The 48,915-nt window shown below is 57.6% G+C and carries 48 protein-coding genes; 35 read left to right on the top strand and 13 right to left on the bottom strand.

What is annotated here, in order from left to right; translation table 11 throughout:
- On the top strand, positions 1–966 hold a 966-nt coding region (locus L1065_RS14815), incomplete at its 5' end, for a transketolase C-terminal domain-containing protein (RefSeq protein WP_305082565.1).
- On the opposite strand, the gene idi is transcribed toward L1065_RS14815, so the two are convergent.
- From idi to L1065_RS14785, 6 genes are read right to left on the bottom strand one after another with little or no spacing between them, the layout of a single operon-like run.
- Positions 967–1,491: an isopentenyl-diphosphate Delta-isomerase gene (gene idi / locus L1065_RS14810; RefSeq protein ID WP_237096287.1), complete on the bottom strand. Its 525-nt coding sequence runs from the start codon at positions 1,489–1,491 to the stop codon at positions 967–969.
- 11 nt (positions 1,492–1,502) lie between these two features.
- On the bottom strand, positions 1,503–2,678 hold the full coding sequence (locus L1065_RS14805; RefSeq protein ID WP_237096283.1) for a geranylgeranyl diphosphate reductase: 1,176 nt from the start codon (positions 2,676–2,678) through the stop codon (positions 1,503–1,505).
- A gap of 3 nt (positions 2,679–2,681) precedes the next feature.
- Complete coding sequence (locus L1065_RS14800; protein WP_237096282.1) at positions 2,682–3,962, bottom strand: BCD family MFS transporter; 1,281 nt, start codon at positions 3,960–3,962, stop codon at positions 2,682–2,684.
- Complete coding sequence (gene chlG, locus L1065_RS14795) at positions 3,959–4,867, bottom strand: chlorophyll synthase ChlG (RefSeq protein ID WP_237096281.1); 909 nt, start codon at positions 4,865–4,867, stop codon at positions 3,959–3,961. Before chlG ends, L1065_RS14800 begins: the two co-directional genes overlap by 4 nt.
- Positions 4,868–4,908: 41 nt before the next feature.
- Positions 4,909–6,327, bottom strand: coding sequence for a transcriptional regulator PpsR (gene ppsR / locus L1065_RS14790; protein WP_237096286.1), 1,419 nt, complete (start codon positions 6,325–6,327; stop codon positions 4,909–4,911).
- A 41-nt stretch (positions 6,328–6,368) separates the two neighbouring features.
- Positions 6,369–7,166, bottom strand: a complete 798-nt coding sequence (locus L1065_RS14785; protein ID WP_237096280.1) for a B12-binding domain-containing protein — start codon at positions 7,164–7,166, stop codon at positions 6,369–6,371.
- A 292-nt stretch (positions 7,167–7,458) separates the two neighbouring features.
- On the opposite strand from L1065_RS14785, the gene bchF reads away from it, so the two are divergent.
- From bchF to L1065_RS14710, 15 genes are all read left to right on the top strand, one after another.
- On the top strand, positions 7,459–7,959 hold the full coding sequence (bchF, locus tag L1065_RS14780) for a 2-vinyl bacteriochlorophyllide hydratase (protein ID WP_237096279.1): 501 nt from the start codon (positions 7,459–7,461) through the stop codon (positions 7,957–7,959).
- Entirely contained in the window at positions 7,956–9,224 is a 1,269-nt protein-coding gene (locus L1065_RS14775; RefSeq protein WP_237096278.1) for a ferredoxin:protochlorophyllide reductase (ATP-dependent) subunit N, read from the top strand. The genes bchF and L1065_RS14775 overlap by 4 nt, the downstream gene beginning before the upstream one ends.
- Complete coding sequence (bchB, locus tag L1065_RS14770) at positions 9,221–10,756, top strand: ferredoxin:protochlorophyllide reductase (ATP-dependent) subunit B (RefSeq protein WP_237096277.1); 1,536 nt, start codon at positions 9,221–9,223, stop codon at positions 10,754–10,756. Before L1065_RS14775 ends, bchB begins: the two co-directional genes overlap by 4 nt.
- Positions 10,746–14,288, top strand: a complete 3,543-nt coding sequence (locus L1065_RS14765; RefSeq protein ID WP_237096276.1) for a magnesium chelatase subunit H — start codon at positions 10,746–10,748, stop codon at positions 14,286–14,288. The genes bchB and L1065_RS14765 overlap by 11 nt, the downstream gene beginning before the upstream one ends.
- Positions 14,289–14,310: 22 nt before the next feature.
- Positions 14,311–15,207, top strand: a complete 897-nt coding sequence (bchL, locus tag L1065_RS14760; RefSeq protein WP_237096275.1) for a ferredoxin:protochlorophyllide reductase (ATP-dependent) iron-sulfur ATP-binding protein — start codon at positions 14,311–14,313, stop codon at positions 15,205–15,207.
- Positions 15,208–15,211: 4 nt separating this feature from the next.
- Positions 15,212–15,877 (top strand): magnesium protoporphyrin IX methyltransferase, encoded by a 666-nt coding sequence (gene bchM / locus L1065_RS14755; protein WP_237096274.1) that lies wholly within the window; start codon positions 15,212–15,214, stop codon positions 15,875–15,877.
- Positions 15,874–17,301 carry a PucC family protein gene (locus tag L1065_RS14750; RefSeq protein ID WP_237096273.1) on the top strand — a complete coding sequence of 476 codons (1,428 nt, stop codon included), beginning with the start codon at positions 15,874–15,876 and terminating at the stop codon, positions 17,299–17,301. The genes bchM and L1065_RS14750 overlap by 4 nt, the downstream gene beginning before the upstream one ends.
- Before the next feature lie 20 nt (positions 17,302–17,321).
- Positions 17,322–18,092: a photosynthetic reaction center subunit H gene (puhA, locus tag L1065_RS14745; RefSeq protein WP_237096272.1), complete on the top strand. Its 771-nt coding sequence runs from the start codon at positions 17,322–17,324 to the stop codon at positions 18,090–18,092.
- Positions 18,093–18,128: 36 nt separating this feature from the next.
- Positions 18,129–18,770: a photosynthetic complex putative assembly protein PuhB gene (gene puhB, locus L1065_RS14740; protein ID WP_237096271.1), complete on the top strand. Its 642-nt coding sequence runs from the start codon at positions 18,129–18,131 to the stop codon at positions 18,768–18,770.
- A 6-nt stretch (positions 18,771–18,776) separates the two neighbouring features.
- Entirely contained in the window at positions 18,777–19,268 is a 492-nt protein-coding gene (puhC, locus tag L1065_RS14735; RefSeq protein ID WP_237096270.1) for a photosynthetic complex assembly protein PuhC, read from the top strand.
- A 1-nt stretch (position 19,269) separates the two neighbouring features.
- Positions 19,270–19,566 carry a hypothetical protein gene (locus L1065_RS14730; RefSeq protein ID WP_237096269.1) on the top strand — a complete coding sequence of 99 codons (297 nt, stop codon included), beginning with the start codon at positions 19,270–19,272 and terminating at the stop codon, positions 19,564–19,566.
- A 68-nt stretch (positions 19,567–19,634) separates the two neighbouring features.
- Positions 19,635–20,684: a magnesium-protoporphyrin IX monomethyl ester (oxidative) cyclase gene (acsF, locus tag L1065_RS14725; protein ID WP_237096285.1), complete on the top strand. Its 1,050-nt coding sequence runs from the start codon at positions 19,635–19,637 to the stop codon at positions 20,682–20,684.
- Complete coding sequence (gene puhE / locus L1065_RS14720) at positions 20,684–21,499, top strand: putative photosynthetic complex assembly protein PuhE (RefSeq protein WP_237096268.1); 816 nt, start codon at positions 20,684–20,686, stop codon at positions 21,497–21,499. The genes acsF and puhE overlap by 1 nt, the downstream gene beginning before the upstream one ends.
- A complete protein-coding gene (gene hemA / locus L1065_RS14715) occupies positions 21,489–22,718 on the top strand; it encodes a 5-aminolevulinate synthase (RefSeq protein WP_237096267.1) in 1,230 nt (409 codons plus the stop codon). Before puhE ends, hemA begins: the two co-directional genes overlap by 11 nt.
- A gap of 90 nt (positions 22,719–22,808) precedes the next feature.
- Positions 22,809–23,279 (top strand): cytochrome c family protein, encoded by a 471-nt coding sequence (locus L1065_RS14710; protein ID WP_237096266.1) that lies wholly within the window; start codon positions 22,809–22,811, stop codon positions 23,277–23,279.
- A gap of 68 nt (positions 23,280–23,347) precedes the next feature.
- On the opposite strand, the gene L1065_RS14705 is transcribed toward L1065_RS14710, so the two are convergent.
- Positions 23,348–24,028 carry a hypothetical protein gene (locus L1065_RS14705; protein WP_237096265.1) on the bottom strand — a complete coding sequence of 227 codons (681 nt, stop codon included), beginning with the start codon at positions 24,026–24,028 and terminating at the stop codon, positions 23,348–23,350.
- 484 nt (positions 24,029–24,512) lie between these two features.
- Here L1065_RS14705 and L1065_RS14700 point away from each other — a divergent pair, with 484 nt between their 5' ends.
- Together L1065_RS14700 and L1065_RS14695 are read left to right on the top strand one after the other, a co-directional pair.
- Positions 24,513–25,811, top strand: a complete 1,299-nt coding sequence (locus tag L1065_RS14700; protein WP_237096264.1) for an AAA family ATPase — start codon at positions 24,513–24,515, stop codon at positions 25,809–25,811.
- A 4-nt stretch (positions 25,812–25,815) separates the two neighbouring features.
- Positions 25,816–26,871, top strand: a complete 1,056-nt coding sequence (locus L1065_RS14695) for a ParB/RepB/Spo0J family partition protein (RefSeq protein ID WP_237096263.1) — start codon at positions 25,816–25,818, stop codon at positions 26,869–26,871.
- Here the strand turns inward: L1065_RS14695 and bchO are convergent.
- From bchO to crtA, 4 genes are read right to left on the bottom strand one after another with little or no spacing between them, the layout of a single operon-like run.
- Entirely contained in the window at positions 26,868–27,728 is an 861-nt protein-coding gene (gene bchO / locus L1065_RS14690; protein WP_237096262.1) for an alpha/beta fold hydrolase BchO, read from the bottom strand. The genes L1065_RS14695 and bchO overlap by 4 nt on opposite strands.
- Positions 27,728–29,383, bottom strand: a complete 1,656-nt coding sequence (locus L1065_RS14685; RefSeq protein WP_237096261.1) for a magnesium chelatase subunit D — start codon at positions 29,381–29,383, stop codon at positions 27,728–27,730. The genes bchO and L1065_RS14685 overlap by 1 nt, the downstream gene beginning before the upstream one ends.
- A gap of 5 nt (positions 29,384–29,388) precedes the next feature.
- Complete coding sequence (gene bchI / locus L1065_RS14680) at positions 29,389–30,393, bottom strand: magnesium chelatase ATPase subunit I (RefSeq protein WP_237096260.1); 1,005 nt, start codon at positions 30,391–30,393, stop codon at positions 29,389–29,391.
- The gene (crtA, locus tag L1065_RS14675) at positions 30,390–31,103 is read right to left on the bottom strand and encodes a spheroidene monooxygenase (protein ID WP_237096259.1); all 714 of its coding nucleotides are present in this window, start codon (positions 31,101–31,103) and stop codon (positions 30,390–30,392) included. The genes bchI and crtA overlap by 4 nt, the downstream gene beginning before the upstream one ends.
- A gap of 138 nt (positions 31,104–31,241) precedes the next feature.
- On the opposite strand from crtA, the gene L1065_RS14670 reads away from it, so the two are divergent.
- The 3 genes from L1065_RS14670 to L1065_RS14660 are packed head-to-tail and all read left to right on the top strand — an operon-like array spanning position 31,242 to position 34,317.
- On the top strand, positions 31,242–32,789 hold the full coding sequence (locus L1065_RS14670; protein ID WP_237096258.1) for a phytoene desaturase: 1,548 nt from the start codon (positions 31,242–31,244) through the stop codon (positions 32,787–32,789).
- The gene (gene crtB, locus L1065_RS14665) at positions 32,786–33,820 is read left to right on the top strand and encodes a 15-cis-phytoene synthase (RefSeq protein ID WP_237096257.1); all 1,035 of its coding nucleotides are present in this window, start codon (positions 32,786–32,788) and stop codon (positions 33,818–33,820) included. The genes L1065_RS14670 and crtB overlap by 4 nt, the downstream gene beginning before the upstream one ends.
- Before the next feature lie 26 nt (positions 33,821–33,846).
- Positions 33,847–34,317 carry a TspO/MBR family protein gene (locus tag L1065_RS14660; protein ID WP_237096256.1) on the top strand — a complete coding sequence of 157 codons (471 nt, stop codon included), beginning with the start codon at positions 33,847–33,849 and terminating at the stop codon, positions 34,315–34,317.
- Here the strand turns inward: L1065_RS14660 and crtC are convergent.
- Together crtC and crtD are read right to left on the bottom strand one after the other, a co-directional pair.
- A complete protein-coding gene (gene crtC / locus L1065_RS14655; RefSeq protein ID WP_370641199.1) occupies positions 34,307–35,182 on the bottom strand; it encodes a carotenoid 1,2-hydratase in 876 nt (291 codons plus the stop codon). The genes L1065_RS14660 and crtC overlap by 11 nt on opposite strands.
- Entirely contained in the window at positions 35,137–36,720 is a 1,584-nt protein-coding gene (gene crtD / locus L1065_RS14650; RefSeq protein ID WP_237096255.1) for a 1-hydroxycarotenoid 3,4-desaturase CrtD, read from the bottom strand. Before crtD ends, crtC begins: the two co-directional genes overlap by 46 nt.
- A gap of 72 nt (positions 36,721–36,792) precedes the next feature.
- On the opposite strand from crtD, the gene L1065_RS14645 reads away from it, so the two are divergent.
- The 14 genes from L1065_RS14645 to L1065_RS14585 form a co-directional block, all read left to right on the top strand.
- Positions 36,793–37,659 (top strand): polyprenyl synthetase family protein, encoded by an 867-nt coding sequence (locus L1065_RS14645; RefSeq protein ID WP_237096254.1) that lies wholly within the window; start codon positions 36,793–36,795, stop codon positions 37,657–37,659.
- Between the two features lies 1 nt (position 37,660).
- On the top strand, positions 37,661–38,743 hold the full coding sequence (locus tag L1065_RS14640) for an acetylserotonin O-methyltransferase (protein WP_237096253.1): 1,083 nt from the start codon (positions 37,661–37,663) through the stop codon (positions 38,741–38,743).
- Positions 38,744–38,862: 119 nt separating this feature from the next.
- A complete protein-coding gene (bchC, locus tag L1065_RS14635) occupies positions 38,863–39,804 on the top strand; it encodes a chlorophyll synthesis pathway protein BchC (protein ID WP_237096252.1) in 942 nt (313 codons plus the stop codon).
- On the top strand, positions 39,801–40,802 hold the full coding sequence (locus L1065_RS14630; RefSeq protein WP_237096251.1) for a chlorophyllide a reductase iron protein subunit X: 1,002 nt from the start codon (positions 39,801–39,803) through the stop codon (positions 40,800–40,802). Before bchC ends, L1065_RS14630 begins: the two co-directional genes overlap by 4 nt.
- Entirely contained in the window at positions 40,795–40,926 is a 132-nt protein-coding gene (locus tag L1065_RS15855) for a hypothetical protein (protein WP_255766528.1), read from the top strand. The genes L1065_RS14630 and L1065_RS15855 overlap by 8 nt, the downstream gene beginning before the upstream one ends.
- Positions 40,923–42,488 carry a chlorophyllide a reductase subunit Y gene (gene bchY / locus L1065_RS14625; RefSeq protein WP_237096250.1) on the top strand — a complete coding sequence of 522 codons (1,566 nt, stop codon included), beginning with the start codon at positions 40,923–40,925 and terminating at the stop codon, positions 42,486–42,488. The genes L1065_RS15855 and bchY overlap by 4 nt, the downstream gene beginning before the upstream one ends.
- A complete protein-coding gene (bchZ, locus tag L1065_RS14620) occupies positions 42,488–43,966 on the top strand; it encodes a chlorophyllide a reductase subunit Z (RefSeq protein ID WP_237096249.1) in 1,479 nt (492 codons plus the stop codon). The genes bchY and bchZ overlap by 1 nt, the downstream gene beginning before the upstream one ends.
- Positions 43,963–44,187, top strand: a complete 225-nt coding sequence (pufQ, locus tag L1065_RS14615; protein WP_237096248.1) for a cytochrome PufQ — start codon at positions 43,963–43,965, stop codon at positions 44,185–44,187. The genes bchZ and pufQ overlap by 4 nt, the downstream gene beginning before the upstream one ends.
- Positions 44,188–44,393: 206 nt before the next feature.
- Entirely contained in the window at positions 44,394–44,534 is a 141-nt protein-coding gene (gene pufB, locus L1065_RS14610; RefSeq protein ID WP_237096247.1) for a light-harvesting antenna LH1, beta subunit, read from the top strand.
- A 14-nt stretch (positions 44,535–44,548) separates the two neighbouring features.
- Complete coding sequence (gene pufA, locus L1065_RS14605) at positions 44,549–44,710, top strand: light-harvesting antenna LH1, alpha subunit (RefSeq protein WP_237096246.1); 162 nt, start codon at positions 44,549–44,551, stop codon at positions 44,708–44,710.
- A 135-nt stretch (positions 44,711–44,845) separates the two neighbouring features.
- The gene (gene pufL / locus L1065_RS14600; protein ID WP_237096245.1) at positions 44,846–45,685 is read left to right on the top strand and encodes a photosynthetic reaction center subunit L; all 840 of its coding nucleotides are present in this window, start codon (positions 44,846–44,848) and stop codon (positions 45,683–45,685) included.
- 5 nt (positions 45,686–45,690) lie between these two features.
- A complete protein-coding gene (gene pufM, locus L1065_RS14595) occupies positions 45,691–46,677 on the top strand; it encodes a photosynthetic reaction center subunit M (protein ID WP_237096244.1) in 987 nt (328 codons plus the stop codon).
- Between the two features lie 2 nt (positions 46,678–46,679).
- Positions 46,680–47,792, top strand: a complete 1,113-nt coding sequence (pufC, locus tag L1065_RS14590; RefSeq protein WP_237096243.1) for a photosynthetic reaction center cytochrome PufC — start codon at positions 46,680–46,682, stop codon at positions 47,790–47,792.
- A gap of 187 nt (positions 47,793–47,979) precedes the next feature.
- Positions 47,980–48,915: 1-deoxy-D-xylulose-5-phosphate synthase N-terminal domain-containing protein (locus L1065_RS14585; protein WP_305082563.1), on the top strand; the 936-nt coding region annotated here is incomplete at its 3' end.

The following is a 48,915-nucleotide window of genomic DNA, read 5'->3' as shown; positions in this document are numbered from 1 at the left end:
ACGCCCAATGCCCCAAGCTATACCAAGGTGTTTGGCGAAACGCTGACACAACTTGCCGAAGCCGATCCTAAAATCGTCTCTGTTACTGCGGCAATGCCCGGTGGCACGGGGCTTGATCTGATGCAAAAACGCTTCCCGAAACGGGTGTTTGACGTTGGTATCGCTGAACAACATGGCGTCACATTTGCGGCAGGTCTTGCCGCATCCGGGCTGCGGCCGTTCTGTGCGATCTATTCCAGTTTTTTGCAGCGCGGTTACGATCAGGTGGCCCATGACGTTGCCTTGCAAAACCTGCCCGTGCGCTTTGCGATTGACCGTGCTGGTCTTGTGGGCGCCGATGGCCCGACACACGCAGGTGCGTTTGACATTGGCTTCATGGCGACCCTGCCGAACATGACGGTGATGGCCGCCGCGGATGAGGCAGAGCTAAAGCATATGGTTGCCACGGCTGCCGCCTATGACGATGGGCCCATTGCGTTCCGCTACCCACGCGGCGAAGGCACAGGGGTGAACATGCCGGAGGCAAAGATTCTGCAAATTGGCAAAGGGCGTATTGTGCGCGAAGGCGACGATGTGGCGCTTTTGTCGTTTGGTGCGCATCTGGGCGAATGTCTGGAAGCAGCACAGCAGTTGGAAACCATGGGCATCACTTGCACGGTCGCTGACGCACGCTTTGCCAAACCGCTGGATACGCGCCTGATTCATCAACTGGCGCGTCATCATAAGGCGCTGGTTACAGTAGAGCAGGGCGCACAAGGCGGCTTTGGGGCGCTGGTTTTGCACGAACTTGCCAATATCGGCGCATTTGATCGCGGACTTTCGGTGCGCACCATGACCCTGCCTGACCGCTTCATTGATCAGGCCAGCCCTGCGGCCATGTATGCAGACGCAGGCCTGACAGCCGTGGATATTGCCGCAACAGCCGCGCAAGCGGCCGGCAAGGTCAGATCATTCGGGAAAGTGTGATTAAAGCGATTTGGCGAAAATACGGTCGCGAAATTCATCCATATAGATCTTGAGCCACGGCGTGTATCGCGCTGTGTTGCTCTCAAGATCAGCCGCAAGATCGTCCATCTCGACCCAAGTAATATCCATCACTTCGGCTGGATTAGGGTCGATATTTAGGGTGTCATCGACGTGTCCGACAAAAACATCAACCACTTCATGCTCGATCAAGCCTTGGAATACATCGGCGCGGTATTCGACTTGGTCGGCAAAACTTACGGACGCATCCGTAATCCCAAGCTCTTCTTGCAAACGACGGACGGCGCAATCGGCGCTATCTTCGTTCCAATCAGGGTGGGTGCAGCAGGTGTTCGCCCACAGACCAGGCGTGTGGTATTTAACCATCGCCCGTTGCTGCAGCAGCACCTTGGTGCCTTTCATCAAAAAGACAGAAATCGCTTTGTGCTTCAGCCCGCGCTGATGCACCTCCAACTTCTCAACAGGGGTCAACACCCCGTCGACCCAAGCGGGGATCATGCTGTCCAAGCCTAAATCCTTCATGTGCGCAGCGGGCTAACGATGCCTGCCAGATGGGCAATGTTCTTAATGCCGATCTTGATGTGCGCCAAGGGGCGTTTGCTGACCAGCTTTTTGTTCATATAGGCCTCAAACGTCAGGCGCTGCACATCAACGTCGTGACACAGGCTGACAAACCGTTCACGGCGCTCGTCGCTTTTGTAATAGGCGTCCTGCATCGCACCGAGTATTTTGAACACGGCCTTATGCTCTTTCATAAAGAGTTTGCGGGCCAGTTGCAGATCGCTGATGCGACCTGATGCCAGCGCCGCAGTCGCCGCTGTTGCCGCAGCGCGGCCACCTGCCATTGCGTAAAAGATACCTTCGCCCGAGGACGGCGCCACAACACCAGCAGCATCCCCCGCCAGAACAACATCCTTGCCGTTGTCCCATTTATCTAGCGGTTTCAGAGGGATAGGGGCACCTTCTTTTCGGATCGTTTTGCAATCGGTCAAACCAGATGCCGCCCGCAGATCGGCGGTGGCTTTCTTCAGGTCAATTCCGTCGATACCTGTGCCCATGCCCACGCTGGCCGATTTGCCGTGCGGAAAGACCCACCCGTAAAAATCGGGGCTGATGACACCATCATAGATGACATCGCAGCGCATAGGGTCATAGACCTCATTGGCGGCGGGGGCTTCGATAATCTCGTGATAGGCGATGACATAGGGGATGGTATCGCCGCCCGGCACCTCGGCGCGGGCCACATCAGATCGCGCACCATCCGCACCGATGATCAGCTTGGTTTCCAGTGCGCGTTCCTCGCGGCTTTCCTTGTCACGGTAAATAATCTTGGTGGTGCCGCTGCGTTCAATCCGCAGGAAGGTGCCGGTAAAGCGTTCGGCACCGGCATCGGCGGCACGACACCGCAGGAATTCGTCGAAATGCTCACGATCGACCATGCCGACATAGCCGTTCTCGATCGGAATATCGACTTTGCGGTTGGTGGGGCTGATCATGCGGGCGGTGTTGATCTTGGCCACAATCTGTTCATCAGGGATATGAAAATCCGAGATCAGGCGCGGGGGCACAGCACCGCCGCAGGGTTTGATCCTTCCCGCACGATCCAGCATTGCAACTTTCACACCCGAACGGGCAAGATCTTCGGCCGCGGTCGCACCCGACGGGCCACCGCCAACAACAACAACATCAAACATAGTCTATTCTCCCGGAACGAGGTGAGCGTCAGCGACGACGCGGTTTTCCATGATGCGCGCGGCCATCACGGCAGCGGCGATAAACAGGGCGGCTTCCGCAAGAAAGACGGCACCAAAAGCGGTTGGGTCAGGCAAGGACTGACGCAAAATATCAACACTGGCTGCACCGATCAGGCCGCCAAACCCTGCGGCAATCGCTTGCGCGGCGCCCCATAAGCCCATGCGCGTGCCTTCGCGTGCTGATCGGCCATCGCTGGCCAGCGCCATCATTGATCCGATGGCCGCAACGGCAAACATGCCATTAAACAGACCCAAACCCACCACAACCGGCATCAATGGGGCGGCTGCGTTTTGGCCAATAACAGTGATTATGGTAAGCATTGCAGCAGACCCGAGGCATCCGCCGACCACCCAGTGGCGCAGCTCGCCCAGTTTGAAACCCGTGCAAGCGATGCCCACAATCACCATACCCAAAAAGACACCACCGTTTTGTGCACCAGATAAGCTGGTGGACTGACCTGGCGTGAACCCAAAGACCAGCCCGGCATAAGGTTCAAGGATCAGCTCTTGCATGAAGTAGGCGGTCATCGACAGAAACACGAAGATGGTAAAAACCCGTGCTTTGCGTTCTGCCCAGACCTCGCGCAGCCCTTCGACAAAGCCCATATCATCGGCTTGCGGCGTGAGGCTTAGTCCACGTTCAACGCGGAAAGTTGCGATCAAGGTCAAAAGAACAGCGCCGATTGTGACGGTGCCAACAATTTTCAGAAGCAGTTGCGGTGTATAAGGGTCTAAAAATGCACCTACCGTGCCAGCGGTGACGGCAATTCCGAAGATCATCATCAACCATGTGATCGTCGCGGCAGCGGCCCGCCTGCGCGGTGCCGTGGCCGTTGCCAACAAGGCCAACAGCGATGTCCCAGAGGCCCCAACGCCCACGCCAATCAAGGCGTAGGCAATGATGGACACGATAAGCCCAAGACGCGCAGAGCCTTCCATCAAAACCACACCATACGCCGCCCCGAAGCCCCCCATCGCAAGGGCAATCATACCCAAGATGATCCAGCGCGTGCGGTTGCCGCCTTTGTCACTGACAAAGCCCCAATTGGGTCGCGTGATCTGGATGCCGTAGTGCAGCGCCACAAGGAGACCGGGCAGAACAGCAGGCAAAGCAAGCTCAACCACCATAAGACGGTTAAGAGTAGACGTGGTTAGAACGACAATCGCCCCGAGACAAGTTTGCACCAGCCCCAAACGGAAGATGGAAAACCATGAAAGGGTCATAGGCCCGCCCCCAAAGATCGAATGGCAAAAGCAGCGATCATCATGCCGCTGACATAAAGCGTGACACCTGTGCCGTTATACCAAGGCGCGCGGCCCTTGGGATCGGTCAAAAGGGTGCGCATCGCCCAGAATTGCAAAAGCAGAACCGCAAGGACGCCAAGCGCGTGAAGCGGGCGGTCCCAAAGTGCGAGTAAGATAATCACTACCATTTGCGGCACAGCCATAACGATACACGCCAGCTTTGCCGCGGCCTCGGGGCCCATTGTGACGGGCAGCGAATTGACGCCCATCTGGCGGTCACCTTCCAAGGCTTTGAAATCATTGAGTGTCATGATGCCATGTGCGCCAAGAGCATATAAAAGCGCGACGATCAAAACGTAAGAGGACGGCGCACCCGCCGCCAGCACCGCAGCCCCTGTGATCCACGGCAACCCTTCGTAGGACAGGCCAACCAGACCGGGCCCCCACCAGCCCGAGCGTTTGAGGCGGATAGGTTCGGCAGAATACGCCCAAGCCGCAGCGACCCCGACGATGGTGGCGCCAAACCCCCAAGGACCAAGCTGATAGCCGACAATGAGCGAAAGCACCGACATGGCCAAAGCGATCCAAAGCCCCCACATGCCCGGAATTCGACCAGATGGGATGGGGCGATCAGGTTCATTTATGGCATCCACATGACGGTCACACCAATCATTGGCTGCCTGCGACATGCCACAAACGATAGGCCCTGCCAGCAAAACGCCCAAGATGACAACGTCCCACTGTCCCCGCGGGGACACCCCGGCAGATACCGCGCCGCAAAGATACGCCCACATCGGTGGGAACCACGTGATCGGCTTGATCAGGCGGAGCATAGCTCGAGGTTCGGGCAAGGAGCGGGAATGGCTAGTTTCACTGACACTCATGTGTCAACTAAACATTACACTCGCTGAGTCTTCAAGTGAAATCAGCTATCGGCGTTCTTGGCGAGCAGACCATATTTGCGCAATTTCACATAAAGTGACTGACGCGACAGACCCAACATTTCAGCCGCTGCAACGCGGTTGTTGTGGGTCAGCTCAACAGCTGTTTCGATGCATAATTTCTCAACAACATCAGTGGTTTCCGCCACGATATCCTTTAGAGTTGCATTGCCCACAAGCTCCATCACCGAGCGCACTGAATCGTCATTTACCGTGCCATTTGGCTTGCGAACAGCCTCAACACGGCTGGCATCACGGATGACAAAAACAAAACTTGGATGCGAGCGATCTTGCAAATGTGTCACAGAAATTTCGACCGACATCTGGTTGTCAAAGGCACTATTCAGCTTGGTCGCATACATCCGCATCTGACCTGCACGTGCGGCGTTTTCCAAAAGAACCTTTTGATCCACCATCCCACGCGACAGGAAATCCGCCAACGGGCGGCCTTTGACATTGGTTACGTGACCGACATCCGCCAAATTCAAAAAGCTTTCGTTTGCCGCGCGGATCATCCCGTTAAGGTCTGTGAACACAATAGCGTCCACGCCTTCCTGGTAGAGCGCGGACAAATCTTCGGTCAATTGATCGCTGACGCGTTCCTGATCATCTGGATGCTCGATCCGGCAGAGCAACAAACGCTCGCCTGCTGCACGGAACAGGCTTGGGCTGACGGTCAAGCGCGCTTTGGTTTTGCGCACAATCAGTTCGATTGTTTTTGACCCTTCGGCAATCGCTGTATTGGTCAAAGCCTCAAGAAACTCGCCACGTCTGCGGCCATCAAAGACCTGTGCGACAGCCGCTTCCAGCAATTCCTTGCGCGGCGCACCAAGCAAGGCTGCAGCAGGTTTGTTCAGATCCACAATCCGCCCCGAGGCCACATTCAAAAAGACCATCGCCTCGCGCGACGCATCCATCAAAACGCGGTAGCGCGTATCAAAATCGCGCTGTAGTTCATAATCCTGCTCAATCGCAATCTGCGTTTTCACAAGCTGCTGCTGCATTTCGGCAATTGGGCGCAAATCGCGACCAAGCATCAAAAGCGCACCGTCAGGGCCAATACGGTGCAGGGAATAACTAATCGGAAATTCGAGGTTTTTGTCGGTGTGGTTCAGCTCAATGGATCCGGTGGCGCCATCTTCACTTTCGACAAACGCCGCCAGCTTTGCATCCAGCTTTGGCACGCTTTCCACGGTCAAGAAATCCCGCAGGTTGCGGCCTTCCCAATGCTCCACATGTCCGAAAGACTTATGATCTGGCTTAACCAAAACGGAAAGAACGTCACCCTGCTCAGAAATCACGACGCCAATGTCGGATGCAGATGCAATGATCCCGCCCAGAACATCGGGGCCGATGAGCGGGATGGACCCACCCGTCCAATATTTCTGTCCACGTGAGGTCATAACAGGCGCATTCTGGATCGGTGTGTCATCCACTGCATCCTCTATTCCCTGCTCGAATTCGCGGGCTCGGCGCGATCTGATATTGTCAGACCGCATGAAAGAAGCGCCTTGATCGGGTCGTTTTCAACATGGTCAGCTCCGGTCAGTGACTTCACATCTACTTGCTCATTTGCCACAGGGCCGCCGATCAAAATCGGCAAAGCGTCGCCTGCAACCTTTCGAATATGTAAAACGAATTGTCGCATAACTTCAAGACGTTCGCCCGAAGATAGCGAGACCATCACGGCATCAAAATCGACCTGTTCGACAAGCGCGGCCACCTCGGCGACGGGGCGGTCCATGATCAATTTTACCGAAACACCGTTGCGGCGCAATTTGCGTGCCGTAACCATCGCACCCAAAGTGTGATATTCGCCCTCTGGCACAACCATCAAAACAACTGGAGACTTACCCACTTTCATAGCAGAAAGGAGCTCTGCTTCGGGCATCAGATCACGCAACATGCCCTGCAGCCGTGCCACTCCGATGGTGACATCTGCGAAACTGACCTGATCGGTGCACCATCTTTCACCCAAAACGCGTGCGGCACTGGGAATGTAGGTTTCACAAATATCCGTAGCCGACAGCCCAAGCTGCATCGCTTCGGCCACCCACATCTTTCGGGCATTCGGATCAAAATCACCGACAGCCATACAAAGGCTCAGCACAAAATCTGCACGCGCATCGCTTTGTGCATCAGGCTTGCTACTTCGTGTAACGGCAAGCGTGCGCAGCACGCGTTCGGCAAGGGAGTCAACATCCTCGCTCCGTGATTTTCGCATTTCGTTATTGTCCGACATAGATACGATCCCTTCGACCGATCTGCTCAGTTTCCCACCGCGACTCGCTCAAGCAGCTTTGCGACCCTTATAAATTCCTACCACATGTCTAATGTAATTGACACTTTTATAATTTCAACGGATCCGCGCGGGATAAAGCTGGCGTGCAACGGTAATAAACGTGGCACGCTCGCGCTGCCAGTCAGCGACGCGACACATATCCAAGGTGTAAATTTCCAAGTGTAAGTTTTAGTTGACACTTTGGGTTCAAAAGCGCACCCTCTGTCAACACCGCTTGTCAGGGAGTCGGTCAATGTCTGCGCCAAAATCGCACAAAAAACCGGCTACCGGTTTGTATACACCAGATCAACGCATCCGCCGCGATCAAACCAAATGGACCCTTGTTCAGGGTTTGTTGGCACCCTTTCAATTTGTGGTGTTTTTGATCTCTGTCGCGTTGGTGCTTCGGTACCTGGGGACAGGCGAAGGCTATTTGGCTGCAACCCTCTCGATCATCGCAAAAACAGTTGTTTTATACACCATTATGGTGACCGGCGCGATCTGGGAAAAAGTGGTTTTCGGCCAGTATCTGTTTGCTCCGGCTTTCTTTTGGGAAGACGTGGTGAGCTTTGCAGTTATCGCGCTGCACACCTTTTATCTATGGGCATTGTGGACAGGTGCGCTGTCCGCACCCGCCCAAATGTGGGTCGCTTTGGCCGCATATGCCATCTACGTCATCAACGCAGCTCAGTTCATCTGGAAGCTGCGCATGGCCCGCTTGCAAAGCAACGCCAGCCAAGAGGTTCTTGCATGAACGATCATACCCCCATCACCACAGGATGCCGTGAAACCCCCGTTTTGAAAGAGCGTGGACAGCGCGAAGTATTCTGCGGGCTGACAGGTATTATCTGGCTTCACCGCAAAATGCAGGACGCGTTCTTTCTGGTCGTCGGCAGCCGCACTTGCGCGCATTTATTGCAATCTGCCGCGGGTGTTATGATCTTTGCCGAACCCCGTTTCGGCACTGCGATTCTCGAAGAAAAAGACCTCGCTGGTCTGGCTGATGCCCACACAGAACTTGACCGCGAAGTTGCAAAACTTCTGTCACGTCGTCCTGACATCAAGCAATTGTTCCTTGTTGGGTCATGCCCCTCGGAGGTGATCAAACTTGATCTGGCGCGCGCAGCCGAGCGTTTGACAGTCGATCATGCCCCGCACGTCCGCGTGCTGAATTATTCAGGTTCGGGGATCGAGACAACATTCACCCAAGGTGAAGACGCCTGTCTTGCCTCTATGGTGCCGGTGTTGCCCGAAACCGACGCACGTGAATTGCTGCTGGTTGGGGCCTTGCCAGATGTGGTTGAGGATCAAGCGATTGATCTGCTGACACAGATGGGCATCGGCCCTATCCGCACATTGCCCGCCGCACGCGCGGCCGACGAAGTCGGTATTGGCGGCAATACCGTTTTTGCACTGCTTCAACCCTTCTTGGGCGATACGCATGCCGCGCTTGAACGGCGCGGCGCACGTCACATCCCTGCCCCCTTCCCCTTTGGCGAGGCTGGCACGACCGCTTGGCTGCGGGCGGTTGCGCTGGAATTTGGTGTGGATGAAGCAACGTTTGAACGCGTCACCGCCGCCCCGCGCGCCCGTGCTTTGAAGGCCATCGCCGCCCAATCGGCCGAGCTGCAAGGCAAGTCGGTTTTCTTTTTCCCCGACAGCCAGTTGGAAGTGCCGCTTGCGCGTTTTCTCACCCGTGAATGCGGGATGACGGCCGTCGAAGTCGGCACGCCGTATCTTCATACCAGACTGGTCGGTCCGGATCTTGATCTGATTGAACAGGGCCCCACGATTTCAGAAGGCCAGGACGTTGATCTGCAGCTGGACCGCTGCCGCGCCGCCCGCCCTGATATCACCGTGTGCGGTCTTGGCCTTGCCAATCCGCTCGAGGCCGAAGGCCTGACAACAAAGTGGGCGATCGAGTTGGTGTTCACGCCCGTGCATTTTTACGAACAAGCCAGCGACCTGGCCGGATTGTTTAGCCGCCCCGTGCGCCGCCGCGAGGTGCTATCGCTATGAAATTGACTGTCTGGACATACGAAGGCCCGCCCCATGTTGGCGCGATGCGCGTTGCCACTGGCATGAAAGGCCTGCACTACGTATTGCACGCCCCCCAAGGCGACACCTATGCCGATCTGCTTTTCACCATGATCGAGCGGCGCAATCATCGCCCGCCTGTCACCTACACCACGTTCCAAGCACGTGATCTGGGCAGTGACACAGCGCATCTGTTCAAAGACGCCTGCCAAGAGGCCTATGACCGTTTCAAACCCGAAGCGATCATTGTCGGCGCCTCGTGCACCGCCGAACTTATTCAGGACGACCCCGCAGGTCTGGCCGAAACGATGGGTCTGCCCTGCCCTGTCATTCCGCTGGAATTGCCCTCTTATTCGCGCAAGGAAAACTTTGGCGCCGACGAGACATTTTTCCAGATCGTCCGCGCCCTTGCCAAACCGATGGATCGGTCAGAGCGCGTCAGCGTGAACATCCTTGGCGGCACGGCTTTGGGCTTTCGTCACCGCGACGACATTCAGGAAATCACTGCCCTTCTTTATGATCTGGGAATTGAGGTGAATGTCGCAGCCCCACTGGATGCGACCCCGTCTGACATCACCCGCATGGGGGCCGCCCATTTCAACGTGTTGCTGTATCCTGAAACGGGTGAAGCGGCCGCGCGCTGGTGCGAGAAAAACCTGAACCAACCCTATACCAAAGTCATTCCGCTTGGCACAAATGCCACCCGTGACTTTATCAAAGAAGTCTGCGATCTGGCGGGAATAGAGCCTGAAATCGATGAAAGCCGCCTGCGCATGCCGTGGTGGTCCCGTTCGGTCGACAGCACCTATCTGACAGGCAAACGTGTCTTTATCTTCGGCGATGGCAGCCATGTGAAAACGGCCACGCGCATCGCACGCGAAGAGATGGGCTTCGAAGTGGCTGGCATCGGGTGTTACAACCGCGAATTCGCCCGCGACATCCGCGCCTTGGGCAAAGAGATCGGCGTCGAGGCGCTCATCACTGATGACTATCTGGAAGTCGAGCAAACCATTGAGGCGCTTCAACCCGAGATGATCCTTGGCACCCAGATGGAACGCCATATTGGTAAACGCCTCGGCATTCCTTGCGCGGTGATTTCGGCGCCCGTGCATGTGCAGGACTTTCCCGCACGCTATTCACCCCAGATGGGGTTTGAGGGCGCAAACGTCATTTTTGATACGTGGATTCACCCGCTTGTCATGGGGCTGGAAGAGCACTTGTTGCATATGTTCCGTGATGACTTTGAATTCCACGACGCCGCAGGGCCAAGCCACCACGGCGGCCACGCGCCCAAACCAATGGATCGCCCCGAAGAAACAGTTGTTGAAACACCCGCGCCCGAGGGCAGCGACGTGATGGTGTGGCTGGTCGACGCGGAAAAAGAGCTCAAGAAAATCCCTTTCTTTGTGCGCGGCAAAGCCAAACGCAACACCGAGAAATTCGCAGCAGATCAAGGCGTTACAGAAATTTCTGTCGATACGCTTTATGAAGCAAAGGCCCATTATGCGCGATAGCGCGATCATCCCTTACCGCGTGACAATCATCACGCTGGACCGCCACGCGGGTGGGTCGGTCGTGCGTGCGATGCCATCTTTGCAAGCCGATTTCCCTGGTCTGGAAGTCAGTGTGCACGCAGCCGCAGAATGGGGCGAAAACCCTGCGGCCCTGGCCGATGCGCGCCAGTCGGTGGATCATGCTGATATCATCATCGGCAACCTTATTTTCCTTGAAGACCAGATCAACGCGATCCTGCCCAACATGCAGGCGCGGCGCGCGGCCTGCGACGCTTTTGTGGGTGTCATCGCCGATCCTTCAATCGTTAATTTAACCAAGATGGGCGACGTTGATCTGTCCAAGCCTGCCTCTGGCGCGATGGCGATCTTGAAAAAGCTGAAGCCAAAGACAAAGAAAACCAGCAGCGGTGAAGGGCAGATGAAAATTCTGCGCCGCTTGCCGAAAATCCTCAAATTCATTCCGGGCAAGGCCCAAGATCTGCGGGCCTATTTCCTGTCCATGCAATATTGGCTTGGCGGTTCGGACGCGAATATCGAACAGATGGTTCGTTTTTTGGTGTCGCGGTATTCCAAGAACCGCGGTTGGAACCAGATCGAAGCCGCCGCTCCGATTGATTATCCAGAGGTCGGCCTCTACCACCCCGATCTGACGGGCACAAAAATCGTGACAAACACAGCAGAATTGCCCGATTTCAAGGGCCGCGCCACCGTCGGCGTGCTCATGCTGCGCAGCTATATTCTGTCAGGCGACTGCGCCCATTACGACCATGTTATTCATACACTCGAGGCCAAAGGCCTGAACGTGATTGCAGGGTTTGCAGGCGGTCTTGATGGGCGTCCCGCGATTGAGCAATTCATGCAAGGTCAGGTTGATGCGCTGGTGTCCCTGACCGGTTTCAGCCTTGTGGGCGGGCCTGCTTATAACGATAGCTCTGCCGCCATTGAGGTGCTGAGCGAGCTGAATGTGCCCTACATCGCCGCCCATCCGCTTGAGTTTCAAACCCTTGCGCAATGGGCTGGCAGTGAACAGGGCCTTGGGCCTGTTGAAACGACAATGCTGATCGCACTGCCCGAGATTGACGGCGCAACAAACCCCACTGTTTTTGCAGGACGTCACAGCGAAGATGGGTGCCACGGTTGCCAACACCAATGCCCGCAGACAGCGCATGCCAAATCCATGGCCCCCTGTGTCGAACGCATCGACAGCTTGGCTGAAAAAGTGGTGCGCTTGGCCGAGCTGCGCCGCAAAGAGAATGCTACCAAGAAAGTGGGCGTGGTGCTTTTCGGATTTCCGCCCAATGCAGGCGCTGTGGGCACGGCCGCTTATCTGAGTGTTTTTGAAAGCCTGTTCAACACATTGCATCAGATGAAGCGGGACGGATATGACGTTGATGTCCCAAGCGACGTCGATGCGCTGCGTGCAGCGGTCCTCAAGGGCAACGCGGCGCAATACGGCCAAGAGGCCAATGTCGCCGATACCGTCAGCGCCGATCATATCGTGGCCAATACGCCCCCGCTTTCAGCCATCGAAAGCGTGTGGGGCCCTGCCCCCGGCCGCATCCAGTCCGACGGTCGCGGCGTGTTCATCCTTGGGGCGCATTTCGGCAACGTCTTTGTCGGCGTGCAGCCGACCTTCGGGTATGAGGGCGACCCGATGCGATTGCTCTTTGAAAAGGGCTTTGCGCCGACCCATGCCTTTACCCAATTCTATATGTGGCTGCGCAACACCTACCGCGCCGATGTTCTGTTGCACTTCGGCATGCATGGCGCGCTTGAATTCATGCCGGGCAAACAGGCGGGTCTTGGCGCTCGCGACTGGCCGGATCGCCTGATTGGCGAGATGCCGAATGTGTATCTTTACGCCTCTAACAACCCGTCAGAGGCGACCTTGGCCAAACGCCGCGCCAATGCCGTCACGATCACGCACCTCACACCACCCTTGGCGCGATCGGGTCTGTATAAAGGCCTGTCCGAGCTGAAAGATACGCTAACGCGCTACCGTGCGACGCAACCCAATGACCCGATCCGCGCTGATCTGGAACAGCTGATCAAAGATCAAGCCAATGTCGTCGATATGAACGGTCGCAACCCTGAAACGCTGTGGCTCAAACTTCTGGAAACCGAGGACGCGCTGATCCCCGATGGTCTGCACGTTGTTGGCCGCCCGATGAGCGACGCCGCCCGCCACGACCAGCTTGCCGTAATGGCCGATCAGTCGCCCGAAGCACGTGAAAAGGTCGACGCGCTGTTGCAGGAACAAACCGAATTACCAGCGCTGATGCGTGCGCTTTCGGGCCATTACATCGCGCCTGTGCCGGGTGGCGATCTGATCCGCAGCCCCGAAGTGCTGCCCACGGGCCGCAACATTCACGCGTTTGACCCGTTCCGCATGCCCACCGCCTTTGCGCTGCGCGACGGCGCAAAACAGGCCCAGGTTCTGCTGGATGCCCAAGACACACTCCCGCGCACAGTCGCGCTTGTCCTTTGGGGCAGCGACAACATCAAATCCGATGGCGGGCCGATTGCCCAAGCCCTTGCCTTGATGGGCTGCGCGCCGCGCTTTGACGGTTACGGGCGTCTGTGTGGCGCCGACCTGATCGCGCTTGAAAAACTGGGCCGCCCGCGGATCGACGTTGTGATGACCCTTTCGGGTATTTTCCGCGATTTGCTGCCGTTGCAAACCAAGATGCTGGCCGAAGCTGCGCAGAAATGTGCCTTGGCCGATGAACCCACGGCGCAAAATTTTATCCGCGCCCACGCGTTGGCCGTAGCCGAGCAACTTGGCATAGATATTGAAACCGCTGCACTGCGCGTCTTTTCAAATGCCGAAGGCGCCTATGGTAGCAATGTCAATCAACTGGTCGACAGCTCCAGCTTTGAAAACGAAGACGAGCTGGCAGATGCCTATCAGGCGCGCAAATCTTTCGCATACGGCACCGATGGAAAAGCCAGCGCCCATGCCGCTTTGTTGCAAGCGCAGCTGAAGGACGTGGACGTCGCTTATCAAAACCTTGAAAGCGTCGAACTGGGCGTCACGACGGTTGATCACTATTTCGACACGCTTGGTGGCATTGCCCGCGCCGTAAAACGCGCCAAGGGCGGGCAGGAACCTGCCGTATTCATTGGCGATCAGACGATGGGCAACGCACAGGTGCGCACCTTGCAAGACCAAGTCGCGCTGGAAACACGCAGCCGCAGCCTGAACCCCAAGTGGTTCGAAAGCATGCTGCAACACGGCCACGAAGGCGTGCGCCAGATCGAAGCGCAAGTGACCAACACGATGGGCTGGTCGGCCACGACAGGCCAGGTTGACGAATGGGTCTATCAACGCCTGTCCGAGACCTTTGTGCTGGACGAAGCGATGCGTCAGCGCCTCGCTGATCTGAACCCCCAAGCATCGGTGCGCATGGCGAACCGTCTGCTGGAAGCAAGTGATAGAAACTACTGGACCCCCGACGCTCAGACGCTTGAGGCGCTGCAAGACGCCGCCGATGCGCTCGAGGATCAAATGGAAGGAATTGCGGCCGAATAGGTCCGCATTGTGGAGAATTCAAATGGCATTAGACAGAACACCCCCGATCCTCAAAGGCCAAGACGGCGAAGGCTCGGTGCAGGTCCATCAGGACGAAAGTGCCAAGATCGAAGGGGCCAAGGTCTTTTCGGTCTATGGCAAAGGTGGCATCGGCAAATCGACCACCTCGTCGAACCTGTCGGCGGCCTTTTCCATGCTTGGCAAACGCGTGCTGCAAATCGGCTGCGACCCCAAGCACGACAGCACATTCACCCTGACGGGATCGCTGGTCCCGACCGTGATCGACATCCTCAAGGATGTGGATTTCCACTCGGAAGAATTGCGCCCCGAAGATTTCGTTTTTGACGGCTTTAACGGTGTAAAATGTGTTGAGGCCGGCGGCCCGCCTGCGGGCACCGGATGCGGCGGTTACGTGGTTGGCCAGACGGTCAAACTGCTCAAACAGCACCATATGCTGGAAGACACTGATGTGGTGATCTTTGACGTCTTGGGCGATGTGGTGTGCGGTGGTTTTGCCGCCCCGCTTCAACACGCCGACCGCGCGCTGATCGTCACAGCCAACGACTTTGACAGTATCTACGCGATGAACCGCATTATCGCCGCGGTCCAAGCCAAATCTGCCAACTACAAAGTGCGTTTGGCAGGCTGTGTGGCAAACCGAAGCCGCGAAACCGATGAGGTGGATCGCTACTGCAAAACCGTCGGTTTCAACCGCATCGCGCATATGCCCGATCTGGATGCCATCCGCCGCTCGCGTCTCAAGAAAAAGACCCTCTTTGAAATGCCTGACGACGAAGAAATCGTGCAGGTGCGCAAAGAATACATCCGCCTTGCCGAAACGCTGTGGAACGGGACCGAACCTTTGGCGCCTGCCCCCCTGCCTGACCGCGAAATCTTTGAACTGCTTGGATTTGACTAGACCCATGCCCGCCTACGACCAAACCCTCACGCGCGTCGAAACCTATTTCGACAAGACCGCGACCCAGACATGGGAGCGTCTGACCTCTGACGCGCCCGTGTCAAAGGTGCGCGAAACCGTGCGCAAGGGCCGTGACGAGATGCGCGCCACCATGCTGGACACGCTTGGCGATGTGCGCGGCAAACGCATCTTGGATGCGGGGTGTGGGGCGGGGCAAATGACGCATGAGCTGGCGCTGCGCGGGGCTGAAGTGGTCGCTGTCGATATCTCGCCTTCGCTGGTAGATATCGCGCGCAAACGCTTGCCTGATAATCTACACCACCAAGTAACATTTGGCAGCGGTGATATGTTGTCCCCAGACTTGGGCGAATTTGACCATGTGGTCGCCATGGACAGCCTGATTTACTACACCGCGCCCGATATCGGCAGCGCCGTTTCAACCCTGTTTCAGCGAACAAGCGGCAAAATTGTCTTTACCGTTGCCCCGCGTACACCGTTTTTAATGACCTTCTTTACAGCTGGTAAACTCTTTCCGCGCAGCGATCGCAGCCCCGTGATGATCCCCCATGCGCCCAAGCGGCTGGCGGGTCACATCGACGGGGATTTGCGCAGCGTCAAACGCGTCTCAAGCGGCTTTTACATCTCTGAATGTCTGGAGGCCGTGCAATGACCGACCAGCCAAAACAACGCGCCATCGGGCAACTGCCAATGTCGTGGCTGCCCTTTGCCGATGCAGCCAGCGAAGGCCTGCCGCTGCGCCAGCTTTTGCGCCTGTCGCTCTTTCAGGTCAGCGTTGGCATGGCGTCGGTCCTTCTGCTTGGCACCTTGAACCGTGTGATGATCGTAGAGCTGAGCGTGCCTGCTATGATCGTCGCGATCATGATTGCGCTGCCTGTTCTGTCTGCACCGTTCCGCGCCCTTCTGGGCTTCCGCTCTGACACACACCAAAGCGCGCTTGGCTGGAAACGTATCCCCTATCTGTGGTTCGGCTCGCTGTGGCAGTTCGGCGGCTTGGCCGTGATGCCTTTTGCCCTTCTGGGCCTTGGCACCTACCAGATCATCGGCCCGTCTTGGGCGGGCGAAGTGCTGGCGGGCATTGCCTTCCTGATGACAGGCGTTGGCATGCATATGACACAAACCGCGGGGCTGGCCCTTGCCGCCGATCGCGCCACCGAAGAAACCCGGCCACGCGTGGTTGCTCTGCTCTATGTGATGTTCCTTTTGGGCATGCTTGTCAGCGCAGTGATCGTGGGCTTTTTGTTGCGCGATTTCACACCGCTATGGCTGGTGCGCGTGGTGCAATCCTGCGCGGTTGTCACGCTGGCATTGAACCTTGTGGCGCTGTGGAAACAGGAAATCCTGATCCCCAAAACACACCAAGAACGCGCGGCACCGCGCCCGATGTTCCGCGATGCTTGGGCCGATTTCACCGCAGGTGGTCAAGCCGGCCGCCTGATCGTTGTCGTCTTTCTGGGAACCATGGCCTTCAACATGCAAGACGTGCTGCTGGAACCATATGGCGGCGAAGTCATGGGCCTGTCGGTCTCGGCCACCACGCTGTTGACCGCAACATGGGCCATCGGCGCACTTGTGGGCTTTGCCTTGGCCGCCAAATGGCTGGCGCGCGGGATCAACACCCATTGGATGGCGGCACGTGGCCTGCTGGTGGGGCTTGCGGCCTTCTGCGCTGTCATCTTTTCGGCCCCAATGGGGTCAAACGCACTTTTTTATATAGGAAGCGCAGCAATTGGGCTTGGGGGCGGATTGTTTTCCGTCGCTACGCTGACCGCTGCCATGACCTTACCAAATGCAGGCCGCGGCCTTGCACTTGGGGCTTGGGGCGCCGCGCAAGCGACCGCCGCAGGCCTGTCGATCGCTATCGGGGGCACTGTCCGCGATGTGGTCAACACAGCCGCACTCAACGGGAACTTAGGAGAGGCGCTCGCCACGCCGTCAACGGGTTACTCGGTCGTTTACCACACCGAGATCGCCCTCATTTTTGTCACGCTCATCGCCTTGGGGCCCCTTGTGCGACGCGGGACACAGACCAACAGGGAAGGTCGTCAGCTTGGTCTGGCTGACTTCCCGACCTGACTTAATAAAGGAGACCTGATATGGTTGACGCATTCTTTGGTAACTTCGATTTGGCGAGCTTGAGCATCTGGCTTTTCTGGGGCTTTTTCGCCATCCTCATCTACTATCTTCAGACAGAAAACATGCGCGAAGGCTATCCGCTGGAAACGGACGACGGCAATGTCGCACCGAACCAAGGCCCCTTCCCCGTGCCTTCGCCCAAAACCTTCAAGCTGCCCCACGGCCGCGGTGACGTGACAGTGCCTGGCCCTGATCGCCAAGCGCGCACCGATCTTGCGCTGGAAGCCACAAGCCCGTCAAACGGCTCGCCTTTCGTGCCAACGGGTGACCCAATGGTCGATGGCGTTGGTCCTGCATCCTGGGCGGCACGTGCCGATCACCCAGAACTTGACGGCAAAGGCCACCCCAAGATCCAGCCAATGGCAAATCTTGGTGGGTTCCGCGTTGCCGCAGGTCGCGACCCGCGCGGTTTGCCCGTTATGATGGGTGATGGCGTGGTTGTCGGTAAGGTCACAGATATGTGGCTGGACGAACCCGAACAACTGGTCCGTTTCTTCGAGTACGAAGTGGACGCAGAGTTCGGCGGCGGCAAAAAGCTGGTCGCGCGTGAAATGGCGCGGATCAACTCGAACCACCTCAAAATCAAATCGATCTATTCCAAACACGTGGCCAATGTTCCGACAACCAAGACGGACACACAGATCACGCTTTTGGAAGAAGAAAAGATCATGGCCTACTACGGCGGCGGCGTTCTTTACGCTGACGAAAGCCGCCTAGAGCCACAACTGTAAACCCTTAACGACGCATAAACGGAAAGGGCTCTAGCCATGCCCCATGATCACGACGACTTTGCGGTAGAACCCATCAAGGGTCTGCCTGAACTGCCCCCCGAGGGCGAAGAAATTCTCTGGCAAGGGCGCCCCAACTGGTGGGCCCTGGCCAAGGAAAGCCTTTCGCTTAAATGGGTCGCTGCCTACTTTGTGTTTCTTGCACTTTGGCGGTTCGTCGCGGTCATGGATCTGATGCCCCTTTCGCGTGCCATCCAGACCAGTGTCCCGTTTCTGGTCTTGGGCGCGATTGCGATCGCTTTGCTGGTGCTGATTGCCTACGTGCAAGCCCGCGCCACGGTTTACACAATCACCAACCGCCGCGTTGCCATGCGCATCGGGGCGGCCCTGACCATGACGCTGAACCTGCCGTATCAGTGGATCGGCAATGCAAATCTGGACCTGCGCAAATCAGGCACAGGCACCATCGCATTGCAGACCACCGGATCGACCAAACTCAGCTACGTAATGTGTTGGCCCCATGTTCGCCCTTGGCGCATGGCCCGCACGGAACCTGCGCTCCGCTGCATCCCTGACGCCGCCAATGTCGCTCAGATATTGGCTGCCGCAGCGGAGACGCGGGTTTCACAAGCCCCGCAAATTCAACGTGCCGCGTCACCCGACGCTGTCGCAGCGGAGTAACGTATCATGGCGATTAATTCGAACTTCCTGAGCGAAGAAGAAAAGCTGGTCCAGCGCGACAAAGAGATGATCCCCCGCAAGCTGGTGATGGCCATGTTTGGCATGGCCCTTGCTGTTCTGGCCATCGTTGCCTTTGCGCGGATCGCGGGCATTGATCCGTCCGCCCAACCCCCTGCGAGCCCTGTCAAGGCCGAGCAGTTGATCACGCTGAAAGGCGAAATGTCAGGCGCGGTCATCGTTGGCCGGCCCGATGGAACAATCATTGCTGAACTGAGCGCCGAAGAAGGCGGTTTTGTCAGCGGTGTCGCCCGTGTTGTGGAACGCGAGCGGATGAAACAAGGCATCGACATGACGCACCCTGTGCGCCTGATGCAATTCGAAAACAACCGCCTGATGGTCGTGGATGACCAGACAGGCTGGCGCGCCGACCTCATGGGGTTCGGGGCAACCAACCACGCAGCCTTCGCCAAGCTGCTTGCCAAATCCGGGAGCCAGTAACATGGGACTACTTACACGAACGCGCGAAAGCGCCCCTTGCACGGTGACAATCAGTCACCGCTTTGAGGAGCTTTCCGCCCACGTCAAATTCAATAACGGGGCCAAGATCTATGCAGGCGACAGCGTGCTGGTCGAAGGCGCCGAAATCATGGCGCCCTACGGCGAGATCGTGCGCGAAGACCGCACCGCAATCATCACCCGCGCCAGCGGGCTTGAACGCGCATGGACACGCCTGACAGGCGATCTTGAGTTCATGGAACTTTGTGAATTTTCATTTTCAGAGGAGGTCACGCTATGAACGTCCAGACCCCAGAAGCCCTCAATGGTCACGCCTCAGGCACAGCTTTGCACGGCACCAACGAGGAAATGACATCCGAAAAAGCCACAGATGTGGCCATGCAGGACACGCTGCTGACGCCGCGCTTTTATACCACCGATTTCGAAGAGCTTGACGCGATCAACGTCGAAACCGTGCGCGAAGATTGGGACAAGCTGATCGCCGGCATGGTCGCCGACCCCAACAAGGGCCACTTCAAGAAAAACGAAGACTGGGACACCGTTGATTGGGACGGGATGGAGCCTGCCTTGAAAAAGGAATTTATCGACTTCCTGATTTCGAGCTGCACCGCCGAGTTTTCGGGCTGCGTGCTTTACAAGGAAATGAAGCGTCGTGGCTCAAACAAGGACATCACGCAACTGTTCCAGCTTATGGCCCGCGATGAGGCGCGCCACGCAGGGTTCATCAATGATGCGCTGCGCGAAGCGGGGATCTCGGTGAACCTTGGGTTCCTGACCCAACAAAAGAAATACACGTATTTCCGCCCCAAGTTCATCTACTACGCGACCTATCTCTCCGAGAAAATCGGCTACGCGCGGTATATCACCATCTTCCGCCATCTGGATGCCAATCCGGAATACCGCTTCCACCCGATTTTCAAATGGTTCGAAGAATGGTGCAATGACGAGTTCTCGCATGGCGAGGCCTTTGCCCTTTTGATGAAAACAGACCCTAACCTGACCCAAAGCTGGCAAAACAAGCTGTGGATCAAGTTCTTCCTGACTGCCGTTTACGGCACGATGTGGGTGCGCGATCATCAGCGCCCTGTGTTCCACGAGGCGCTTGGCGTCGATGTGACATGGTATGGGATGGAGGTGTTCCGCAAGACATCCGAAATCTCCAAACAGGTCTATCCTTTCACGCTGGATATTGATCACCCGCGGTTCCGCAAAGGTCTTGATCGTTTGCAGGACGCCAATGTGGTCATCGCCGAAGGCAAGCGCCAAGGCGGGATCATGGGCAAGTTGAAAACATGGGCCGGCACCGCGCGTGCAGGGGCTGCGTTCTTCAGCCTTTACACCATCCCTGTTGTGCACAATGACGTGCCCGACAGCCCGATGATGGCACCAGCCTACTGATGCTTCATAATCCCTGGATAGCAACCCTAGCGGCCTTGTTCCTGTGGTGGTTTTCCACAGGCGCCATTCTGATGGTCGTGAAACGGGCTGACCGCGCAGGTGGTCAGGCCCATAGGTGCGCTGTTCTTTGGGGGCTACCCTTCTTGGTCCTCGGTGCGGCGGGGTTTTATACCTCGCTCTCCGATGCCTCTGTCGCGGGTCCCTACATCGGGTTTCTGTCTGCGCTGGCCATTTGGGGCTGGATTGAACTGGCCTTTCTGACAGGCACAATCACAGGGCCAAACACCCATGTCCTGCCCGAAAAAGGCGTTGCCGAATGGGAGCGCTTTATCCGCGCATGGGGCACTGTGGCCTATCACGAAATGCTGCTGACGGCCGTATTGTTCATCTTGATCTTCACAGCCCAAGGGGCGGAAAACCAATTTGGGCTGTGGTCCTATATCGTGCTCTATTTCGCGCGTATTTCAGCCAAGCTGAACCTGTTTTTGGGTGTGCCCAAGATCAACACGGAATTTCTGCCCAATCCACTGGCCCATTTACCAAGCCACTTCCGCCACGCGCGGTTGAACTGGCTTTTCCCATTCTCTGTGACGGCGCTGACCTTCGCCGTGGCCTGCTGGCTTGAACGGCTTTATGCCGTTTCAACACCAAGCCAGACCGCAGGCTTTGCCCTGCTCACCGCGATCACCGCTCTGGCGCTGCTCGAACACTGGCTGATGGTTCTGCCGCTGCCTGACGAAAAACTCTGGCGATGGATGCTGCCATCTTCGCCCGACAAGACAACGACGACTAAGGGACTGCAACATGACGTTTGACGCACTTTTCAACGCCCAGATTGACCAGCTGAAAGAGGACGGGAACTACCGCGTCTTTGCACAGCTAGAACGCCAGACCGGCAGTTTTCCCCGCGCCAAGGAGTACGGGCAGGCCGAACATGGCCAGAACTCGGCACGCGATGTCACCATCTGGTGCTCCAACGATTACCTTGGCATGGGCCACCACCCCGATGTGATCGCCGCCATGACGCGCACCGCTGAAACCTGCGGCACAGGCGCGGGCGGCACGCGCAACATCTCTGGCAACGCCATTCACCACCTCGCCCTCGAAAACGAGCTGGCGGATCTGCACGGCAAGGAAAGTGCGCTGCTCTTTACCTCTGGCTATGTCAGCAACTGGGCGGCGCTGTCCACGCTTGGCGCGCGCCTTCCCAATGCGGTGATCCTGTCGGACGAAGGCAACCATGCTTCCATGATCGAAGGCATCCGCCACTCCAAGGCCCAGAAAGTGATCTGGAAACACAATGACGTTGCTGACCTTGATGCCAAGCTGGCCGCCCTGCCCGCCAATACCACAAAAATCGTGGCATTTGAATCCGTCTACTCCATGGACGGCGACATCTGCCCCATGCGCGAGATTATCGAAGTGGCCGAAAAGCACGGCGCCATGACCTATCTTGATGAGGTCCACGCCGTTGGCATGTATGGCCCGCGCGGTGGCGGCATTTCCGAGCGCGAAGGGCTGGCCGATCGCATCACCTTGATCGAAGGCACACTTGGCAAAGCCTACGGCGTCGTGGGCGGTTATATCACTGGCTCCGAGGCGCTATGTGATTTCATCCGCTCCTTTGCCAGTGGGTTTATCTTTACCACCGCCCTGCCCCCCGCTGTGGCAGCCGCCGCACAAACCAGCATCGCCCATCTCAAAGGATCCTCGGTTGAGCGCGAAGGGCAACAAGCCCAAGTCGCCCGCCTGCGCCAAAAGCTGGACGCCGCAGGCATCCCGCATCTGATGAATGACAGCCACATCATCCCCGTGATGATCAAAGACCCCGTCAAAACACGCCAGATTGCGGATATGCTGATGGAACAATTCGGAATTTACGTCCAACCCATCAACTACCCCACGGTGCCCAAAGGCACCGAACGTCTGCGCTTTACGCCAGGCCCATGTCACACCGATACAGACATCGATCATCTGGTGAGTGCGCTCAAAACCCTATGGCAGCAATGCGCAATCGCCCATGCGGTCGCGTGATATTGAATAACAAAGGGAACTTCTGTCCTTTACGAACCGTTGAGAACCGTTATCTATACGTCAACGCGCTTAATAGACTGGAGAAAAGTTATGAAACGCACTCTAATTGCTTTGGCCACGTTGGGCCTGACAACAGCTCCTGCATTCGCAGAAGGCCACGCATCTGGTGATGTTGCCGAAGGTGAAAAAGCCTTCAAACAGTGTATCGCTTGCCACGTTGTCGTGAACGCTGACGGTGAAACACTGGCTGGCCGCAAAGCCAAAACAGGTCCAAACCTTTACACAATGGTCGGCGGTCAAGCTGGCGTTGTTGATGGGTTCCGCTATTCGTCGTCCATGGTGGAAGCTGGCGAAGCCGGCCTTGTATGGGACGAAGCCGCATTTGTGGCCTATGTTCAGGATCCAACAGGATACCTGCGTGAATTCCTCGACGATTCAGGCGCACGCGGTAAGATGTCTTACAAGGTCCGCAAAGAAGAAGACGCGGTGAACCTTTACGCCTACCTTGCCTCGATCGGTGCACAGCCAGAGGCGATGGAAGAAGAAGCGACCACAAACTAATCGCTTTCTTTTCTCATGGAAAAGAAAAGGCCGCACCCGTCAGGGCGCGGCCTTTTTTCTTGGTGTCATCACACAACCAACACAACATCCGATACGGTGTCGTCAACAGATTGGCAGGCCGCAACCACACGGGGCCACAGATGCGTCTGTACATAAGCTGCATGAAAGCGCGTTGGCGCACGCAGGGTCAAACGCCCCCCTGCCCGCTCAACCCGCTCAAGCGCGCGCAGCCACGACCCATAGCTGGCCGCGTCCTCTGCGTGCAGAACACCCTGGGCCAAAGCCCATTCTGTCCCGGCGCTCAGATCAGGGGGCGGCAAGCTGCCTTTCACCTGAAGCGGCACGACCTTATCGGGGACCTCCACACCTTCCATTCGCAGCGCATAGTCGGGGCCAACGGCCTCCCACCTGTCACGCGTGGTCTCTTTGATCCGGTCCAGATCAAGACCGTATTCCGTCACCCGCCCACGTGCACCCTGACGGCGCACAACAAGCCAGCCCATCGCACGCAGCTTGGCCATCTCTCGCTTGACGGTGCGGGTGTCCACGTCCCACATGCGGGCGATCTCAACCTGCCCGACACACAGCTCGTCACGGCCCCAATTATACCGCGCCACAACAAGCGTCATAAACCGCAAGATCAGTCGTTGCTCATGTTTGTCACGCGCCAGTGCGTAGGCGCCCATCGCTGTCAGAAGATCATATTTGATGACGGACGCACTGCGCCCCACGGGTTTCAACGAAACCATAATTGCCCTCGATATTTCTGCCTGCGATAGATGACAGGCGATGCCTCAACCCAGTCTCTTTTGTATCGGACTGGTATTTTTATGGGCCGCCAACTCAACGCTATTCGCAAACCCTGCGTTGATTTGCGTCCTGAACGCCGATTCTGTCAAGGACCGTTTCAAAAGGGCGGCTGAATTGTCTCAAAATAAAAAGAAATCTGGTATGAATTGGTATAGGGGGACAGTCAGGATGACCCCCATTAGTGCTCTTTTGTCCCCCAATATGTAGCGGTCGCCGTCTGGGTGTCCCCCTTCTTTTGGGCGTGTCCCCGCGGGGACAGCGGCCGCAAAGGAATCACATATGCCCAATCAGGCCTGTTTTTTTGGCATTTCACGGTTTTGCGTGTTTTCAGCTTATTCGGTTTTGCTTTTTTGGCAAATTCGGCGTAAATCGGAAAGTGAGTAGAATAAGCGTCCCCGCGGGGACACCAAGAGCAGGACCAACATGTTCACACATACCGATCTGGCCAAGATGCAAGCGCAGTCCCTGCGCATGCAAGGCGCCATCCGCAAACAGACCTATTCCCCCGAGATGGAAAAGACCCTGCGCCGCTTTTCCAGTTGGGAGGTCGGAGAGCTGATCTTCAAGGTTAATCAATCTACATTGCGCGGGCGTCTGGCGGCGGACCCTTCGCTGCCCCAAGGCCAGGTCGAAGAAGACGGTCGCCAGCGTTGGTATTCGCTGGAGGAAATCAACCAGATCCGTCGCCGACTGAAGGTGAACCGCCAATCGCTTATGCCGCCGCGCCCTGCGGGGAAACGGGCCATTCGCGCAGCGATTGCGAATTTCAAAGGGGGCGCTGGCAAATCCACAGTGGCGCTGCATTTCGCCCATGCCGCGGCACTTGATGGCTACCGCGTTCTGTGTGTCGACTTTGATCCCCAAGCCACGCTGTCCCATTCTATGGGGCTGTCGGATGTGGACGAAGAATTCACCGTTTGGGGCGTGATGGCCCGCGATCTTATCCAGCAGACCGAAGCGATGAATGCGACAACGGCGCAAGGTGCCGAAAGCGGCACCACCCTGCCCCAACGCCGCCTGCCCTCTGCGATCACTGATATGGGTCTTGCGGACCTACGTGTGACCGATTTCATCAAGCCGACCAGCTGGCCCACCATCGACATCCTGCCGTCTTGCGCCAATGCGGCCTTTGTCGAATTTGCCAGCGCACAATATCGCCACCTCAATCCCGAATGGTCGTTCTTTGCGGCTGTGTCGCGCTACCTCGATCAGCTGCCCGCCGATGCCTATGACATGATCATTTTCGATTGCCCGCCGGCCATTGGCTACCAATCCATGAACGCGGTCTTTGCCGCTGATGTGCTCTATATCCCGTCAGGTCCGGGCTATTGGGAATACGATTCCACAACGTCTTTCATCGGTCAGCTGTCCGAGGCGCTGGAAGATCTGGCGCGCTTCAAGCAAGGTGTCCCCGCGGGGACAATGTCTTTGCCCAAGGCCTTCGCCGATGTGCGCTTCCTTCTGACCCGCTTTGAGCCGAACAATGAATTGCACCGTGCGATGCAGTCAGCTTTCGTTAAGGTTTTTGAAGATAGAGTCACAGAACACCCCATCGAGATGACCCGCGCCGTTGAGCAATCAGGCCGGTTCCTCTCTTCCATTTACGAGATTGATTACCGCGATATGACCCGCGAAACATGGCGCCGTGCACGGGCGTCATTCGATCAAGCCTATGCAGAGTTCCGCGGCAATCTTTTGGCCGCTTGGGACGGATTGGAGTAACGCCATGAAGAAACGCCGTGTCTTTGATATTAACTTTGATGACGCCGAAATCGAGGGTGTCCCCGCGGGGACAGAACCGTCTGAACGGCGTGGTCCCATGGCCAGTGCCATCGCCGAAAACGCCGATGCGCTGTCCGAACGCGCCGCAGCCGAGGCCGCGATCCGCGCTGAAAACGACGCGCTGGCCCATGAGTTGGTGGAGCTTAAAAAGGCAGGTCGGATCACACAGCTGATCCCGATCATGCAGATCAATACCGATAAGCTGACCCGCGACCGCAAAGCCACGCGTGATCCCGAAATTGACGAGTTGAAAGACTCTATTCGCCAGATTGGTCTCTCAAACCCGATTCAGGTGATCGAAATCGAAGGCGGGTATGAGTTGATTCAGGGCTATCGTCGCTGGACCGCCTTTGGCGAGCTTTATGACGACACAGGTGATGACGCCTACAAGATGATCCCCGCCAGCTTTGTGCCCCGCGGGGACAAGCTGCGCACGCTTTATCGGCGTATGGTGGATGAGAACCTTGTGCGCAAAGGCATCAGCTTTGGCGAGATGGCAGCGCTTGCGTGGGCCTATGTGCGATCGTCCGACATCCCGTTGCAAAATATTAACGACGCGGTGGATGATCTGTTTGCCAGCGCGGGCCGTCAAAAACGCGCCTATATCAAGTCGTTTGCGAAGATGCTGCGCAGGTTGGAAGGCGCGTTGGTCCATATTGATGTGATCCCGCGCGCCTTGGGGTTGGAGGTTGCGAAAAAGCTGCAAACCCACCCTGCCCTTGTGGAGCCGTTCAAGGAAAAATTGCTTAACGCCAAGGGGCAATCGGCAGCCGATGAATTGGCGATGCTGCGCGCCTTTGTGGCGCAGAAAGAGGCCAAGACCAAACCGCCGGTCAAGTCGGCCAAAACCGTGATGCGCATGGTGTCCCCGCGGGGACAGATCAAATGCACCGCATCGGACGGCGCGTTTTCCATGCAGTCGGAAGTGGATTTTTCGGCGTTGGAACGCGCCAAGCTGGAAGCGGCTGTTGCTGCGTTTTGGCAGGCGCTGGAAGATTAATCTGGGCGCTTTTCGGACAGAAACGCCCTGATCAAATCAACGGTTTGGTCAGGGCGTTCTTCATGGGCCAAGTGGCCCACCCCTTCCATAACTTCAACGCGTGCGTGCGGCAGTTTTGCCGCCGCTTCCACACTTGTCCCCGCGGGGACAGCCTTGTCCTGGTCGCCAACAATCAGCAGTGTGTCTTGTGTGATACGCGGCAAGCGCGACAGCAGCCCATCGAGCTTCCATTGTGCCATCATGGCAAGCGTTGCATCGACGTGGGATGGCATCGAAATCAGTGTCTGATATTGCGCCAAACCATCTTCGGACAGATGTGATCCTGTTCCTTCGATCAGTCGTTTCACCGATGCGCGGTTGCCGCTGGTGGCGGTAAATATGCGGGCGGTAAAAGGGTTGAGCGATAGCAGCTTGGCAACCATCGGAAACAGAAAACCTGCGACGCCCTCGAAATTCGACAAGGCTGCGTTGATCCCGATGATCTGTCCCCGCGGGGACACGCCCAATTCGGCAAGGCGAAAGGCGACGGCGGCACCGGCGGAATGTCCGACAATGGCTTGGGGCGTCCAGCCTTCCTGATCGATCAGCGCCTTGAGGTCTTCGGCCATCGTATCAAGGCCGCACCGTTGTCGGGCCCCTAATTTGGTAAAGCCTTGACCCGGAAGGTCGACGATAATCACCTGATAGGTCTGCGCCAAAAGAGGCGCGACATCGCGCCAGGAATGGCTGGCACCGCCCGCGCCGTGCAGCAGCAAAAGGGTAGGGCCGTCGCCCATAATCTGCACATGCCAGCGATGCGGACGACAGGCGATAAAGCGAGAGCTGTCCCGATGGGGCCAATCGGCTGGAATGTCCATCAGTCTGCCAAGGCCGCTGACAGCGCCGTAGAGAGGCTGCGCGCGTCTGCGCGCGGCAGTGGCATGTAGGGCGCCCGCATATGGCCAGCAAGGCTTTCTAAGGCTCTGTGCGGGCGTTTAGAGACATCAATGACCACGGATGCGATGTTTTGGGCCGCGATTGTGTCGGCCATCTTCTCGGCATCTGTCCCCGCGGGGACACGTGCGGCCGATCCATCCAGCGCGATATTCGCACGCCCATCTGTCAAAAGGGCAATGGTCGGCGTCATGCCGCGTGATTTGCTGGTTTTTGCAAGTCCCATCGCCGATTGCAGGCCCGCAGCCAAAGGCGTGCCGCCGCCGCCGGGCAGTTGCGCAAGTTGGCGTTTGGTTTGCACAAGGCTGCGTGTGGGTTGCAACAGCACATCAGCGCCTGTGCCACGGAAGGCAACCAGCGCCACATGATCGCGGCGGGCATAGGCCTCGGCCAGCAACAGTTCGACCGCGCCTTTGGCTTCGTTCAGACGGCTCATCGCGGCGCTGCCAGAGGCGTCGACCGTAAAGATCAGCAGGCGGTCGGACTGTTCTTCGAACCGTTTGACCCGAATGTCAGCGGGGCGGATATGCAGCGCCTGTCCCCGCGGGGACACCATGCGGCGCATCGGTTGCCAAGGGGCAGCGGCCCGCAACGTGCTGACCAGATCGATCTTGGTGGTGCCGTCCAGACGTCCGGCCTGCGGGGGCAGGGGGCGGCCGCGGCGGTTGCCTTTGCTGACATCGCCCGAGCCATTGCCAGAGCTGCGCGGCGCCTTTTGCCGGGCGATTTGGGCCAGAAGGTCAGGGGGCAGCAGGGCTTGAACCGCCTCTAGCAAAATTTCTTCGGGCAGGTCCATCTGTTCGCTGTCCCCGCGGGGACAGTCGTCGCTCTGGCGATCATTTGGCGGGGTTTCTGCGGGGGCGTCATCGGCATCGGGAAACTGGACAGCGCGGGGGACCAAAACCAGCTCGCACGCGGCCTGAAGATCAGCGATATCGAGGGTTTTACGCTGAAACAGAGCCGCATGGGCCTTTGCCGCCTCCAGCGTGTGCTGGACGGCCCTCAGGCTGGAAATCCCGAAGGAAAGCGCGGTCTTGGTGAGGTGGCTAAATACCTCGTCGGGCGTCGCGATGTCGGCATTATCAATCTGCTTTGCCAGATTGAACGCAATCGGTCCTGTCTGCCCAAGGGCAACATCGTTCAGATCTATATGAAAGGCCATGCGATCCGATAGGGCAGGGGGCAGCGTTTCGTCAGGATCGGCGCCTTCATCAAGTGCAATCAGGCAATGTTTGCGGCAATCCAGTGTTTGGGCCAGACGCGCGGAAAGCCCCGCTTCACACCTTTCGGCCATAGTCAGAATTAGTGTTTTGGAGCCCGACAGCAGACCCTGTTCCTGCACAACACGTCCTGATGACAACGTCGCGGCGATATCGACACCACCAAAAAGCTGGTCGTCGGTGATGCGCGGATGCAGCTTGCGGACCGGTGCAGGCAGGGCATCAAGAGATGACAGGAAACGGTCGCGCACGGGGCCAGAGCGCGCACGCAGCCAAAGACCCCCGAGCCCTTCGGGATTGATCGCCAGCAGGGTTAACGCAAGTTCTGCGCGTGACCATATGGGGTGGGGCGCAGCCATTGGGATCAGGCGAAGGTTTCTGCAACAACGCGACCGACGCGCGCGCCGCTGCCAGCTTCGTCCAGTGGATCACGGCGCAAACGGTGGCGCAGGGCCATCGGTGCGACAGCGCGTAGATGGTCGCGCGTAATTTCACCGGCGCCGTGATAGGCGGCCCAGGCGCGGGCGGTGCGCAGCAGGGTTAATTCGCCACGCAAACCGTCAGATCCGAGTGCGACGCAAAGTTCCGCGCAATCGCGCAAAGTTGCCTCTGTGGTGGGAATATGGGCGATTTTGGCTTGTGCAGAGACGATTTGATCGCGGATCTTTGCATCCTCGGCCCGCCAATGGGACATGAAGCCCTGATAATCGCGCTCAAATGCGTCGCGGCGTTTGATCACCTCTATCCGCTCATCAATATCGGTGGGGCTTGCCACCTCAAGCGAGAGGCCGAAGCGGTCGAGCAGTTGGGGGCGCAATTCGCCTTCTTCGGGGTTGCCAGAGCCGACCAGCACAAAGCGGGCGGGGTGGCGGATGGACAGGCCTTCACGCTCAACCACGTTTTCACCAGATTGCGCCACGTCCAGCAGCAGATCGACGATGTGATCTTCCAGCAGGTTAACCTCATCAATGTAGAGATAGCCGCGGTTGGCGCGGGCCAGAAGTCCGGCTTCAAATGCTTTTTGCCCCCGGGTCAGCGCCTTTTCGATGTCCAGCGCCCCGACAACGCGGTCTTCGGTGGCACCGAGGGGCAGATCAATGACAGGGGTGGGGCGCGTGACGATCTTATCGGTCTCTATTCCCGCCCAATCGGGGCAATCGGCGAAGGTTGCAGCGTTGATCGGGCAGCCTTCAACGGCCTGAATAGGCGGCAGCAGAGCGGCCAGCGCACGCACGGCGGTGGACTTGCCAGTGCCACGATCGCCAAACACCAGAACGCCGCCGATTGACGGGTCAATCGCGGTGAGGATCATGGCTTGTTTCATTTCGTCCTGACCGACGATTGCCGAGAAGGGGAAGGGCTGTTTCATGCCGCGGGCTCCAGATGTGCGAGGGGGCTTGCGCCGTTCCATGTGCCCATTTCGCCGCAAACGCGGAAACGGGCGTAAAGTTCTTCGGAAAACCAGTTTTCAGAGCGCACGGCCTTAATGGCTTTGGCGTGTGGTCCACTTGGGGTTCGGGCGAAATCGGCCATTGCTTGTTCATCTGGCCAGATCGAAAAGGTGATTTGATGCAGCAACGGCACCTCGCCGATGCCGATTTTGAAGGCGACATTGCTGTCGTCGCCGATCACGTCGGAAATCTTGGGCACGCGCTTCCAAAAGCGCATGGCTTTGGGCAAGCGCACGGTGGCGCGGGTGAGCGCGGCAAGGGGGCCGCCGGCATCATCGGCAGGTTTAAACGGGGCGTCACCACTCCATGCGCCGCGTGCGGAAATTGGGGTGAGGTGGACGGACCAGGATTCAATCGCGCGATCGCGGTATTTGCGGAAAATACGGGCGGTTTTGACCTGCTTGTGGGCAATGTCCTGATCAGGCCACGTGCTGAGAATGGCATAGACGCTGGTGTTGGGGATGGGCGTAAACCCTTCGCCTGTGCCAGAGCCGCAGAGCTTCCAAAAGCCGATGTCTTCTACCTTGGGCAGCCACAACCGTGCGCCGCCCATCATGACGAACGCCCAAAGGCGGTCTTGCCATCGGTTGAACCGATAAAAACTGAGGGTAACGCATTGCGCAGACATAATTCGAGTCACTTTGGCTAAGAGTGTCAACTTACGTTTACATATTTGTCGCAGTTTGGAAAGAGATAAGCGGTTTACGTGACAATCCCGCGCACTACAGTTGTCAAGTAAACTAGACAGTGCGAGACTGAGGCCATCATGACACAGTTTGACCCCCGATTCCCCGATGCGACAGATGCGGCCCCCCATGCGATTGTGATCGGCGCGGGGTTGGGCGGACTTGCCAGCGCCATGCGCCTTGGGGCCAAGGGATACCGCGTGACGGTGATTGACAAGCTGGATCGCTGCGGCGGGCGCGGGTCAAGCATCACGCAGAATGGTCACCGCTTTGATCTGGGGCCGACAATTGTGACGGTCCCGCAGGTTTATGAAAAGCTGTGGGCCGCGTGCGGGCGTAATTTTCATGACGATGTCACGCTGAAGCCGCTGCACCCGTTTTATGAGGTGCGCTGGCCTGACGGCACGAAATTCAAAGCGATGCAGGACACCGACGAGATGGAGGCGGAAGTCGCCAAAATCGCGCCCTCTGATGTGAAGGGGTATCGCAGGTTTCTCAAAGATAGCGAGCGGCGCTATCAGGTGGGGTTCGAGGGGATGGTCGCCAAGCCGATGCATAAGGCGTGGGAGACGATCAAGGTCTTGCCGCTGTTCGGGATGCTCAGGGCTGACCGCTCTATTCTGGGACTGGCGAAGGCGCGGGTGAAGAATGACAAGCTGCGCATGGCGCTGTCGTTTCATCCGCTGTTCATCGGTGGCGATCCGCGGAACGTGACCAGCATGTATGCGCTGGTCGCCTATCTGGAAAAAACCTACGGCGTGCATTACGCAATGGGCGGGGTTCAGGCGATTGCCGATGCGATGGCAAACGTGGTTAAGGACCAAGGCGGTATTCTGCGGATGCAGACGCAGGTCGATGAGATTCTGGTGCAACAGGGTCGATGCACAGGTGTGCGTTTGGTAAATGGCGAAGTGTTGGAAGCATCGGTTGTGGTGAGCAATGCAGATGCCGGCCATACCTATACCCATCTTTTGCGCGACCATAAACGCAAGCGCTGGACCGATGCCAAGCTGGACAAGAAACGCTGGTCGATGGGCTTGTTCGTTTGGTATTTCGGGACAAAAGGCACTGCCGAAAAATGGCCTGATCTGGGCCATCATACCATCATCAATGGCCCGCGGTATGAAGGCCTGCTCAAGGACATCTTTATCAAGGGCAAGCTGTGCGAGGACATGAGCCTTTATGTGCATCGTCCGTCCCTGACCGACCCGAGTGTGGCGCCTGAGGGCGATGACACGTTTTATGTTCTCAGCCCTGTGCCGCACCTAGGCCACGACAATGGCGTGGATTGGGAAGAGATGCGCGAGACGTATCGCCAGCGCGTAGCGGCTGTGTTGGAAGATCACATGCCCGGGTTTGAGCAGCATCTAAGTGCAAGCATGTCGTTCACGCCCGAAGATTTCCGCGACAGGTATCTGTCGCCCAACGGCTCGGGGTTCAGTCTTGAGCCGCGGATTTTGCAAAGCGCATGGTTTCGCCCGCATAACGTGAGCGAAGAAGTGAAAGGCCTGTTTTTGGCAGGTGCTGGCACGCACCCGGGCGCGGGTGTGCCTGGCGTTGTCAGCAGCGCAGAGGTTTTGGCGCAGATGGTGCCTGATGCGGCCCCTGTTCAGGTGCCTGCCGAATGACGCGGTCAACCATTCGCCCTGATGATCTGGCCTATTGCCACGAGGCGATTAAACACGGGTCGCTGTCGTTTCACGCGGCCAGCAAGTTGCTGCCCAAGCGCGTGCGCGACCCTGCTTTGGCGCTTTATGCCTTTTGCAGGTTGGCAGATGACGCCGTTGATCTGAACGCAGAAAAAGCGGCGGCCGTGCTGCGGCTGCGCGAACGGCTTGAGTTGGCCTATCGCGGCACACCTTTGGACCAGCCGACTGATCGCGCCTTTGCCGCGTTGATCGAGGACCACGACATGCCGCGTGCCTTGCCCGAAGCCCTGTTGGAAGGGCTGGCGTGGGATGCTTGTGAAAAGCGGTATGAAACGCTGAGCGATGTTTACAGCTATTCGGCGCGTGTGGCGTCGGCTGTGGGCGCGATGATGTGTGTGCTGATGGGTGTGCGTGACGAATATGCGCTGGCGCGCGCCTGTGATCTGGGTGTCGCCATGCAGCTGACCAATATTGCCCGCGACATCGGCGAGGACGCGTTGGAGCGTCGGGTGTATTTGCCAACGCAATGGCTGGATCAGGCAGGAATAGACACCGAAACCTTCTTTGCCGATCCCAAGCCCACCAAAGCCGTGCGCGCGATGGCACGCAAATTGGTGCTGGACGCGAACCGCCTGTATATCCGCAGCGAGGCGGGGGTGGCCCTTTTGCCGCGCGAGGCGCGGTTGGGCATTATGGCGGCGCGTTTGATTTATGCAGGCATTGGCCGCGAAGTGCAGCGCAACGGTTACGACAGTATCACGACGCGTGCGCATACCAGCAAAGCGCAGAAAATCGGCTGGATTGCCAAGGCCAGTGCCAAAGCAGGGGCCACGATGATCGCGCCCCGCAGCGCAGTGATCTATGCCAAACCGCTGCCCGAGGTTGCCTTTTTGGTAGAGGCTGCTGCACATGCGCGGCCAGCTGCGCCGTTCTGGGGCGATGGTGTCATTGGCATTTTAGCCGATCTCAAAGCGCGTGAAGTGGAACAACGCGGCCTCGGGGCTAGTTAGTCTCGAAACGTAAAAAGGGTTTCGAAATGGACTGGTCCATCTTTATTGTCTTTATGGCAGCAAGCTGCACAGCGGCGGCGACGGGGTCTTTGTTTCCGCCAGATGAGTGGTATCGCACCCTCAACAAACCCACTTGGACGCCGCCGGATTGGGCGTTTCCGCTGACATGGGTCACGCTTTACATCTTAAGCTCAATCGCGGCCACATTGATCGCGGCCCAAAGCGGCGTTGGTTTGGCGCTGGCGTTCTGGGCTTTCCAGATTGCGGCCAATACGTTGTGGAGCCCTGTGTTTTTTGGACTAAAGCGCATCAAGGCGGCAATGCTGGCCTTGGTGGTGCTGTGGGTCGCGGTCGCGGGCACACTTGTCACCTTCTGGATGGTTGATGCCATCGCCGGGGCACTGATGATTCCCTATCTGATTTGGGTCAGCATCGCAGGTGCGCTGAACTGGTGGATTTTGCAAAACAACCCGCAAGAGGTGGCCGCTAATCCGTGAAGCGCCACCCACGGCGGCGGGGCACACGCACGGCCAGCATGGGTTTGAGCAGCGGTGAGCGGAAGCGGTTGAGATCAAGGGCTTCATGCACGCCGACAATCTCTTCGCCTGCGAACTGTGTGCGCACGGCGCTGCGAGAATAAAACGGCGCATCCAGCATGTTTTGCACCTGATGCGGTGTGTAGCCCGCATCGGCCCGCGTTTCGCGGCGCACCTGCCAGAGCGAGCGTTTGAAACCCACCTTTGGGGGCGCACGCAGCACACGGATGCTGCCATCATTTTCAAACATGACCCCGACGCCAAGTTGTGATCCGTCACGGCGGTCGGCGTCATAAAAGCACAATGATCCTTGGGAATGTGGATAACGCCCCCATGTCCAATAGCTGAAGTCATCTTCTAGGGCCGCTGTGCCGAAGTTGGCGTCAAAATAGCCGTGTCCCTGCCATTGCCAGCCTGTGGCTTCAAGGTTCACATCGATATCGGCAAGCGGTGCAAAGGGCCGCCAGACATGGCTGCCGTCTTGTTTCAGCGGCATTTCAACATTCGTGATCTGGCGTGGCGTCAGCGTGATTTGCCCCTGCACGCGTGTGACCATGGGGGGCGCGCCCATTTCGTTTACGTCGATGACCAGTTTGTCGCCGTCCCAATGCATTTTGGACGGGCCCACTTCGAAAGTGTTGGCGGTGGTGCGCAGCGCGTCGGCGCCGCGGTCTGTCATGGTAAAGCGCCCACCGGGGCCATAGGTCGCTACGTTGATGCAGCAGTGGTTTTCGGGCTGTTTGCGGCCAGACCAGCGATACCAGGGGCTAAAGACCGACCCTATGAAACCGATGATGCTGATGGCGCGGGTGCCGCAGGCGCTGATGCCGTCGACATACCACCATGCATAGCCGTTTTCGGGGACGTCGATGTCAAAGCAAGGTCCGTCATGATCGCCGCGGCCGCGTGCTGTCCTGAGAGGGCTGCCATCGGGATGCCCGCCCCCGGATGTGTCCCCCCGCCCGTCAGATAAAGGCCGGTCAAGCCCGTGCGTGCCGTCGGCCTTTTGAGCGATGCTGTCAGCCCATGCGGGCTCTGCCCGTAGAGGGAACCGTTTGACGCGGGGAAAAGCTGGCCGAACATCGCGGGCGTTGTCAGGGTTTGGGGTGTTGGCCTCGGGCTGAAGGTCAGTCCGAATTGGGCGAGTGTTTCGAAAACCAGTGTCTGACATTGCTCAATTTCCCGTTCTGTCGTGTGGCCTGCGGTGGTGGCAGGGCCGTTCATGATGATTTCAAAGCGCTGAAGCCCGTCGCGGGGATGGTCTTGGGCGCAGATGTAGAGAGACGGATCGCGCGGCATCTGGCCTTGTGCGATCGGGTCAAATTCGGTGCGGCTGTCGCGCCCGAAAAAGACAGTGTGATGGGCCAGTTCAGGCCCCTTGGGTTCAGCGGCGAAGGCATGCACATGGGCTGACAGGCTGCGTGTTTGCACGGCAGTTTGCGGCACGGCTTGTCTGGCGGTTTGGCCAAGCACCCCGTCCTGAAGCGCCTTAGGATCCCCGTTGAAAAGTACTTGGTCGGTTGCAAAGCGCCTGCCGTCTTTGGCGATGACACCGCGGATCGTGCCGCTTTGGATTTCGATGCGGGTCACAGCTGTGTCGAACTGGAAGATCACCCCTTTGGCGACGGCCAGGGATTTGAGGGCTTGGGCCAGTTGGCGCATCCCGCCTTTAACGGACCAGACGCCGCGCGCCTCCGAATGGCTGATGAGGCCCAAAAGGGCAGGGGACTGATAGGGCGAGCCGCCAACATATGTGGCGTAGCGGCCAAAAAGCTGCGCAAGACGTTTGTCACGGAATTGCCGGTGCAAGGATTGGGCAAGGGTGAACCACGGCGCCATCTTGGGAATAAGGTGGGGCGCACGCAGCACTTGCAGCGTCAACGCCATTTGCGATGGTTCGGGCGTGCCCATCATCGGGGCGTCAAAGGCCTCGAACAGGGCACGGGCGTTGGCGGCAAAGCGGCGATAGTCTGCCTCGGCCTGCGCGCCGCCCCAATCGCGGATATTTGCGGCGGTGGCTTCGGGGTCGGCCATAAGATCAAGATGGCCGCCGTCGTGCCAGTAGTGGCGCGCCAGTGTGCTGAGCGGTTCAAGCGTGATGTGGTCAGACAGGGTTTCGCCCACGTCGGCAAACAGCCGTTCAAAGACGGGTGCCATTGTCATGACTGTGGGGCCTGCATCAACGGGGCCCGCGGCAGAGGGCAGGGTGCGCATCTTGCCACCCACATCGGATGCGCGTTCCAGAACGGTGACGCGCACACCTGCATGGGCCAGCCTAATCGCAGCGCACAGCCCGCCAATCCCTGCGCCGATCACGGTGAGGGTTGGGTCTTGGGCGCAGATGATACGTTGACTCGTTTCCACAATGTGTCCAGTATAGTTTACACATTGAGGTGTGGCTATAGTTTACACTTTAATTAATTTGTGGAGCGCCCCATGCCGTTGACGACCCGTATCGAAGCCGCGATTGATGCAGCCATTCTAATGGGAGAGCGCAAACCTGCGCCGCCCAAACTGGCGCAGGCGCTGCGCTATGGCGTGACCCCCGGGGGCGCGCGTATCCGTCCGACCATTCTGACAAGCGTGGCTTTGGCCTGTGGTGACGATAAACCAGAGGTGACAAATGCTGCCGCCGCCGCGTTGGAGCTGATCCACTGCGCCAGCCTTGTGCATGATGATATGCCCTGTTTCGATGATGCAGATGTGCGGCGCGGCAAACCGACCATTCACATAGAATATAGTGAGCCACTTGCGCTCTTGACGGGCGATGCGCTGATCGTGCTGGCCTTTGAGCATCTGTCTGATCTGGCCGATACCGATGCACGGCGTGCGTTGGAGTTGATCAAGATCTTGTCGCACCGCACGGGATCTCCAAACGGGATTTGCGCGGGGCAGGGTTGGGAAAGCGAAGCAGAGGTCAACCTGTCTGCCTACCATCAAGCCAAGACAGGCGCGTTGTTTATCGCCGCCACTCAGATGGGCGCTGTTGCCGCAGGCCAAGACGCAGAGCCTTGGTTTGAGCTTGGCGCGCGCATTGGTGAGGCATTTCAGGTGGCCGATGATTTGCGCGATGCGCTTTATGATGAAGAGACTTTGGGCAAGCCTGCCGGACAAGACGAGATTCACGACCGTCCCAACGCAGTCAGTGAATTTGGTGTGCAGGGTGCCACACGGCGCTTGAAGGATATCTTGGGCGGGGCAATTTCCTCGATTCCGTCGTGTCCGGGAGAGGCATCGCTGGCCAAGATGGTGCAAGCGACGGCGCAAAAGCTGACGCCTGTGGCGCCAGTGCCGGGCGAATAGAATGGCGTCCCTCGCAATTTCGGGGTGGTCCACACGGTTGATCGCCAGCCGTGGGTTTCAAAAGTGGGCCGCGCGGTTGCCGTTTACCAAGGGCATTGCAAAGCGCGAGGGCGAGGCGCTGTTCGATCTGGTCTCTGGCTTTGTCTATAGTCAGGTTCTTTATGCGTTGGTGACGCTGGATATTCCGAACGACCTGAAAGATGCGCCGCAATCAGCCCATGCGCTGGCCCTGAAACACGGGATGAGCGAAGAGCGGATGCGATTGCTGATGCAGGCGGGTGTTGCTTTGAAGCTGGTGAAGGAAAAGAAGGGTCGCTTTGCGCTGGCCCGTCGGGGCGCTGCCTTGATTGGCGTGCCGGGTCTGCAAGCGATGATCCGTCATCATGATGTTATGTACCGCGATCTTGCGGATCCCGTTGCCTTGTTGCGCGGAGAGGTCGAGACAGAACTGGCCGATTTCTGGCCCTATGTTTTTGGCGGTGACATGCCAGCCGATCAGGCGCAGGTCTATTCGGACTTGATGGCCGACAGTCAGGGGCTGGTCGCCGAGGACACATTGCGCATGGTGTCGTTTGCAGGCGCGGGGCGGCTGATGGATGTGGGTGGCGGATCAGGCGCGTTTCTGGCCGCGGTTACAAAAGCCTATCCCAAGCTGGATGTGACGCTCTTTGATTTGCCCGATGTTGCGCCGCAGGCGCGGACCCGTTTGGGCGACCGTGTGCGCATCGAAGGCGGCAGTTTTCGCACCGACCCACTGCCCGAGGGGGCAGATACAATCAGTTTGATCCGCGTGCTTTATGACCATTCGGACGAAACGGTGATGGCGCTATTGGCAAAGATTTACGACCGTCTGCCGAAAAGTGGCCGTTTGATCATCAGTGAGCCGATGACAGGCGGTACAAAACCCCATGGACCAGGCAACGCATATTTTGCGTTTTACTGCATGGCGATGCGGACAGGCCAAGCACGATCACCTGAAAAAATCGCGCAGATGTGCGTAGAGGTGGGCTTTGCAGATGTGCAAACGCCCAAAGCGCCGCGCCCTTTTGTGACCAGCGCAGTGGTTGCACGCAAAACTGTCTAGCCGAATGTGTCTATTTAAGTTGACACTTTGGGGTGTAAGTTTAAAATGACAATACAAATGTAAGCCCAAGTGAGTCTTAGCCGACTCACTTCACGGGGAATTCGATAGGGGAGCGTGACGTGCAAACAGCCGCCGTCATCTTAAAAGGTCCAAGGGAATTGGACGTTGTGCAGCTGGATCTTGTTGATCCAGGCGCCGACGATCTGGTTGTTGAGATCGCCCACTCTGGAATTTCCACAGGCACGGAAAAGCTGTTCTGGTCGGGCGCTATGCCGCCTTTCCCCGGAATGGGTTATCCGCTTGTGCCGGGTTATGAGGCTGCTGGCGTTGTCGTCGAAGCAGGCGCGAACACATCTTATAAAGTGGGCGAGCATGTCTTTGTCCCCGGTGCGAATTGCTATGATGGGGCCTTTGGTCTGTTCGGCGGTTCTGCCCGTCGCTTGGTTACCTCTGCTGATCGGGTGACACGCATTGATGCGGGCTTTGGTCCGCAGGGTGCTTTGCTTGCGCTGGCTGCAACGGCGCGTCATGCGCTGGCGGGTGTCGACAAGGCGCTGCCTGAATTGATTATCGGCCACGGTGTTCTGGGCCGGTTGCTTGCGCGCCTTACGGTTGCTGCGGGTGGTCCTGCGCCAACGGTCTGGGAAATTGATAGCAACCGTGCACAGGGTGCCGTGGGCTATAACGTCATTCACCCTGATGCCGACACGCGCCGCGACTACCGCGCCATTTATGATGCGTCGGGGCGTGGCGATCTGCTCAATGACTGGATCACGCGGATTGCCAAAGGTGGCGAGATTGTTCTGGCGGGGTTCTATCAAGAGCCGCTGTCTTTTGCTTTCCCGCCCGCCTTTATGAAAGAGGCGCGTTTGCGCATTGCGGCTGAATGGTCGCCAGCCGATCTGACCGCAACACGTGCCCTTGTCGAAAGTGGTGCGCTGTCGCTGGACGGACTGATCACACATGAACACGCGGCGGCCAACGCGCCTGCCGCCTATGAGCAAGCGTTTAGCGATCCTGCTTGCTTGAAAATGATCCTCAACTGGAGCGAAGCCGCATGAAAGATGAAGTCCCAAACCTGAAGGATTTCGACCAGCGTCTGCGCGATGAGGCGCATGAAGATCTGGCCGACATCATTGCGGAAGAGCCCACAAGCAAAACGCAGATCATTGCGATCTACGGCAAAGGCGGCATTGGCAAATCCTTCACGCTGGCCAACCTAAGCCATATGATGGCCGAGCAGGGCAAGCGTGTTTTGTTGATTGGCTGCGATCCCAAGTCGGACACGACCAGCCTGTTGTTTGGTGGCAAAGCCTGCCCGACGATCATCGAGACCAGCACCAAGAAAAAGCTGGCCGGCGAAGAAGTGCAAATCGGTGATGTGTGCTTCAAGCGCGGTGGCGTTTTTGCGATGGAACTTGGCGGCCCCGAAGTGGGGCGCGGCTGTGGTGGTCGCGGGATTATCCACGGGTTTGAGTTGCTGGAAAAACTGGGCTTCCATGATTGGGACTTTGATTATGTCCTTCTGGATTTCCTTGGCGATGTTGTCTGTGGTGGCTTTGGCCTGCCGATCGCGCGCGATATGGCGCAGAAGGTTATCCTTGTGGCGTCGAACGATTTGCAGTCGCTGTATGTGGCCAACAATGTGTGTTCGGCGGTTGAATATTTCCGCAAACTGGGCGGCAACGTCGGCGTTGCGGGGCTGGTGATCAACAAAGATGACGGCACGGGCGAGGCCGCGGCTTTTGCCAAAGCGGTCGATATTCCGATCCTTGCCGCGATCCCGCAGGACGATGATCTGCGCAAGAAATCGGCCAACTACCAAATTGTCGGCACCGCTGAATCGCAGTGGGGATCGCTCTTTGCAAGTCTTGGCGATGAGGTTGCCATCGCACCACCGGTGCGCCCGACCCCGCTGGATCAAGATGGGTTGCTTGGATTGTTTGATGCGTCTGAAACAGGGGGCGACGTGGTTCTGGAACCCGCAACCGACCTGGATATGCGCGGCAAAAATGCTGTCGATAAAGTCAGCCTTGAAGTGGTGTATGACGATGTTTGATCTCGAACGCCTTCAGGAATTTGACGACGTGCTGACGCGGCAAGCAGAGACTGTTTCTGCCCAAAAACCAGCGTCACAAAAACAATCGGCGCAAAAATGCCCGATGCAAAAGGAAGCCAAGTGAGTTCTGAAATCACATATGACACTTCGGCAGAAGCCGAGGTCATGCAGGGTGAAGCCCGCGTGGAAGGTGACGCAATGACCGCGCCACAAGATGCGCTTGGGTGTCATTCTGGCAGTGATATGGCCGAGGCGGCAAAGCTGTCCGGCAACGCCGAGCTTTTGGAAAAATTTGCAGCAGACTACCCCACCGGTCCGCATGACAAGCCGCAATCCATGTGTCCTGCGTTTGGATCGCTTCGTGTGGGTCTGCGGATGCGCCGCACTGCGACAGTTTTGTCGGGATCGGCCTGTTGTGTCTATGGCCTGACGTTTGTGAGCCATTTTTACGGTGCGCGGCGTTCGGTTGGATATGTGCCGTTCAACTCTGAAACACTTGTGACGGGCAAACTGTTCGAGGACATCCGCGAAAGCGTGCATGAGCTGGCAGACCCTGACAAATACGATGCAATCGTTGTGACAAACCTGTGTGTGCCAACGGCGTCAGGCGTGCCGCTACGGTTGCTGCCTGACGAAATAAATGGCGTGCGGATCGTGGGCATTGATGTGCCAGGCTTTGGTATTCCGACACATGCCGAAGCCAAGGATGTTCTGGCCGGTGCGATGTTGAATTACGCCCGTAAAGAGATTGAGGCTGGCCCCGTGCCTGCCCCTGTCGGTGGCAAAGGCGATCGCCCGACAGTGACCCTTTTGGGCGAGATGTTTCCGGCTGATCCGATGATGATCGGCGCGATGTTGGCCCCCATGGGTCTGGCCGCTGGTCCTGTTGTGCCAGCGCGTGAATGGCGCGAGCTATATTCTGCGCTTGATTGTGGGGCTGTTGCCGCGATCCATCCGTTTTACACCAGCGCTGTGCGCGAGTTTCAGGCGGCGGGCCGCCCTGTTGTTGGCTCGGCCCCTGTGGGTCTGGATGGCACGGCGAATTGGTTGGCTGGTATCGGCGAGGCCTTTGGCCTGTCCAAAGATCAGGTCGCGGCGTCACAAAACGCCTTCTTGCCTGCGATCAAAGCCGCTTTGGCAGAAAAGCAGATTGAAGGCGTGATCAATGTGTCGGGCTATGAAGGCAGCGAGCTTTTGGTGGCGCGCCTGCTGATCGAAAGCGGTGCACAGGTGCCTTATGTTGGCACCGCTTGCGCCAAGACGCCTTGGAACACCGCCGATGCGGAATGGCTGGAAAGCAAGGGCGCATCGGTGAAATTCCGCGCGTCGCTGGAAGACGATTGCGCTGCGATGGAAGCGATCAAACCCAATCTGGCCATTGGCACAACACCTGTTGTGCAAAAGGGTAAAGAGTTGGGCATCCCTTCGCTTTACTTCACAAACCTTATTTCTGCGCGTCCTTTGATGGGCCCTGCGGGTGCTGGATCGTTGCAAGACGTCGTCACCGCTGCGATGGGCAACAAGGAACGTATGGACACGATGCGCGACTTCTTCGAAGGCGTTGGCCATGGCGACACCGCTGGTGTCTGGGAAGGCGCACCAAATGTGCGCGAGGACTTCCGTGCGCTCAACCTCAAGAAAATCGAAAAACAAGCACGCGCCGCCAAAGCGCAGGAGATGGTGTAATGCTGGTGCAAGACCACGATAGAGCAGGGGGCTACTGGGGTGCTGTTTATGCATTCTGCGCGGTCAAAGGCCTGCAATGCGTGATCGACGGGCCAGTGGGCTGCGAAAACCTGCCTGTTACATCGGTGCTGCATTATACAGACGCATTGCCCCCCCATGAATTGCCAATCGTGGTAACGGGTTTGGGTGAAGAAGAACTGGGCCGTGATGGCACCGAAGGCGCCATGAAACGCGCTTGGGGCACGCTTGATCCGGCTTTGCCTGCTGTGGTTGTGACCGGCTCTATCGCCGAGATGATCGGCGGTGGCGTGACGCCGATGGGCACGAACATCCAACGCTTTTTGCCACGCACGATTGACGAAGATCAGTGGGAAGCGGCCGACCGCGCCATGACATGGATCTTTACCGAATTCGGCATGACCAAGGGCCGCATGCCCAAAGAAAAGAAACGCGAAGAGGGCGCTGCCCCCCGCGTGAATATTCTTGGGCCAATGTATGGCACCTTCAACATGCCATCTGATCTGGCCGAGATCCGCCGTCTTGCCGAAGGCATTGGCGCCGAGGTGAATATGGTTATGCCGCTTGGTGCCCACGTGGCTGAGATGCGTGATCTGGTAAATGCCGATGTGAACATCTGCATGTACCGCGAGTTCGGGCGCGGACTGTGTGAGGTATTGGGAAAACCATATCTCCAAGCGCCCATCGGGATTGATAGCACAACGAAATTCCTGCGTTCCCTTGGAGAGCTGTTGGGCCTTGATCCCGAACCTTTCATCGAGCGTGAAAAGCACTCTACCATCAAACCCGTCTGGGACTTGTGGCGCAGCGTGACGCAAGATTTCTTTGCAACGGCCAGCTTTGGCATTGTTGCAAATGAAACCTACGCGCGTGGCATCCGTCATTTCCTGGAAAGCGATCTGGGCCTGCCCTGTGCCTTTGCCGTGGCACGGACTGCTGGCAAGAAAACCAACAACGACCAAGTGCGCGCGATGATCCATCAAAAGCGCCCGCTGATCGTGATGGGGTCGATTAACGAAAAGATGTATATGGCCGAGATGAAGGCAGGCTTTGGCCCATCGCCTTCGTTCATTCCGGCCAGCTTCCCCGGTGCTGCGATCCGCCGTGCTACAGGCACGCCTTTCATGGGGTATGCGGGGGCGACCTATCTACTGCAAGACGTGTGCAATGGCCTGTTCGATGCGCTGTTCCACATCTTGCCATTGGGCACCGAGATGGACGCGGCCGAGGCGACGCCGACAACACTGCGCCGCGACTTCCCATGGGATGCGGATGCGCAGGCGGCTCTTGATAAAATCGTCGAGACCCATCCGATCCTGACCCGAATTTCCGCCGCCAAAACCCTGCGCGATGCTGCTGAAAAAGCTGCGCTGGATTCAGGTGCCGAGCGCGTTGTGCGCGAAACTGTCGAAGCTTTGTCCCCATCAGCGGGACAGGCAATGAAGGGAGAGTCAGCATGACTGACATGACATCCAACACACCAACGGCCAAAACCAAGCACAAGTCGAACCAGACCGAATTCAGTGTCTATTTCGCAGTGATCTTCGTTTTTGCTCTGCCGCTGGCCACGCTTTCATGGGCGCTGTCCAGCTTCAAATCAGGCACCATCAGCCGCCGCGGTCCGATCGCGCGCGCATGGAGCCAAGCGCGGATCATCACGCCGATGATCTTCACCGCCTAAGATGCGGTGACTGGCAGGCCAGTGGAATGGCCCGCCAAACAAGAGTTTTCCCGAGCGTTCTAGCCGCTCGTTCGGGGGAAGAACTGTGGAAGGGTTCTTTACGATATTCGCCATTCCCCCCCGGGGTGGCGGATTGTGACGAGGGATGAGCCTTCGTCGTAACCCGGCCGCGGGGGGTGCGCGGCATCAGCTTTGGAGGAATTCTAATGGCTGACTTGTCCTTTACTGGGCTGACCGATGAGCAAGCACAAGAGCTGCACTCGGTGTATATGAGTGGTTTGTGGCTGTTTTCGGCAGTTGCAATCGTTGCTCACATCGCCACGTTCATTGTGTTTCCGTGGTTCTAAGGAGCGATTGACAGATGGCTAAGTTTTATAAAATTTGGATGATCTTTGATCCGCGTCGCGTGTTTGTTGCACAAGGCGTTTTCCTTTTCCTGCTCGCCGCGATGATCCACCTGGTTCTGTTGTCGACAGACGGTTTCAACTGGTTTGAAATCGCTGCCGCAAAGAATGGTGGCTAATCGCTAGCGCGATGCACCTAAGAATTCCGAGGGCGGCTGCCCCTGGCCAGTCGCCCTCGGTTATCCACAGTTTGAAATTCAAGACGGCGCGCGAGGCTTAATCCCTCCCTGCCGCACAATGCGGAGACTAAGAAGATGGCAATGCTCAGCTTCGAAAGAAAATACCGCGTCCGCGGAGGGACGTTGATCGGTGGCGATCTGTTCGACTTCTGGGTAGGTCCATTTTACGTGGGCTTCTTTGGGGTCACGACTGCCTTCTTTGCGCTTCTCGGGACGATCCTTATTTTCTGGGGTGCCTCTCAACAGGGCACATTCAATCCATGGCTTATCAACATTGCGCCACCTGACCTGTCCTATGGTCTGGGCATGGCGCCGCTGCTTGATGGTGGGCTTTGGCAAATTATCACATTTTGTGCCGTAGGCGCTTTCGTCAGTTGGGCGCTGCGCGAGGTCGAGATCTGCCGCAAGCTCGGTATGGGCTACCACGTGCCGGTTGCGTTCAGCTTTGCGATCTTTGCTTACGTGACGCTGGTTGTGATCCGTCCCGCGCTTATGGGCGCTTGGGGGCATGGGTTTCCTTACGGGATCTTCAGCCACCTCGATTGGGTCAGCAACACAGGCTACGCCTATCTGCACTTCCATTATAACCCCGCACACATGCTGGCTGTGACGTTCTTCTTTACGACGACACTGGCGCTTGCGCTGCACGGGGCTCTGGTTCTCTCGGCGGCAAACCCTGAAAAGGGCGAAGAAGCCAAGACACCTGATCATGAAGATACGTTCTTTCGCGATTTCATCGGCTATTCGGTCGGCACATTGGGCATCCACCGCGTGGGTCTGCTATTGGCGCTGAATGCTGGTTTCTGGTCGGCCGTCTGTATCGTCATTAGCGGTCCTGTCTGGACCAAAGGTTGGCCTGAGTGGTGGAACTGGTGGCTTGAGCTGCCGATCTGGCCCTCGCAGATTGGGATGTAAGAATTATGCCTGAGTATCAAAACATCTTCACCCAAGTCCAAGTTCAGGGCGCACCTGAATGGGGCATGGACAACGAAAACAACATGATGGAAGAGCGCACGGGGAAACCTGGCTTCTCAACCCTCATTGGTTGGATCGGTAACGCGCAGCTTGGTCCGATTTATCTGGGCAGCTTCGGGGTTATCTCTCTGGCGACAGGTCTGATCTGGTTCAACATTGTGGGCATGAACATGCTGTCACAAGTGGGCTGGTCGATCCCCGAGTTCCTGCGTCAGCTGTTCTGGCTGGCTCTTGAGCCGCCATCGCCTGAATACGGCCTGAGCATGCCACCGCTGAACGAAGGGGGCTGGTATATCATCAGTTCGTTCTTCTTGCTGGTGTCTGTCATGGCGTGGTGGTTGCGGTCGTATCAACTGGCCGCCGATCACAAGATGGGCAAACATATTGCATGGGCGTTTGCCTCTGCCATCTGGTTGTTCCTCGTGCTTGGCCTGTTCCGTCCGGTCCTTATGGGATCATGGTCAGAGGCTGTGCCTTACGGCATCTTCCCGCACCTTGATTGGACGACAGCGTTCTCGATCCGTTACGGCAACCTGTACTACAACCCGTTCCACTGTCTTTCGATTGTGTTCCTCTATGGTTCGGTCCTGCTGTTTGCGATGCACGGCGCGACCATTCTGGCGGTTACCCGTTTTGGCGGCGACCGTGAGCTGGAACAGATTTACGACCGCGGCACAGCTTCGGAACGTGCGGGTCTCTTCTGGCGCTGGACCATGGGCTTTAACGCCACCATGGAAGGTATCCACCGTTGGGCCTGGTGGTTCGCAGTTCTCACTCCGATCACAGGCGGCATTGGCATCTTGCTGACGGGGACAGTCGTGGACAACTGGTTCATCTGGGCACAAGAGCACCACTTCGCTCCGCTCTATGATGGCTCATATGGCTACGAAGCATACGGCTCTTACGAAGCCTTCATCGGTAAAGGAGAGTAATCATGCTACCCAAGTGGTTCGATGACTGGAATTCCAAAAACCCAGTCGATATCTACAAACCCGCCATTATTGTTGGCGCTGCTGGTGGGGCCGTTTTTGCGGCGGCTCTGCTGGTCACATGGGGGCAACCCTTTGCGACCGACAGCATGCAAACAGGCCCGCGCGGCACAGGGATGTCTGTTCCTGAGTTCAAAGCGGATCTGGCCAAGGCCGACCCGACAATCGCTGACTACTACACCGAAGCCCCTTACGAGGTCGAAGCAGGTGAGCCGCTGGCCAAGGACATCTACGAAAATGTCCAAGTGCTTGGGGATGTTAGCGAAGGCAACTTTAACCGTCTGATGAACGCGATGACCCTTTGGGTCGCGCCAGATCAGGGGTGTGCCTATTGTCACGCCGGTGCGGATGAGGGTGAATACGCAAGCGATGACCTTTATACCAAGGTTGTTGCACGCTCGATGATCCAGATGACCCAGTCGATCAATGAAGACTGGGATGGTCACGTCAACGCCAACAAGGAAGTCGGTGTAAACTGTTACACCTGTCACCGCGGTCAAAACGTGCCATCTGAAATCTGGTTCCGCATGGGCGCTGTAAACGAGAACGTCGCGGGATGGGCAGCTGTCCAGAACCGTGCCACCTCGATCAGCCAAAGCACATCGCTGCCAAGTGATGCGTTGGAAGCCTATTTGCTGAACTACGAAACGATCGCAGTGCATGATCTGGAAAGCCGCGTTGAAGGCAGCCCTGCCGATGGCGTGACACCGACGATCCAGCACACCGAACGGACCTATAGTCTGATGAACTACGTATCGAACTCCCTTGGGGTGAACTGCGTGTTCTGTCACAACTCGCGCGCTTTTTATGATCCCGCGCAGGTCACTCCGCAATGGGGTACCGAAAGCCTTGGGATCTCGATGGTGCAAGAGCTGAACAACGACTGGTTGGTTCCACTGCGTGACGTTTACCCTGAAAACCGCCTTGGGCCAGTATTTGCAGACGCGCCAAAAGCCGCCTGTAAGACCTGTCACAAAGGATACCAGCAACCGCTGCAGGGTCTGAACGTCATCGCCGACTGGCCTGAACTTGCGACGATCAGCGCCGAGGCGAATTAAGAGATTGGGCAGGGTGGTTATTCGCGTTCCCACCCTGCCTGGCAGCCATCAGATCCTTCCTTCCCGGGGGATCTGATATCGGGGTCTCCACACCCCGGTTCCCTTCCTGTTGGCTACAGGAGACTGGCGTCGCACCGGTTTACTGGTGCGACGCCTTTTCAACTTATTCCTTGGGGGAAATGTTCCGATGACAAAACCACACACACCCACGCTTGACCGTGTTCATACCCCCGCAGACCTTAAGACCCTGTCTGATCGTGAATTGCATCAAGTGGCCGATGAGTTACGCGCCGAAGTGATTGATGTGGTTTCTGAAACAGGCGGGCATCTTGGATCTTCGCTTGGTGTTGTAGAGCTGAGTGTCGCGATCCACGCTGTTTTCAACACCCCCCACGACAAACTTGTGTGGGACGTAGGCCACCAATGCTACCCCCACAAAGTGCTGACAGGACGCCGTGACCGGATGCGCACCATCCGCCAGGAAGGCGGATTGTCGGGCTTCACCAAACGCAGTGAAAGCGAATACGACCCCTTTGGCGCGGCGCACTCATCAACCTCGATCTCGGCTGCTCTTGGATTTGCCACGGGTCACGATCTGGGCATGACCACAGGCGACGCCATTGCCGTGATCGGTGATGGCAGCATCAGCGCGGGCATGGCCTACGAAGCAATGAACAACGCAGGCCATGAAGGCCGCCGCTTGTTTGTGATCCTGAATGACAACGATATGAGCATTGCACCGCCCGTTGGTGCCATGTCCTCTTATCTGTCCAACTTGAATTCGCCGTTGAACCTGTTCAAAGAAATGGGCGAGGCGTTTGAGGCAAACCTGCCAGGACCAATGCGCGAAGGGGCGCGGCGTGCACGCCAACTGGTGACAGGCACAGCCGCCGGCGCCACGCTTTTTGAAGAACTTGGGTTTACCTACATCGGTCCCGTCGACGGGCATGATATGGGCCAGCTTTTGGAAGTGCTGCGCAGCGCCAAAGCCCGCAGCGATGGCCCTGTTTTGATCCACGCCTGCACTGTCAAAGGCAAGGGATACGCCCCTGCCGAGGCCAGCAATGATTGTTATCACGGTGTTGCGAAATTCGACAAAGCGACAGGGGCCCAACACAAAAGC

It is taken from the genome of Nereida sp. MMG025 (genome assembly GCF_021654165.1).
Lineage (GTDB): Bacteria > Pseudomonadota > Alphaproteobacteria > Rhodobacterales > Rhodobacteraceae > Nereida.
The sequence above is the reverse complement of the archived record's forward strand: the minus strand, read 5'-3'. Positions and strand labels throughout refer to the sequence as shown.

Bases quoted from the DNA above. Each gene is read 5' to 3' on its own strand.
- pufQ (WP_237096248.1), top strand. From the start codon at position 43,963: ATGACTGACATGACATCCAACACACCAACGGCCAAAACCAAGCACAAG.
- bchZ (WP_237096249.1), top strand. From the start codon at position 42,488: ATGCTGGTGCAAGACCACGATAGAGCAGGGGGCTACTGGGGTGCTGTT.
- puhA (WP_237096272.1), top strand. From the start codon at position 17,322: ATGGTTGACGCATTCTTTGGTAACTTCGATTTGGCGAGCTTGAGCATC.
- bchL (WP_237096275.1), top strand. From the start codon at position 14,311: ATGGCATTAGACAGAACACCCCCGATCCTCAAAGGCCAAGACGGCGAA.
- bchF (WP_237096279.1), top strand. From the start codon at position 7,459: ATGTCTGCGCCAAAATCGCACAAAAAACCGGCTACCGGTTTGTATACA.
- crtA (WP_237096259.1), bottom strand. From the start codon at position 31,103: ATGTCTGCGCAATGCGTTACCCTCAGTTTTTATCGGTTCAACCGATGG.
- L1065_RS14710 (WP_237096266.1), top strand. From the start codon at position 22,809: ATGAAACGCACTCTAATTGCTTTGGCCACGTTGGGCCTGACAACAGCT.
- L1065_RS14750 (WP_237096273.1), top strand. From the start codon at position 15,874: ATGACCGACCAGCCAAAACAACGCGCCATCGGGCAACTGCCAATGTCG.
- L1065_RS14660 (WP_237096256.1), top strand. From the start codon at position 33,847: ATGGACTGGTCCATCTTTATTGTCTTTATGGCAGCAAGCTGCACAGCG.
- L1065_RS15855 (WP_255766528.1), top strand. From the start codon at position 40,795: ATGTTTGATCTCGAACGCCTTCAGGAATTTGACGACGTGCTGACGCGG.
- pufA (WP_237096246.1), top strand. From the start codon at position 44,549: ATGGCTAAGTTTTATAAAATTTGGATGATCTTTGATCCGCGTCGCGTG.
- L1065_RS14785 (WP_237096280.1), bottom strand. From the start codon at position 7,166: ATGTCGGACAATAACGAAATGCGAAAATCACGGAGCGAGGATGTTGAC.
- L1065_RS14630 (WP_237096251.1), top strand. From the start codon at position 39,801: ATGAAAGATGAAGTCCCAAACCTGAAGGATTTCGACCAGCGTCTGCGC.
- acsF (WP_237096285.1), top strand. From the start codon at position 19,635: ATGACATCCGAAAAAGCCACAGATGTGGCCATGCAGGACACGCTGCTG.
- pufB (WP_237096247.1), top strand. From the start codon at position 44,394: ATGGCTGACTTGTCCTTTACTGGGCTGACCGATGAGCAAGCACAAGAG.
- L1065_RS14700 (WP_237096264.1), top strand. From the start codon at position 24,513: ATGTTCACACATACCGATCTGGCCAAGATGCAAGCGCAGTCCCTGCGC.
- pufC (WP_237096243.1), top strand. From the start codon at position 46,680: ATGCTACCCAAGTGGTTCGATGACTGGAATTCCAAAAACCCAGTCGAT.
- puhC (WP_237096270.1), top strand. From the start codon at position 18,777: ATGGCGATTAATTCGAACTTCCTGAGCGAAGAAGAAAAGCTGGTCCAG.
- L1065_RS14645 (WP_237096254.1), top strand. From the start codon at position 36,793: ATGCCGTTGACGACCCGTATCGAAGCCGCGATTGATGCAGCCATTCTA.
- L1065_RS14730 (WP_237096269.1), top strand. From the start codon at position 19,270: ATGGGACTACTTACACGAACGCGCGAAAGCGCCCCTTGCACGGTGACA.
- crtB (WP_237096257.1), top strand. From the start codon at position 32,786: ATGACGCGGTCAACCATTCGCCCTGATGATCTGGCCTATTGCCACGAG.
- L1065_RS14765 (WP_237096276.1), top strand. From the start codon at position 10,746: ATGCGCGATAGCGCGATCATCCCTTACCGCGTGACAATCATCACGCTG.
- L1065_RS14775 (WP_237096278.1), top strand. From the start codon at position 7,956: ATGAACGATCATACCCCCATCACCACAGGATGCCGTGAAACCCCCGTT.
- puhE (WP_237096268.1), top strand. From the start codon at position 20,684: ATGCTTCATAATCCCTGGATAGCAACCCTAGCGGCCTTGTTCCTGTGG.
- L1065_RS14695 (WP_237096263.1), top strand. From the start codon at position 25,816: ATGAAGAAACGCCGTGTCTTTGATATTAACTTTGATGACGCCGAAATC.
- ppsR (WP_237096286.1), bottom strand. From the start codon at position 6,327: ATGACCTCACGTGGACAGAAATATTGGACGGGTGGGTCCATCCCGCTC.
- L1065_RS14640 (WP_237096253.1), top strand. From the start codon at position 37,661: ATGGCGTCCCTCGCAATTTCGGGGTGGTCCACACGGTTGATCGCCAGC.
- L1065_RS14670 (WP_237096258.1), top strand. From the start codon at position 31,242: ATGACACAGTTTGACCCCCGATTCCCCGATGCGACAGATGCGGCCCCC.
- bchI (WP_237096260.1), bottom strand. From the start codon at position 30,393: ATGAAACAGCCCTTCCCCTTCTCGGCAATCGTCGGTCAGGACGAAATG.
- pufM (WP_237096244.1), top strand. From the start codon at position 45,691: ATGCCTGAGTATCAAAACATCTTCACCCAAGTCCAAGTTCAGGGCGCA.
- L1065_RS14805 (WP_237096283.1), bottom strand. From the start codon at position 2,678: ATGTTTGATGTTGTTGTTGTTGGCGGTGGCCCGTCGGGTGCGACCGCG.
- chlG (WP_237096281.1), bottom strand. From the start codon at position 4,867: ATGAGTGTCAGTGAAACTAGCCATTCCCGCTCCTTGCCCGAACCTCGA.
- pufL (WP_237096245.1), top strand. From the start codon at position 44,846: ATGGCAATGCTCAGCTTCGAAAGAAAATACCGCGTCCGCGGAGGGACG.
- L1065_RS14685 (WP_237096261.1), bottom strand. From the start codon at position 29,383: ATGGCTGCGCCCCACCCCATATGGTCACGCGCAGAACTTGCGTTAACC.
- bchM (WP_237096274.1), top strand. From the start codon at position 15,212: ATGCCCGCCTACGACCAAACCCTCACGCGCGTCGAAACCTATTTCGAC.
- bchB (WP_237096277.1), top strand. From the start codon at position 9,221: ATGAAATTGACTGTCTGGACATACGAAGGCCCGCCCCATGTTGGCGCG.
- bchO (WP_237096262.1), bottom strand. From the start codon at position 27,728: ATGGACATTCCAGCCGATTGGCCCCATCGGGACAGCTCTCGCTTTATC.
- L1065_RS14800 (WP_237096282.1), bottom strand. From the start codon at position 3,962: ATGACCCTTTCATGGTTTTCCATCTTCCGTTTGGGGCTGGTGCAAACT.
- hemA (WP_237096267.1), top strand. From the start codon at position 21,489: ATGACGTTTGACGCACTTTTCAACGCCCAGATTGACCAGCTGAAAGAG.
- puhB (WP_237096271.1), top strand. From the start codon at position 18,129: ATGCCCCATGATCACGACGACTTTGCGGTAGAACCCATCAAGGGTCTG.
- L1065_RS14705 (WP_237096265.1), bottom strand. From the start codon at position 24,028: ATGGTTTCGTTGAAACCCGTGGGGCGCAGTGCGTCCGTCATCAAATAT.